52 protein-coding genes, 1 tRNA gene, 2 pseudogenes and 1 riboswitch (2 of these 56 cut by a window edge) are annotated in these 57,126 nt (G+C 69.7%); of the genes and pseudogenes, 29 read left to right on the top strand and 26 right to left on the bottom strand.

The window, feature by feature from the left end; genetic code table 11:
- The 3 genes in view from QNO12_RS12835 to QNO12_RS12825 are tightly spaced (at most 14 nt apart) and all read left to right on the top strand, a layout consistent with a single transcriptional unit that may run on beyond the window.
- Positions 1-388, top strand: partial view of an ABC transporter ATP-binding protein gene (locus QNO12_RS12835; RefSeq protein WP_257503086.1) — the 3' portion only. It extends 554 nt beyond the left edge of the window; only the last 388 of its 942 coding nucleotides appear in the window; its start codon lies off the left edge, out of view; its stop codon occupies positions 386-388.
- Complete coding sequence (locus QNO12_RS12830; RefSeq protein ID WP_374761038.1) at positions 385-1,293, top strand: ABC transporter permease; 909 nt, start codon at positions 385-387, stop codon at positions 1,291-1,293. Before QNO12_RS12835 ends, QNO12_RS12830 begins: the two co-directional genes overlap by 4 nt.
- Positions 1,294-1,307: 14 nt before the next feature.
- Positions 1,308-2,126, top strand: coding sequence for an ABC transporter permease (locus tag QNO12_RS12825; RefSeq protein ID WP_257503242.1), 819 nt, complete (start codon positions 1,308-1,310; stop codon positions 2,124-2,126).
- 23 nt (positions 2,127-2,149) lie between these two features.
- Here the strand turns inward: QNO12_RS12825 and QNO12_RS12820 are convergent, their stop codons facing one another.
- From QNO12_RS12820 to ribD, 5 genes are all read right to left on the bottom strand, one after another.
- A complete protein-coding gene (locus QNO12_RS12820) occupies positions 2,150-2,512 on the bottom strand; it encodes a Fe-S protein (protein WP_257503085.1) in 363 nt (120 codons plus the stop codon).
- A gap of 79 nt (positions 2,513-2,591) precedes the next feature.
- Positions 2,592-3,065, bottom strand: coding sequence for a 6,7-dimethyl-8-ribityllumazine synthase (ribH, locus tag QNO12_RS12815; RefSeq protein WP_257503084.1), 474 nt, complete (start codon positions 3,063-3,065; stop codon positions 2,592-2,594).
- Entirely contained in the window at positions 3,062-4,357 is a 1,296-nt protein-coding gene (ribA, locus tag QNO12_RS12810) for a GTP cyclohydrolase II (RefSeq protein WP_257503083.1), read from the bottom strand. The genes ribH and ribA overlap by 4 nt, the downstream gene beginning before the upstream one ends.
- Positions 4,354-5,031, bottom strand: a complete 678-nt coding sequence (locus tag QNO12_RS12805; RefSeq protein ID WP_257503082.1) for a riboflavin synthase — start codon at positions 5,029-5,031, stop codon at positions 4,354-4,356. Before QNO12_RS12805 ends, ribA begins: the two co-directional genes overlap by 4 nt.
- Positions 5,031-6,074, bottom strand: a complete 1,044-nt coding sequence (gene ribD / locus QNO12_RS12800) for a bifunctional diaminohydroxyphosphoribosylaminopyrimidine deaminase/5-amino-6-(5-phosphoribosylamino)uracil reductase RibD (protein WP_257503081.1) — start codon at positions 6,072-6,074, stop codon at positions 5,031-5,033. The genes QNO12_RS12805 and ribD overlap by 1 nt, the downstream gene beginning before the upstream one ends.
- 55 nt (positions 6,075-6,129) lie before the next feature.
- A riboswitch (FMN riboswitch) is annotated at positions 6,130-6,289 on the bottom strand.
- A 215-nt stretch (positions 6,290-6,504) separates the two neighbouring features.
- Here ribD and QNO12_RS12795 point away from each other — a divergent pair.
- Both QNO12_RS12795 and glpK read left to right on the top strand, forming a co-directional pair.
- A complete protein-coding gene (locus QNO12_RS12795) occupies positions 6,505-8,274 on the top strand; it encodes a glycerol-3-phosphate dehydrogenase/oxidase (protein WP_257503080.1) in 1,770 nt (589 codons plus the stop codon).
- Between the two features lie 68 nt (positions 8,275-8,342).
- A complete protein-coding gene (gene glpK, locus QNO12_RS12790; protein WP_257503079.1) occupies positions 8,343-9,866 on the top strand; it encodes a glycerol kinase GlpK in 1,524 nt (507 codons plus the stop codon).
- Positions 9,867-9,881: 15 nt separating this feature from the next.
- Here glpK and QNO12_RS12785 read toward each other — a convergent pair whose 3' ends face one another.
- From QNO12_RS12785 to sdhC, 11 genes and pseudogenes are all read right to left on the bottom strand, one after another.
- Positions 9,882-10,754 (bottom strand): Fpg/Nei family DNA glycosylase, encoded by an 873-nt coding sequence (locus tag QNO12_RS12785; RefSeq protein WP_257503078.1) that lies wholly within the window; start codon positions 10,752-10,754, stop codon positions 9,882-9,884.
- Positions 10,755-10,793: 39 nt separating this feature from the next.
- Positions 10,794-11,153: a GNAT family N-acetyltransferase gene (locus tag QNO12_RS17050; protein WP_308495362.1), complete on the bottom strand. Its 360-nt coding sequence runs from the start codon at positions 11,151-11,153 to the stop codon at positions 10,794-10,796.
- Between the two features lie 61 nt (positions 11,154-11,214).
- A pseudogene (locus tag QNO12_RS17045) lies at positions 11,215-11,418 on the bottom strand (GNAT family N-acetyltransferase); the annotation flags it as partial.
- 210 nt (positions 11,419-11,628) lie between these two features.
- The gene (gene trpS / locus QNO12_RS12775; protein ID WP_257503077.1) at positions 11,629-12,633 is read right to left on the bottom strand and encodes a tryptophan--tRNA ligase; all 1,005 of its coding nucleotides are present in this window, start codon (positions 12,631-12,633) and stop codon (positions 11,629-11,631) included.
- Positions 12,634-12,711: 78 nt separating this feature from the next.
- Positions 12,712-13,560 (bottom strand): exodeoxyribonuclease III, encoded by an 849-nt coding sequence (locus QNO12_RS12770; RefSeq protein WP_257503076.1) that lies wholly within the window; start codon positions 13,558-13,560, stop codon positions 12,712-12,714.
- A gap of 10 nt (positions 13,561-13,570) precedes the next feature.
- A complete protein-coding gene (locus tag QNO12_RS12765; protein WP_257503075.1) occupies positions 13,571-14,884 on the bottom strand; it encodes a YihY/virulence factor BrkB family protein in 1,314 nt (437 codons plus the stop codon).
- A gap of 9 nt (positions 14,885-14,893) precedes the next feature.
- Positions 14,894-16,129 (bottom strand): MFS transporter, encoded by a 1,236-nt coding sequence (locus tag QNO12_RS12760; protein ID WP_257503074.1) that lies wholly within the window; start codon positions 16,127-16,129, stop codon positions 14,894-14,896.
- Between the two features lie 19 nt (positions 16,130-16,148).
- Positions 16,149-16,961 (bottom strand): succinate dehydrogenase iron-sulfur subunit, encoded by an 813-nt coding sequence (locus tag QNO12_RS12755; RefSeq protein ID WP_257503073.1) that lies wholly within the window; start codon positions 16,959-16,961, stop codon positions 16,149-16,151.
- Between the two features lie 2 nt (positions 16,962-16,963).
- Positions 16,964-18,778 (bottom strand): succinate dehydrogenase flavoprotein subunit, encoded by a 1,815-nt coding sequence (gene sdhA / locus QNO12_RS12750; protein WP_257503072.1) that lies wholly within the window; start codon positions 18,776-18,778, stop codon positions 16,964-16,966.
- A 46-nt stretch (positions 18,779-18,824) separates the two neighbouring features.
- Complete coding sequence (locus tag QNO12_RS12745; protein WP_257503071.1) at positions 18,825-19,274, bottom strand: succinate dehydrogenase hydrophobic membrane anchor subunit; 450 nt, start codon at positions 19,272-19,274, stop codon at positions 18,825-18,827.
- Positions 19,274-19,708: a succinate dehydrogenase, cytochrome b556 subunit gene (gene sdhC, locus QNO12_RS12740; protein ID WP_257503070.1), complete on the bottom strand. Its 435-nt coding sequence runs from the start codon at positions 19,706-19,708 to the stop codon at positions 19,274-19,276. The genes QNO12_RS12745 and sdhC overlap by 1 nt, the downstream gene beginning before the upstream one ends.
- A gap of 198 nt (positions 19,709-19,906) precedes the next feature.
- Between sdhC and QNO12_RS12735 the strand changes: the two genes are divergently transcribed.
- From QNO12_RS12735 to QNO12_RS12695, 9 genes and pseudogenes are all read left to right on the top strand, one after another.
- Positions 19,907-21,022 carry a mannose-1-phosphate guanylyltransferase gene (locus QNO12_RS12735; RefSeq protein WP_257503069.1) on the top strand — a complete coding sequence of 372 codons (1,116 nt, stop codon included), beginning with the start codon at positions 19,907-19,909 and terminating at the stop codon, positions 21,020-21,022.
- Between the two features lie 185 nt (positions 21,023-21,207).
- On the top strand, positions 21,208-22,317 hold the full coding sequence (locus QNO12_RS12730; protein WP_257503068.1) for a BMP family lipoprotein: 1,110 nt from the start codon (positions 21,208-21,210) through the stop codon (positions 22,315-22,317).
- 94 nt (positions 22,318-22,411) lie between these two features.
- On the top strand, positions 22,412-23,932 hold the full coding sequence (locus QNO12_RS12725) for an ABC transporter ATP-binding protein (RefSeq protein WP_257503067.1): 1,521 nt from the start codon (positions 22,412-22,414) through the stop codon (positions 23,930-23,932).
- A 41-nt stretch (positions 23,933-23,973) separates the two neighbouring features.
- Entirely contained in the window at positions 23,974-25,233 is a 1,260-nt protein-coding gene (locus QNO12_RS12720) for an ABC transporter permease (protein WP_257503241.1), read from the top strand.
- On the top strand, positions 25,230-26,510 hold the full coding sequence (locus QNO12_RS12715) for an ABC transporter permease (protein WP_257503066.1): 1,281 nt from the start codon (positions 25,230-25,232) through the stop codon (positions 26,508-26,510). The genes QNO12_RS12720 and QNO12_RS12715 overlap by 4 nt, the downstream gene beginning before the upstream one ends.
- 70 nt (positions 26,511-26,580) lie before the next feature.
- Positions 26,581-26,982, top strand: a complete 402-nt coding sequence (locus QNO12_RS12710; RefSeq protein ID WP_257503065.1) for a cytidine deaminase — start codon at positions 26,581-26,583, stop codon at positions 26,980-26,982.
- Positions 26,979-28,289, top strand: a pseudogene (locus tag QNO12_RS12705) (thymidine phosphorylase). Before QNO12_RS12710 ends, QNO12_RS12705 begins: the two are co-directional and overlap by 4 nt.
- A gap of 97 nt (positions 28,290-28,386) precedes the next feature.
- Positions 28,387-29,502 carry an adenosine deaminase gene (locus tag QNO12_RS12700; protein ID WP_257503064.1) on the top strand — a complete coding sequence of 372 codons (1,116 nt, stop codon included), beginning with the start codon at positions 28,387-28,389 and terminating at the stop codon, positions 29,500-29,502.
- A gap of 235 nt (positions 29,503-29,737) precedes the next feature.
- A complete protein-coding gene (locus QNO12_RS12695) occupies positions 29,738-30,652 on the top strand; it encodes a putative endonuclease domain-containing protein (protein WP_257503063.1) in 915 nt (304 codons plus the stop codon).
- Positions 30,653-30,842: 190 nt separating this feature from the next.
- On the opposite strand, the gene QNO12_RS12690 is transcribed toward QNO12_RS12695, so the two are convergent.
- The 9 genes from QNO12_RS12690 to QNO12_RS12650 form a co-directional block, all read right to left on the bottom strand.
- On the bottom strand, positions 30,843-31,799 hold the full coding sequence (locus tag QNO12_RS12690; protein ID WP_257503062.1) for an SDR family oxidoreductase: 957 nt from the start codon (positions 31,797-31,799) through the stop codon (positions 30,843-30,845).
- The gene (locus tag QNO12_RS12685; protein WP_257503061.1) at positions 31,796-32,785 is read right to left on the bottom strand and encodes a bile acid:sodium symporter family protein; all 990 of its coding nucleotides are present in this window, start codon (positions 32,783-32,785) and stop codon (positions 31,796-31,798) included. The genes QNO12_RS12690 and QNO12_RS12685 overlap by 4 nt, the downstream gene beginning before the upstream one ends.
- Complete coding sequence (locus QNO12_RS12680) at positions 32,782-34,161, bottom strand: flavin-containing monooxygenase (RefSeq protein ID WP_257503060.1); 1,380 nt, start codon at positions 34,159-34,161, stop codon at positions 32,782-32,784. The genes QNO12_RS12685 and QNO12_RS12680 overlap by 4 nt, the downstream gene beginning before the upstream one ends.
- Positions 34,162-34,208: 47 nt before the next feature.
- Positions 34,209-35,360: a mannitol-1-phosphate 5-dehydrogenase gene (locus QNO12_RS12675; protein ID WP_257503059.1), complete on the bottom strand. Its 1,152-nt coding sequence runs from the start codon at positions 35,358-35,360 to the stop codon at positions 34,209-34,211.
- A complete protein-coding gene (locus QNO12_RS12670) occupies positions 35,360-35,797 on the bottom strand; it encodes a PTS mannitol transporter subunit IIA (RefSeq protein ID WP_257503058.1) in 438 nt (145 codons plus the stop codon). Before QNO12_RS12670 ends, QNO12_RS12675 begins: the two co-directional genes overlap by 1 nt.
- 88 nt (positions 35,798-35,885) lie before the next feature.
- A complete protein-coding gene (locus QNO12_RS12665; protein WP_257503057.1) occupies positions 35,886-37,559 on the bottom strand; it encodes a PTS mannitol transporter subunit IIBC in 1,674 nt (557 codons plus the stop codon).
- Positions 37,556-39,259, bottom strand: coding sequence for a phosphoenolpyruvate--protein phosphotransferase (gene ptsP, locus QNO12_RS12660; RefSeq protein WP_257503056.1), 1,704 nt, complete (start codon positions 39,257-39,259; stop codon positions 37,556-37,558). The genes QNO12_RS12665 and ptsP overlap by 4 nt, the downstream gene beginning before the upstream one ends.
- Positions 39,260-39,288: 29 nt before the next feature.
- A complete protein-coding gene (locus QNO12_RS12655) occupies positions 39,289-39,564 on the bottom strand; it encodes an HPr family phosphocarrier protein (protein WP_257503055.1) in 276 nt (91 codons plus the stop codon).
- A 1-nt stretch (position 39,565) separates the two neighbouring features.
- Positions 39,566-39,961, bottom strand: coding sequence for a PTS sugar transporter subunit IIB (locus tag QNO12_RS12650; protein WP_257503054.1), 396 nt, complete (start codon positions 39,959-39,961; stop codon positions 39,566-39,568).
- 163 nt (positions 39,962-40,124) lie between these two features.
- Between QNO12_RS12650 and QNO12_RS12645 the strand changes: the two genes are divergently transcribed.
- Positions 40,125-42,053: a BglG family transcription antiterminator gene (locus tag QNO12_RS12645; RefSeq protein ID WP_257503053.1), complete on the top strand. Its 1,929-nt coding sequence runs from the start codon at positions 40,125-40,127 to the stop codon at positions 42,051-42,053.
- A 397-nt stretch (positions 42,054-42,450) separates the two neighbouring features.
- Here QNO12_RS12645 and QNO12_RS12640 read toward each other — a convergent pair whose 3' ends face one another.
- Positions 42,451-43,980, bottom strand: coding sequence for a PucR family transcriptional regulator (locus tag QNO12_RS12640; RefSeq protein ID WP_257503052.1), 1,530 nt, complete (start codon positions 43,978-43,980; stop codon positions 42,451-42,453).
- A 97-nt stretch (positions 43,981-44,077) separates the two neighbouring features.
- Between QNO12_RS12640 and gabT the strand changes: the two genes are divergently transcribed.
- The 14 genes from gabT to QNO12_RS12570 form a co-directional block, all read left to right on the top strand.
- On the top strand, positions 44,078-45,445 hold the full coding sequence (gabT, locus tag QNO12_RS12635) for a 4-aminobutyrate--2-oxoglutarate transaminase (RefSeq protein ID WP_257503051.1): 1,368 nt from the start codon (positions 44,078-44,080) through the stop codon (positions 45,443-45,445).
- 79 nt (positions 45,446-45,524) lie between these two features.
- Positions 45,525-46,901, top strand: coding sequence for a flavin monoamine oxidase family protein (locus QNO12_RS12630; RefSeq protein WP_257503050.1), 1,377 nt, complete (start codon positions 45,525-45,527; stop codon positions 46,899-46,901).
- Positions 46,898-47,785, top strand: coding sequence for a universal stress protein (locus tag QNO12_RS12625; RefSeq protein WP_257503049.1), 888 nt, complete (start codon positions 46,898-46,900; stop codon positions 47,783-47,785). Before QNO12_RS12630 ends, QNO12_RS12625 begins: the two co-directional genes overlap by 4 nt.
- Positions 47,782-49,347, top strand: a complete 1,566-nt coding sequence (locus QNO12_RS12620) for an APC family permease (protein ID WP_257503048.1) — start codon at positions 47,782-47,784, stop codon at positions 49,345-49,347. Before QNO12_RS12625 ends, QNO12_RS12620 begins: the two co-directional genes overlap by 4 nt.
- A gap of 40 nt (positions 49,348-49,387) precedes the next feature.
- Positions 49,388-50,755 carry an NAD-dependent succinate-semialdehyde dehydrogenase gene (locus QNO12_RS12615; protein WP_257503047.1) on the top strand — a complete coding sequence of 456 codons (1,368 nt, stop codon included), beginning with the start codon at positions 49,388-49,390 and terminating at the stop codon, positions 50,753-50,755.
- A 176-nt stretch (positions 50,756-50,931) separates the two neighbouring features.
- A tRNA-Trp gene (locus QNO12_RS12610) sits at positions 50,932-51,004 on the top strand.
- A gap of 45 nt (positions 51,005-51,049) precedes the next feature.
- The gene (gene secE / locus QNO12_RS12605) at positions 51,050-51,313 is read left to right on the top strand and encodes a preprotein translocase subunit SecE (RefSeq protein ID WP_257503046.1); all 264 of its coding nucleotides are present in this window, start codon (positions 51,050-51,052) and stop codon (positions 51,311-51,313) included.
- Between the two features lie 65 nt (positions 51,314-51,378).
- Positions 51,379-52,587 carry a transcription termination/antitermination protein NusG gene (gene nusG, locus QNO12_RS12600; protein WP_257503045.1) on the top strand — a complete coding sequence of 403 codons (1,209 nt, stop codon included), beginning with the start codon at positions 51,379-51,381 and terminating at the stop codon, positions 52,585-52,587.
- A gap of 188 nt (positions 52,588-52,775) precedes the next feature.
- Entirely contained in the window at positions 52,776-53,207 is a 432-nt protein-coding gene (gene rplK / locus QNO12_RS12595; RefSeq protein ID WP_257503044.1) for a 50S ribosomal protein L11, read from the top strand.
- Between the two features lie 14 nt (positions 53,208-53,221).
- The gene (rplA, locus tag QNO12_RS12590) at positions 53,222-53,911 is read left to right on the top strand and encodes a 50S ribosomal protein L1 (protein ID WP_257503043.1); all 690 of its coding nucleotides are present in this window, start codon (positions 53,222-53,224) and stop codon (positions 53,909-53,911) included.
- A 189-nt stretch (positions 53,912-54,100) separates the two neighbouring features.
- The gene (locus QNO12_RS12585; RefSeq protein WP_257503042.1) at positions 54,101-55,147 is read left to right on the top strand and encodes an NAD(P)H-dependent flavin oxidoreductase; all 1,047 of its coding nucleotides are present in this window, start codon (positions 54,101-54,103) and stop codon (positions 55,145-55,147) included.
- Positions 55,148-55,255: 108 nt separating this feature from the next.
- Positions 55,256-56,059 carry an amino acid ABC transporter substrate-binding protein gene (locus QNO12_RS12580; protein ID WP_257503041.1) on the top strand — a complete coding sequence of 268 codons (804 nt, stop codon included), beginning with the start codon at positions 55,256-55,258 and terminating at the stop codon, positions 56,057-56,059.
- 53 nt (positions 56,060-56,112) lie between these two features.
- Positions 56,113-56,778, top strand: coding sequence for an amino acid ABC transporter permease (locus QNO12_RS12575; RefSeq protein WP_257503040.1), 666 nt, complete (start codon positions 56,113-56,115; stop codon positions 56,776-56,778).
- Positions 56,765-57,126, top strand: the 5' portion of a protein-coding gene (locus QNO12_RS12570; protein ID WP_285177992.1) for an amino acid ABC transporter ATP-binding protein. Its footprint extends 457 nt past the window's final position; only the first 362 of its 819 coding nucleotides appear in the window; it begins with the start codon at positions 56,765-56,767; the stop codon falls past the right edge of the window. Before QNO12_RS12575 ends, QNO12_RS12570 begins: the two co-directional genes overlap by 14 nt.

Below are 57,126 nucleotides of genomic sequence, written 5' to 3'. Positions count from 1 at the left end.
CCGGCTGAAGGAGCGCGGCACCACGCTCGTGCTGACCACGCACTACATGGACGAGGCGGAGCAGCTCTGCGACCGCCTGGTCGTGGTCGACAAGGGCAGGATCATGGCGGAGGGGACGCCATCCGCACTGATCCGCCGACACTCCAGCCGTGAGGTGCTGGAGGTGCGGTTCGGCTCGGAGCGCAACCAGCAGGTCGAGCCGCAGCTGCAGGGGATCGGCGAGCGGGTGGAGGTCCTGCCCGACCGCGTGCTGATCTACACCGACAACGGCGAGGCCGCCCTGGAGCGCGTCACCGAGCGCGGGCTGCAGCCGGTCACGTCGCTGGTGCGCAGGTCCAGCCTCGAGGACGTGTTCCTCCGGCTCACCGGAAGGTCGCTGATCGAATGACCCGGCCGTCCGACGAGCTGCCCGAGCCGGTCCGCTCGTCCCGAACCTCGGAGCCCGCGGTGCTGGCGCAGCCGTCGCTCGAGGAGCTGCGCGCGGAGGCCATGCAGTGGGGCCGCAAGCCGCGTGCCTTCGGCGCGTGGTACGTGACCGAGCACATGGTCCGGGCGATGCGCGCCTACGGCTGGACGATCATCGTGGGCGCGCTGGGGCAGCCGATCCTGTACCTGCTCGGACTGGCGGTGGGGCTGGCGGCGCTCATCCAGGCGAACATCCAGGACGGCGGCGTGGAGGTGTCCTACCTCGTCTTCGTCGCCCCGGCGCTGCTGATGACGGCGACCATCTCGGTGGCCACCGAGGAGTTCACCTATCCGGTGATGGCCGGGTTCAAGTGGCGTCGCTACTTCTTCGGGTTCAGCGCTTCGCCGCTGTCCTCCGCGCAGATCGCGACCGGCGTCGTGCTCGGTGCGACGGCGCGGATGGTCGTGGTCGCTGTCGCGTACACGGCTTTCCTGTATCTGTTCCAGGCGATTCCGGATGCCGCGACCGGGTGGCTGTCGGTGTTCGTGGCGATCCTGGCCGGGCTCGCCTTCGGGGTCCCGCTGATGGCCTACGCGGCATCCGTCCAGGAGGACAAGGGCCAGTTCGCGCTGGTCCAGCGGTTCCTCTTCATGCCGATGTTCCTGTTCTCGGGCACCTTCTTCCCGCTGGCCACCCTGCCGCTGTGGCTGCAGTGGATCGGCTGGATCTCCCCGCTCTGGCACGCGTCCGAACTGGGGCGCTGGCTCAGCTACGGTCGGCCCATCGCGCCGGCGATGCTGGCCGTGCACATCGGTTATCTGCTGGTGCTCACCATCGGCGGGTACCTGCTGGCCCGGCGCGTCTTCCAGCGGAGGCTGGCCGCATGAGCGCCGCGGGCACCATGACCGGCACCGGCGCACCGCAGCGGCGCGCCGGGGGAGTGCGCGCACTGTGGTCGGGCAACCCCGGCGCGGTGGTGCAGCGCGGCCTTCTGGCTGCGCGCTCCTCCAGCTGGGTCGTGGTCCTCTCCGGCTTCTTCGAGCCGGTGTTCTATCTCGCCTCGATGGGGATCGGGCTGGGCGCATTGGTCGGCACTGTCCAGACCTCCACCGGCCTGGAGGTCAGCTACGCGCAGTTCATCGCGCCCGCCCTGCTGGCGGTCTCGGCCATGAACGGCGCGATCTACGACTCCACCTGGAACGTCTTCTTCAAGCTCAACTACGGAAAGCTGTACGAGGGGATGCTGTCCACCTCGCTCGGTCCGCTGGATGTGGCGCTCGGCGAGATCCTCTACGCGCTGCTGCGCGGGCTGCTGTACGCCACCGGGTTCATGATCATCATGCAGCTGTTCTCGCTGAACCTCTCGTGGACGGCGATCCTGGCACTGCCCGCCGTCCTGCTGATCGCGTTCGGCTTCGCGAGTCTCGGCATGGCGATCACCAGCTATATGAAGGCGTTCCAGCACATGGAGTGGATCAATTTCGTGCTGCTGCCGATGTTCCTGTTCTCGGCGACGCTGTACCCGATCACTGTGTACCCGGAGTTCATCCAGGTGCTGGTGAAGATCTTCCCGCTCTGGCACGGGGTCGAGCTGGTCCGCGGGCTGACCACCGGTGCCCTGTCCTGGGGCATGCTGTGGCACGTGCTGTACTACGTCGTGATGATCGCGGTCGGCCTGGTGTTCACGACCAAGCGGCTGCGCGCACTGTTCCTGGACTGACGCGGCCGACCCGGACGGCGCGGTCAGCGCCAGAGCAGCGCGATGCCTGCGTTGAGCAGGGTCAGGATGCCGACCAGCCAGAACGCCGCCGGAGGGATGCTCCCGCCCTTGCGCTCCCGCGCGGATCCGATGCCCAGCAGTGCGCCGATGATGATCAGCACCACCAGCTTCACGCCGATCTTGACGTAATTCAGGTCGTAGGAGATCCCCCATGGCGCCGCCAGAATCAGCCCCGCGACGAATGAGATGGTCAGGCCGATGCTCATCAGCGAAGTGGTCTGCACGCGACGGTTGTAGACCTCCACCGCCCAGGCGCCGAACAGGACCGCGAAGCCGCTGAGGTGGATGAGTACGACGATCTGACGAAGCACTTCGAGAGCGTCCATGGTCGGCACGCTAGTCCCGGACGCGGCGGTCCACCAGCAGGGGGCGGCGCAGACGCCCGCGCCGCGTGCCCGCTCCGGGTCAGGCGCGCAGCTGTGCGAGCACCAGGGCGGTGCGGACGGCGGCATCCGCCGCTTCGGCGCCCTTGTCCTCGTGAGAGCCCGGCAGGCCAGCCCGGTCCAGTCCCTGCTGCTCGTCGTCGAGGGTGAGCAGGCCGAAGCCGACCGGCCTGCCGGCGTCCAGCGCCACCCGGGTCAAGCCGTCGGTCGCGGCCGCCGAGACGTAGTCGAAGTGCGGTGTTCCGCCCCGGATGATGACGCCGAGCGCGACGACCGCGTCGGCGCCGGCGGCGAACGCCGCCTGCGCCGCGAGCGCCAGCTCGAACGAGCCGGGGACGCGCACGAGCTGCCACGTCGCGCCCGCCGCCTCCAGGGTGCGCTCTGCGCCGGCGATCAGACCGTCGGTGATGACCTGGTGCCAGGTCCCGGCCACGACCACCACGTTCAGGGACGACGCGTCGCTGCCGCCGACGATCGGCGCACCCTTCCCGCTCATGCGCCGGCCCCCCGGGCGGGTGCGGTGACCTCGTGCATCTGTGCGAGGGCGTCGGTCAGGTCCTCCTCGGCGATCAGGTGGCCCATGCGGTCGCGCTTGGTGGACAGGTACTGGTGGTTGTTCGGCCCCACGCCGACCAGCAGTGGAACCTGCTCGACGATCTCGAGCCCGAGCTCGCGCAGCTGCGTCACCTTGTCGGTGTTGTTGGTCAGCAGGCGCACCTTCTCCACACCCAGGTCGGCCAGGATGCCGGCCGCCGCGGCATAGTCGCGCGCGTCGGCGGGCAGCCCGAGGGCCAGGTTCGCGTCGACGGTGTCCAGCCCGCGCTCCTGCAGGCTGTACGCGCGCAGCTTGTTGATCAGCCCGATGCCGCGCCCCTCGTGACCGCGCATGTAGATGACGATGCCGCCGTCCTGCTCGATCGCGTCCAGCGCCGCGTCCAGCTGCGGACCGCATTCGCACTTCAGCGAGCCGAACGCCTCCCCGGTCAGGCATTCCGAGTGCACCCGGACGAGGGGGGCATCCTCGGACAGGTCGCCCGAGACGACCGCGAGGTGGTCCGTGCCGGTGATGCGGTCCTTGTAGGCCAGGAACCGGAAGCCGCCGTGCGCGGTGGGCACATTGGCCTCGGCGCGCAGGCTCACCCGCCGGCGGTGCGGTGAGTGGGTGGTCGCCGCGATCGGCTGGTGCTCGTTCAGGTGGGCGATCAGCTGCTCGATCGTGATCACCGGCACGCCGTCGCGCTCGCCGAGCTCGAGCAGTCCCGGCAGTCGCATCATCGAGCCGTCCTCGGCCACGACCTCCGCGATCGCGCCGACCGGCTTCAGGCCGGCCAGGCGCATCAGCTCGACCGCGGCCTCGGTGTGCCCGCCGCGCTCGCGCACGCCGCCGTCGACCGCACGAAGCGGCAGCACATGGCCGGGTCGGATCACGCTGGTGGGCGTGGACTGCGGGTCGGCCAGGACGTTGAGGGTGTGGGCGCGGTCGGAGGCGGAGATGCCCGTCGAGACCCGGTCCGCGGCATCCACGCTGACCGTGTAGGCGGTGCCGCGCGCGTCCTCGTTCACCTCGACCATCGGGGGCAGGTCGAGGCGGTCGGCCCACTCGCCGGGCATCGGCGCGCAGATGAAGCCGCTGGACCAGCGGACGGTCCACGCGATCCATTCCGGGGTGGCCAGCTCGGCGGAGAGCACGACATCCCCTTCGTTCTCGCGGTTCTCGTCGTCCGCGACGATCACGGGGCGGCCCGCGCGGAGCGCGTCGAGGGCGGCGGAGATGGGGGAAAGGCTCATCGGGAGCCTCCTTCTGTCTGGGCGGCGGGGGCCGCGGGGGTATCGACCGTCGCGGTGGTGACCGCGGAAGGGGTGAACGCGAGCAGGCGCTGCACGTGACGCGCCAGGATGTCGGTCTCGAGGTTGACCAGGTCGCCGACCGCGCGGGAGCCGAGCGTCGTGGCCGCGAGCGTCTCGGGGATGAGCGAGACCTCGAACCAGGGGGCGTCGGAATCGGCGGGGCTGACCGCGCTGACCGTCAGTGAGACGCCGTCGACCGAGATGGAGCCCTTGTCGACCACCAGCGGAGCGAGCGCGGCGGGCAGGCCGACGCGCAGAACGCGCCACTGCGCTCCGGGGCGGACCTGCAGAAGCTCACCGGTGCCGTCGATGTGGCCCTGCACGATGTGCCCGCCGAGGCGCCCGTGTGCGGCGGTTGCCCGCTCCAGGTTGACCGGTCGACCGGCCGCGACCCCGGCCAGGGTGGACATGTCGAGGGTCTGCTTCATCACATCTGCCGTGAACCAGTCATCGCCGCGATCGACCACGGTGAGGCAGACGCCGCTGACCGAGATGGAGTCGCCGTGGGCGGCGTCCGATACCGCCTTGGGCGCATGCACTCGCAGCCGCACGCCGTCTCCGGACGGGTCGACGGCCGTGACGGCCCCGATCTCTTCGACGATTCCGGTGAACATCAGAGGTCTCCTTGCGTGGCGGGGTGTGCGGTCAGCAGCAGGTCCCGGCCGAGCATCTGCACGGATGACACGGCCAGGCGCCGCTGCTGAGAGATGGTGTCGACGCCGAGGCGGCCGAGCGCGGGGTGGTCGGTGCCGTCGGCGCCGTAACCGATCAGGGTCGGGGCGACGTAGGCGAGCACCTCGTCGACGAGGTGCTCGCGCAGGAATGCGCTGGCGATGGTCGGGCCGCCTTCGACGAACACCCGCTGGGCGCCCAGCGCGCGCAGTTCGGACAGGACCGCGGGCAGGTCGCTGCCCGAGCGGTGCAGCAGCTGCCGTGGGTGCCTGCGCAGGGCGGCATCCTCCGGCAGCCGGCGGTCGCCGAGCACGACCGGCACCGGCTGGCTGTCGTACAACGTCCCGTCCGGACGGCGGGCGGTCAGCGCCGGGTCGTCGGCCAGGACCGTGCCGATGCCCACCACGATCGCGTCGGCCTCCGCGCGGCGACGGTGCACGTCCGCCCGCGCGTCCGCTCCGGTGATCCACTGGCTGGTGCCGTCGGATGCTGCGGCGCGTCCGTCCAGGCTCTGCGCCCACTTGACGGTGACGTGCGGCCGGCCCAGCCGTTGCACGGTGAGCCAGGAGGCCAGCAGCTCGGTGCCTTCCTCCGCCATCACGCCGGATTCGACGGAGACCCCGGCCTCGCGCAGCCGTTGCGCACCACCGGTCGATTCGGGGTTCGGGTCGTCCACCGCGAAGATCACGCGGGACACGCCCGCCTCGATCAGCGCGACGGCGCAGGGACCGGTCCGGCCGGTGTGGTTGCACGGCTCGAGGGTGACCACCGCGGTGGTGCCGCGCGCGGCGCCGTCGGCCAGCTGGGACAGCGCGTCCACCTCGGCGTGCACGGTGCCGGCACCACGGTGCCACCCCTCGGCGAGCACGTCGCCGTCGGGGGAGAGGATGACCGCGCCGACCTGCGGGTTGACGCCGCGCGGGCCGTTGCGCGCCAGCTCCAGCGCACGGATCATCGCATCCCGCTCCGCACCGTTCACCGGCATCCGAATCCTTCTTCTTCAGGCTCCGGGATTGGCGATCGGCGGCGCGCAGGCACCGCCCGTGCTGCCTCCCATCCGGACTCGCAGCATTTCTGCTGCATCACCGTCGGTCCCGGATTTCCACCGGATCAGCCTCGGCGCACCCGAATCGGATGCTGTCACCTCGGCTCGCGGACTGTCACCGCCGGTTCGGATTCCCACCGACCCCGGAGCACGTATTGCACTTCAGTGTAGTCAACGCACCGAGGGGGAATTCATTCCGGCCGGCGTGGGCGTGCGGCGGGAACGGCGACTGAACGAACCCTGTGCGCGCTCGTGTGCGCGGCGCCCGAGCCCCTGCCGCCCCGTAGCCTGGAAGGGCCGAGCGACAGCGACGACGGGGTGCGCACCCCGGCGCTGCGCACCGAGGCGGGGCTGAGAGCACAGGGAGCGGATGACACACGCACAGACGGGCTTCGAAGCGCTCGCCGCGCGCCCGTACGCCGACGTGCTGGTGGTCGGGGGCGGCATCAACGGTCTGGCGACGTTCCGGGATCTGGCGATGCAGGGCGTGGATGTCGCGCTGGTGGAGCGCGCCGACTTCGTCAGCGGTGCTTCCGCGGGCTCCTCGCACATGATCCATGGCGGCATCCGATACCTCGAGAACGGGGAATTCCGGCTCGTGCACGAGGCGGTGACCGAACGCAACGGCCTGCTGAAGATCGCGCCGCACTACGTGCGGCCGCTGCAGACGACGATTCCCATCTTCTCCACCTTCTCCGGCGTGCTGACCGCCCCACTGCGCTTCCTGCGGCACGGGGGCGGCACGCACCGCGAACGCGGGGCCGCTCTGATCAAGATCGGCCTGGTCATCTACGACTCCTTCTCGCGCGGCGGCGGCCGGGTGCCTCGCCACGAGTTCCACGGACGGCGCAGGTCACTGCAACAGCTGCCGCACCTGAACGCGGGGGTCAAGTACACCGCGACGTACTGGGACGCGTCGCTGCACGATCCGGAGCGCTTGGCCATCGACGTGCTGCGCGACGGTCTCACGGCCGGGGGCAACTCGGCGCGTGCGGCCAACTACACCGCCGCTGTCGGGGTGGACGACGGCGGAATCGTCCTGCGCGACCAGGACAGCGGTGCGCAGGTGCGGTTCGTCGCATCCGTGATCGTCAACGCGTCCGGGCCGTGGACCGATGTCACCAACCTCGCACTCGGCGATCCGACGCAGTACATGGGCGGCACGAAGGGCTCGCACATCGTGCTGGACCACCCCGCGCTGCTGGCCGCCACGGGCGGGCGCGAGCTGTTCTTCGAGCACAGGGACGGCCGGATCGTGCTCATCTACCCGCTGAAGGGCCGCGTCCTGGTCGGCACCACCGACCTCGAGCACGACATGCGCGACCCGATCGTGTGCACCGAGGCGGAGGTCGACTACTTCCTCGATCTGGTCGGCTACGTCCTGCCCGACATCGCGGTGGATCGCAGCAGCATCGTGTACCGCTTCGCGGGCGTACGGCCGCTGCCCGGACACGGTGAGCTGGCGCCCGGCTTCGTCTCGCGGGACTACCGCATCGAGTCCGCGCCACTGGTCCGCTCGTCGGCCGGCCGGGAGGCCGGGGCTGAGCCGGGGGAGGATCAGGCCAGCGCCACGGTGCTCAGCCTGGTGGGCGGCAAGTGGACGACCTTCCGCGCGTCGGCGGAGAACCTCGCCGATCACGTCCTCGGGCTGCTCGCGCGTCCGCGGCGCAGCTCGACCAGGGGAGTGCCGATCGGCGGCGGCCGCGGCTACCCGACCACCGAGCGCGCGCGCCGACGGTGGATGGACGCGCACCGCGATGCGCTGCCCCTCGCCCGGGTCGCGACCCTGCTCGATCGCTACGGCACGACCGCCGCCGAGGTCATCGCGGCGATCACGGCGGACCCGGACGACCGGCCGCTGCGGACGCTGCCGGACTTCAGCACCGCGGAATTGCGCCACCTCGCCCGCGCGGAATGCGTCGTGCACCTCGATGACATCCTGCTGCGCCGCACCAGCCTGGCCTTCATCGGCGCCGTCACCGCGGAGTCGGCCGCCGAGGTCGCGGAGGCGATCGCACCGGTGCGGGGGTGGGACCTCGCGCAGCGACGCGCACAGACCACCCGGGCGTTGACGCAGGTGCACGCGGCGGATCCGACCTGGTCGGACGCGGCATCCGCAGGGTCCTCCGCATCGCGATAGCCTGACCGGAGCCGGCCGCGCGCGCCGGCGCGGCGACTCGAGCCGCGCAGGGACCCGAAGGAGAGCTCGTGTCGGATCATGTGCTGGCGCTGGACCAGGGGACCACCTCGACGCGCGCCATCGTGTTCGACGGCCACGGCGGAATCGTCGCCGTCGCTCAGCGCGAACACGAGCAGATCTTCCCCCGGGCGGGCTGGGTCGAACACGACCCGATCGAGATCTGGACGAACACGCAGTGGGTGATCGCCACGGTTCTGGACGATGCCGGCCTGGCGCCGCAGGATGTCGCGGGCCTGGGGATCACCAACCAGCGCGAGACCGCGATCGTCTGGGACCGCCGCACCGGCCGACCGGTGACGAACGCGATCGTCTGGCAGGACACCCGCACGCAGTCTCTCATCGATCGGCTCGCCGCGGACGGCGGCACCGACCGGTTCGCCGAGCGCACCGGCCTGCCGCTGGCGACGTACTTCTCGGCGTCGAAGATCGCATGGATCCTCGATTCCGTGCCCGGTGCGCGAGCCGATGCCGAGGCGGGGCATCTGCTGTTCGGCACACCCGACACGTGGGTGATCTGGAACCTGACCGGGGACACGCGCAGCGGGATCCACGTCACCGACGTCACCAATGCCAGCCGCACGCTGCTGATGGACCTGAGCACGCTGGACTGGTCGGACGACCTGCTCGCGGTGTTCGGCATCCCGCGTGCGATGCTGCCCGAGATCGTGCCCTCGTCGGGGGTGATCGGCGAGGTGCTCGAACCTGCCGCGGCACGGGGCATCCGGATCGCCGGGATCCTCGGCGACCAGCAGGCGGCCACCTTCGGCCAAGCGGCATTCGACCCGGGGCAGTCCAAGAACACGTACGGCACCGGCAACTTCCTGCTGGTCAACACCGGCACGGACATCGTCCGCTCCACGCACGGGCTGGTCACCACCGTGGCCTACCGCTGCGGAGACGAGCCGACCTCGTATGCGCTGGAGGGATCCATTGCCGTGACCGGATCCCTCGTGCAGTGGCTGCGGGACAACCTCGGCATCATCAGCTCGGCTCCCGAGGTGGCCCGGCTCGCCTCGACCGTGGACGACAGCGGCGGGGCGTACTTCGTACCGGCGTTCTCCGGCCTGTTCGCCCCCTACTGGCGCCCGGACGCGCGCGGCGCGCTGGTCGGGCTGACCCGGTACGTGAACAAGGCGCATATCGCCCGGGCCGCGATCGAGGCGGCCGCTTTTCAGTCGCGTGATGTCATCGACGCCATCGTGGCCGACACCGGCCGCGAGCTGACCGAGCTGCGCGTGGACGGCGGCGGGTCGCGGGATGACCTGATGATGCAGTTCCAGGCCGACATCCTCGGGATCCCCGTGGTGCGGCCGGCGATCATCGAGACGACGGCGCTCGGCGCCGCGTACGCGGCCGGGCTGGCCACCGGGGTGTGGTCGGGCCGCGACGCGCTGCGGGGCCAGTGGCGCGAGGGCAGGCGGTGGGAGCCGACGATGCCGGCGGAGGAGGCCGACCGGCGGATGCGGCTGTGGCGCAAGGCCGTGACGAAGTCGCTGGACTGGGTCGACGAGGACGTCACGGCGCTGTCCTGACGCCTCCGGCGAGGTCTACTTGAGCAGTCGCGAGAGCCGGCGATCGGCGAGGATCTTGCCGCCGGTCTGGCAGGTGGCGCAGTACTCCAGCGAGTTGTCGGCGAAGAAGACGCTGCGCACGACATCGCCGCACACCGGGCAGGTCTCGCCGCGGCGGCCGTGCACCTGCATACCGCGACGCTTGGCATCCTTCAGCTCGGCGGGCGGCTTGCCGGATGCCGTGGCGACCGCCTCGGCCAGTGTGCGGGTCATCGCGGCGTGCAGTCCGTCGATGTCCTCGTCGGTGAGGGTCGCTGCGAGGGCATACGGCGACATCCGGGCGTCGTGCAGGATCTCATCCGAATAGGCGTTGCCCACCCCGGCCAGGATCGACTGATCGCGCAGCACGCCCTTGATCTGCGTGCGCCGACCCTGCACCAGCCCGGCGAGCGTGTCGCGCGTGAAGGCCGGATCGAGCGGATCGGGTCCCAGCCGCGCGATTCCGGGCACGTCCTGCGGATCGGTGACCACGTACACGGCGAGGGATTTCTTGGTGCCCGCTTCGGTCAGATCGAATCCGGACCCGTCCGAGAACGCCACCCGCAGGGCGATGGGGGTCTTGCCCGGGCGGATGATGGTCGCAGGAAGCTCGTCGTACCACCTCAGCCACCCGGCCTTGGCGAGATGGAAGATCAGATGGGGTGCGGCATCCGTCGTGGTGGTGGCCAGGTCGATGAACTTGCCGTGCCGCGTTGCGCCGGTGATCTCGGCGCCGACCAGGGCGTCCACCGGAGGGTCGTAGGTCTTCAGCGCCGCGAACGCCGCGACGGTGACCCGCGTGATCGTCAGGCCCGTCGTGCGTCCACCCAGGAAGTCGACGAGCCCCTGGACTTCGGGCATCTCCGGCATGGTTCCATCCTTCCACGTGGTGGTCTGGGAGGGCCCGGCTCAGTCGGGGAGCACCGGCCAGGGCTGCGGCATCCGGTCGTCCTGCGGCAGCAGCCCGGCGATCCAGCCGTCGTCCCGCCCGAACGAGTTGGCCAGGGCGCCGCGCAGGAGCCCTTCGTACCGGAACCCGAGGGCGCGCGCGGACCGCGCGGAGGCGACGTTGCCCGCCACGGCGCGCCACTGGAGCCGCTGCAGTGCCGGACCGGCGCCGCTGAAGCCCCAATCGATCACGGCGCGGGCCGCCTCGGTGAGCACGGCGCGGCGACGGGCCGTCGGCGCCACCCAGTAGCCGATCTCTCCGGTGCCGCCCGCGCTGATGCCGTTGATGCTGATCATGCCGGCCAGCCGGGCCGTCCTCACGGATCGCCCACGTGGCCTCCGCGTCCTGGGCCCGGCGGGTGCGCGCGAAGGGGATGAAGCCGTTCGCGTGACGCCGTTCGTAGGGCGAGGGGAGCGTGGTGTACCGCTGGATGTCCGGGTCCTGGCACGCGGCGTAGATCGCGTCGACGTCCGCGTCCGTCGGCGCGGAGAGGGTCAGCCGTTCCGTGACCAGGGTGACAGGGTTCCACCCGGCCAGGTTAGCCGCCCGCGCGCACAGCCCCGCGAGAAGAACTCGCTCCCCCATTGCTCGCCTGTCACAACACGCCGCTGGGGCGCGCGGATCGTGACAGGGGAGCGGGGCTGTCGGTGCGTGGCGCGGCACAGGCGTCGGTCGGCCTCCGGCTCGCCTGTCACAACACGCCGGCGGGGCGCGCCGATCGTGACAGGCGAGCGGGGCAGCCGAGCGTGACAGGCGAGCGGGGCTGCCGAGCGCGATAGCAGAGCGGGGCGGGCCTCAGGCCCGGCGCAGCAGGCCGACCTTGTCGTAGACGTCGGCGACGGTGCGGTCGGCGACCTCGGAGGCGCGCCCGGCGTTGACGGCCAGCACGCGGTCCAGCTCGGCCTTGTCGTCCAGCAGCTCGAGGGCGCGGGCGCGGACCGGACCGAACTCGCCCACCACGACCTCGGCCAGCCCCTTCTTGAAGTCGCCGTATCCGCGACCGGCGTACTCGTCCTCGATCGCGGGGATCTGCCGCCCGGTCAGGGCCGCGTAGATGACGAGCAGGTTCGACACGCCGGGCTTGGCCTCGCGGTCGTACCGCACCGAACCCTCGCTGTCGGTGACCGCGCGCATGATCTTCTTGGCGCTCAGCGACGGGTCATCCAGCAGCCACAGGGTCCCGGCATCGGACTCCGCCGACTTGGACATCTTCGCGGTCGGGTTCTGCAGGTCGTAGATGCGCGCGGTGTCCTTCTGGATCACCGGCATCGGCACCCGAAATGTCTCGCCGTACCGGGAGTTGAACCGCTCCGCCAGATCGCGGGTCAGCTCGACGTGCTGCTTCTGATCGTCCCCGACCGGCACGATGTCGGTCTGATACAGCAGGATGTCCGCAGCCATCAGCACCGGATAGGTGAACAGGCCGACCGATGTCGCGTCGGTGCCGTAGCGCTGGGACTTGTCCTTGAACTGGGTCATCCGTCCGGCCTCGCCGAAGCCGGTGATGGTGGAGAGGATCCACGCGAGCTCGGGGTGCGCGGGGACGTGCGACTGCACGTAGAGGGTGGATTTGGACGGCTCGATGCCGGCCGCGATGTACTGCGCGGCGGTGCGACGCGTCTTCTCGCGCAGCTCGGCCGGATCGTTCGGCTGCGTCAGGGCGTGCAGGTCCACGACCGAGAAGAACGCGTCGTAAGCCTCCTGCAGGTCGCGCCACTGCAGCAGCGCTCCGATGTAGTTGCCGATCTGGAGCGAGTCGGCGGAGGGCTGCATGCCGGAGTACAAGCGAGGTTTCGTCACCTCCTGATTCTAGGGGCGACGGATGCCGCGACCTCCGGTGCAGGGGATTCCCGAGCATCGCAGGCGCACGCCCGCGCGTCAGCTGCCGAGCCGGTAGTCCGCGACCACGGGCGCGTGATCGCTCCAGCGGGTGTCCCAGGACGGGGCGCGAACGACGCGGTAATCGGTGACCCGCGCGGCCAGCTGCGGGGTGGCGAGGTGGTAATCGATGCGCCAGCCGGAGTCGTTGTCGAACGCCCGCCCCCGCATCGACCACCACGTGTACGGGCCGTCGATCTCGCCGGCGTGTGCGCGCCCGACATCCACCCAGCCCAGCCCCGTGCCGGTGGACCCGTCGACCCCCGTGACCTGTGCGCCGGCGGGGCCGAGGAAGCGGTCGAAGTAGGCGCGCTCGCGGGGCAGGAAGCCCGCCTTCTTGACGTTGCCCTTCCAGTTGCGGATGTCCAGTTCGCGGTGCCCGACGTTCAGATCGCCCATGACCAGGGACAGCGGGGATGCCGCGGCCAGGAGCGGCAGGCGAGCCTCCATCGCGTCCAGGAACGCCCACTTCGCATCCTGGCGGGGCGTATCGGCCTCGCCGGTGTGCACGTACGCGCTGACCACGGTGAGGCGTTCGCCGTCGATCTCGATGTCGGCCTCGAGCCATCTGCCCGCGCTGTCCAGGCCCTCCTGGCCGAGCACGGTGCGCACCTGCACCGGCACGATCCGACTTGCGATCGCGACGCCGGCGCGGCCCTTGGCGAGGGCCTCGTCGTTGACCAGCTCCCACCCCGGCAGCGCAAGCCTCAGCTCGTCGGCGCTGGCGCGGACCTCCTGCAGTGCCATGATGTCCACGTCCGCGGCATCCAGCCATTCGAGCATGCCCTTGCGGGTCGCCGCCCGGATCCCGTTGACATTGATCGAGGCGATGCGGACGCGATGTGGCACGCGTCTCAGCTTAATGACCACGCCGGACATGCGGCGTGTGCACCGGCGCGGCCGGATCGGGAGCGGGCGTCACGGCGGTGGCCTTGCGTGCCGCCGCGCGCGCCGCGTGCGCGGAGGCGGCCGGGCGCGGCGGGGGTGCGGACGCCTCCACCTCTCGCAGCTCGTCCTCGGCCTCCCGGACGGCGAAGTCGGCGCGCCACGCGCGATACCAGGGGGCGGTCGCGCGGGCTTCCCGCGCCGCGCGCAGGCGCACCTGCGCGGCCAGGAGGAGTGCGCGGTGCTCCGCAGCGATCTGCTCGGCCTCGCTCGGGGCGAAGATCGGGATGTGCTTGTCCTGGGACGCCACCGCGATCCAGGCGGCAGCCACCAGCATGATGATCCCGCTGATCTTGAACCACAGCAGCAGGCCGACGAAGATCGCGAACGTGGCCAGCAGCGGGTTGGACGGGGTGTAGCTGACCAGCACACCGGCGCTGAACTGGAGCACCGTCAGCGCCGCCCCGCCCAGCAGTGCGCCGGGCCAGATCATGCGCCACTGCAGCGACGTGTCGGTGAGGAATCGGAACAGGGCCGCGAGGGCGGCCGCGTTGATCGCGAACGACACGATCACCGACCCGATGCGAATGCTGACATCGACCATGCCCGGGCCCAGGTCGATCCCGAACAGCGAGAGCAGCCAGGACAGCGCCCACGAGCTGACCCAGGTCAGCGCCGCGCCGACGATCAGCGCTGCGCCGAAGATGAGAGCCGCGGCCAGGTCGCGCGCCTTCAGCAGCACGTAGCTGCGCCGGTCCGGGGGGATTCCGAACATGTCCCGCACGCCGCGCCGCGAATAGGTCACCCAGCCGATCGCGGTCCAGATCACGGCACCGAATGCGATCAGCCCGGTGATGCTCAGCGCCCCGGTCGCGTTTGAGGCGATCTCCTGAACCTCCGCTGTGGTGATGACTCCCTGCGGGCCGATCAGCCCGGGGATGTAGCTGTTGATCAGCGTGATCACCGCGTTGACGGCCTCGGTGTTGCCGCCGAGCCAGAGTCCGGTGACGGCGAAGGTGACGTAGATGGCGGCGAAGATCGCGAACAGCCCCTGGTAGCTGATGCCCGCCCCGAGCAGGAAGCCGTTGTTCTGGAGGAAGTGGCGCCACACGCGTACCGGGAACCACGCCAGCGTCCGCTGCGTGAGCCGGGTGGCGGCCTGGATGGGCTCGTCGATGCGCTCGCGGATGGAACCCTGCGTCCCCTCCCACCTCTGCCGGAGCGTCTGCTCCGTGCGGGCGGCCTCCGCTGCGGCGGTGCGCGCCTCGGATGCGCTCTTGTGGCTCACGGTGACAGGTTAGTCATCGACGGATGCCGCGGCTTCGCCGCCCGCGGAGACGGCGGTCAGCGGCGCTGAGGAGGTGAGGGCCACGGGTGCACGGAACCGCCGCGCGGTCAGCAGCACCGGCACCAGGAGGGCCGCCGGAAGCAGGAAGGCGACTCCCAGGCCGGGAGAGTCGGCGAGGAGGCCGAGCATGACCGCTCCCAGCACCGCGCCGACGTAGTTGAACAGGTTCACGCGGGCGATGATCTCGTCGCTGCGCGCCGGGGCCAGCGCACCGGCGGAGGTGAAGGTCAGCGGCACGAGCGCGCCTACGGCCACGCCGGCCAGAGCGAACCCCCCGATGGCGGCGACCGGGAACGGCAGGAGCGCGACCAGCCCGCATCCCAGGAGGGAGATGACCGCGGCGGCGAGGACGACCCGGGTGCGGCCGAACCGCCCGACGGCGGGATCGGTGAGCAGCCGCGTGACCAGGATCGCCGCCTGATAGGCGGCGTAGCCCAGCGGCGCCAGGGCGCCAGCGGTCAGCAGCTGATCCTGCAGGTACACGGTGCTCCAGGTGCTCACCGCCGAATCCACGGTGAACGCCGCGAGCAGCACGAAGCCGAAGAGCCAGATCCCGCGTCGGGGGAGCGGTGCCTTGCCGTGCCGGCCCACCGGCGCCGCAGCCCGCGCCGGGTCGAACGCGCCTGCACCGAGCAGCGCCACCGCGCTCGCCACGATCGCGGCGAGCGTGAGCGGCATGACCACGGCAAGCCCGACCGCCGTCGAGCCGGCCACGGCGAGGGCCCCGACGATGGCGGCGGCGGTGTAGGCGGCGAAGTATCCGCCCATGATGTCGCGTCCGTATCGCCGTTGCACGAGCACGCCCTGCATGGCGCCCGCGGCGTCCACGCCGCCCAGACCGATCCCGTAGATGCCGAACGCGGCCACGAACACCCAGAGCGCAAGCCCCGGCACCAGGGCAGTCAGCACGATCGCGACGAGGGCGAGGACCTCGAACGCCAGCGCAACGCTCAGAGCGACTCGGCTGCCCCGCCACTTGGCCAGCACATCCGCGATGATCGAGCCGACCGCCGCCGTCACGCATACCAGCAGGACGATCAGCGAGACCCCGACGTCGTCGATCCCCTGACGGTCCTTGAACACCGGCAGCGAGGTCACCACCACCGCGTAGCCGAACCCTTGCGCGGCGTACGCGGCGCTGACGGCAGCTCGCGAGCGTAAGGCGGAAACCGGAGGGGTGCTCACGCTCGGAGCATACCGGCGGTCAGCGTCCGCGGAGGATGGCCTGCTTCACTTCGGCGATCGCCTTGGTCACCTCGATGCCGCGGGGGCATGCCTCAGTGCAGTTGAAGGTGGTGCGGCAGCGCCACACGCCCTCCTTGTCGTTGAGGATGTCCAGGCGGACATCGCCCGCGTCGTCGCGCGAGTCGAAGATGAACCGGTGCGCGTTGACGATCGCAGCGGGACCGAAGTACTGTCCATCGGTCCAGAAGACGGGGCACGAGGAGGTGCATGCCGCGCAGAGAATGCACTTGGTGGTGTCGTCGAAGACCTCGCGGTCCACGATCGACTGGATGCGCTCCTTGCCCGGCTCGGGCGTGGAGTTTGCGATCAGGAACGGCTGCACGTCGCGGAACGACGCGAAGAACGGCTCCATGTCGACGATGAGGTCCTTCTCCAGCGGCAGGCCCTTGATCGCCTCGACGTAGATCGGCTGCGAGATGTCCAGATCCTTGATGAGGGTCTTGCAGGCGAGCCGGTTGCGGCCGTTGATGCGCATCGCGTCGGAGCCGCAGATGCCGTGGGCGCAGGAGCGCCGGAACGTCAGCGATCCGTCGACCTCCCACTTGATCTTGTGGAGGGCATCCAGGACGCGGTCGGTGGAATACAGCTCGACGTCGTAGTCCACCCAGCGCGGCTCCTCATCCACCTCGGGGTTGAAGCGCCGGATGATGAACGTGACCAGGAACGACTGGATGCCGGACTCGGCCGCGGGCGAACTGCCTGCCTGGCCGGTGGCGGAGTCCACGCCGAGCGCGGTCGAGGAATCAGCGGTCTCTACGAGCGTGGACGCCATCTCTAGTACTTCCTCTCCATCGGCTGGTAGCGCGTGATCACGACGGGCTTCCAGTCCAGGCGGATGTGGTCATCGGAATGCGAGGATCCGGCATCCCCGGACAGGTAGGCCATGGTGTGCTTCATGTAGGTCTCGTCGTCGCGCTTGGGGTAGTCGTCGCGCATGTGCCCGCCGCGGCTCTCCTTGCGGTTGCGGGCGGCGACCACCACGACCTCGGCGATGTCGAGCAGGAAGCCCAGCTCGACCGCTTCGAGCAGGTCGGTGTTGTACCGCTTGCCCTTGTCGTCGACGTGGATGTTCTTGAACCGGCCGCGCAGTTCCTCGATGACATCCAGCACGTAGGTCAGCGACTCGTCGGTCCGGAAGACCTGCGCGTTCTTGTCCATCTCTTCCTGGAGCTTCTTGCGCAGGACGGCGATGCGCTCGGTGCCGGTGCCGGCTCGCAGGCCCTCGATGAGGCCGCGCACCTCGGCGGCGGGATCCTCCGGGAGCGGCACGAACTCGGCCGTCTTGACGTACTCGACGGCGTTGCGGCCGGCGCGCTTGCCGAAGACGTTGATGTCCAGCAGCGAGTTGGTGCCCAGGCGGTTGGAGCCGTGCACCGAGACGCAGGCGCACTCACCGGCGGCGTACAAGCCGGGCACCACGTTGGTGTTGGTCGAGAGGACCTCGGCGTTGTTGTTGGTGGGGATGCCGCCCATCGCATAGTGCGCGGTGGGCATGACGGGCACAGGCTCGACCACCGGATCGACGCCGAGGTAGGTGCGGGCGAACTCGGTGATATCGGGCAGCTTGGTCTCGAGCACTTCGGCGCCGAGGTGTGTGCAGTCCAGCAGCACGTAGTCCTTGTGCGGACCGGCGCCGCGCCCCTCGGCGACCTCCTGCTGCATGCAGCGGCTCACGATGTCGCGGGGAGCGAGGTCCTTGATGGTGGGCGCGTAGCGCTCCATGAACCGCTCGCCGGATGCGTTGCGCAGGATCGCGCCCTCGCCTCGGGCGCCCTCGGTGAGCAGGATACCGAGACCGGCCAGGCCGGTCGGGTGGAACTGGAAGAACTCCATGTCCTCCAGCGGCAGGCCTTTGCGCCAGAGGATGCCGACGCCGTCGCCGGTGAGGGTGTGCGCGTTGGAGGTGGTCTTGTAGATCTTCCCGAAGCCACCCGTGGCGAAGATGACCGCCTTGGAGTGGAACACGTGCAGGTCGCCGGTCGCCAGCTCGTAAGCGACGACTCCGGCCACCTGCGTGGCCCCGTCGTCATCGATGACGGTGATCAGGTCGAGCACGTAGTACTCGTTGAAGAAGTTGATGCCCAGGCGGACGCAGTTCTGGAAGAGCGTCTGCAGGATCATGTGGCCGGTGCGGTCGGCGGCGTAGCATGCCCGGCGCACGGGCGTCTTGCCGTGATCGGCGGTGTGTCCGCCGAATCGGCGCTGGTCGATCTTGCCCTCGGGGGTGCGGTTGAACGGCAGCCCCATGTTCTCCAGATCGATGACGGCGTCGATCGCCTCCTTGGCGAGGATCTCGGCGGCATCCTGGTCGACGAGGTAGTCGCCGCCCTTGACCGTGTCGAACGTGTGCCACTCCCAGGAGTCCTCTTCGACGTTGGCGAGCGCCGCAGCCATGCCGCCCTGCGCCGCGCCGGTGTGCGAGCGCGTCGGGTACAGCTTCGAGATGACGGCGGTCCGTGCGCCCGGCCCGGCTTCGATCGCCGCGCGCATGCCGGCGCCGCCGGCTCCGACGATGACGATGTCGAACTGGTGGTAGTGGACGCCGTCTCGGACGATGCTGTCGGGACTCTGGGGGCTCTGGGTGCTCACGTGAAGGATGCCTCTATGTCTGTCTGGTGTGTCGTCGGGGCGTAGGTCAGGCCTGGCACATGTCCCACAGGGAACTGTCCGCGGTGACGCCCAGGCACGGGTCGAAGGTGAAGACGACCAGCGTGCCCAGAAGGATGAGGAATCCGGCGGCCAGCCAGATCGCCCACACCAGGACGCGGCGCACCTTGGGATGGGTGATGTAGTCGTTGGTGACAGTGCGCATGCCGTTGGCGCCGTGGATCAGCGCCAGCCACAGCATGAGGACGTCCCACCACTGCCAGAACGGGCTGGCGAACTTGCCGACGACGAACGCGAAGTCCAGACCGTGGATGCCCTCGCCGAGCATCAGGTTGACGAACAGATGGCCGAAGATGAGCACGACCAGCAGCACGCCCGAGACGCGCATGTAGATCCAGCCCCACTTCTCCAGGTTGGGTCCGGAGCGACGCGGTGCGGTGTGCGGAGTGCGCGGTGCGGCGATGGTGTCAGCAGTCATCAGTGGCCGCCTCCCATCGTGGCGAAGACGTTCATGAGATGACGGGGCGTGAATGCGAGCATCGTCACCAGCCACAGTCCGATGACTCCCCACCAGAGCTGACGCTGCAGACGGGCACCCTTCGCCCAGAAGTCCACCACGATGATGCGCAGACCGTTGTAGGCGTGGTACGCGATCGCGCCGACCAGCACGACCTCACCGAGGCCCATGATCGGGTTCTTGTACGTGCCGATGACGGCGTTGTACGCCTCGGGGGAGACGCGGATCAGCGCGGTGTCCAGGACGTGGACGAGGAGGAAGAAGAAGATCGCAACCCCCGTGATGCGGTGCAGTACCCAGGACCACATGCCCTCGCGCCCGCGGTACAGCGTTCCGCGCGGGACTTTCGAGGTGGTCTCGGATACCGACGGTGTCAAGCGTGTGCCTGCGGACACGGTCGTCCTCCCTGAAGGGTGCGGGATCGTTTCAGCCCGGTGCGGACCATGCGCCGGCTCTTCTCCATCCTAGGACCGCTCACGCAGGCGAGGCGACGGAGGCCGAGCCCCAGGTGTCTCGATGTCGAGACAAATCGCCGAACCCGGCCGGGACGGCACGGATCCGATGCCCTCAGGCGCCGCCACTACGCTGGCGGCATGCACCAGCCGATTCCCGACTTCTACGCCGTCATCCCCGCCGGGGGGATCGGGAGCAGGCTGTGGCCGCTCTCCCGCGCTGACGCGCCCAAGTTCCTGCACGACCTGACCGGCTCGGGCAACTCCCTGCTGCGCGACACCTGGGACCGACTGGAGCCGCTGTCGGGCCCGGACCGCATCGCGGTCGTCACCGGGCGCGCGCACCGCGCGGCGGTGGAGCGGGAGCTGCCGGCCATCCCCGACCGGAACGTCGTCCTCGAGTCGGAGCCCCGCGACTCGGCGGCCGCGATCGGTCTGGCCGCGGCGATCCTGTCGCGGCGGGAGCCCGACGTCATCATCGGCGCGTTCGCCGCCGATCACGTGATCCGCGGCACGCAGGTGTTCGAGTGGGCGGTGCAGCAGGCGGTGGCAGTCGCGCGCGAGGGCTACATCTGCACGATCGGCATCCAGCCCACGGAAGCGGCGGTCGGGTTCGGCTACATGCGCAAGGCAGGTGAACTGGTGGTGGCCGGCGCTCCCGAAGCGACGCTGGTCGAGAAGTTCGTGGAGAAGCCCGACCTGGAGACGGCCCGCGAGTATCTCGCCGACCGCTCCTACCTCTGGAACGCGGGCATGTTCATCTCGCGCGCCGACGTGCTGCTCGACGAGATCGCCGCGAACCAGCCGGAGCTGCACGCGGGTCTGATGGAGCTGGCCGCGGTGTGGGATGACCGCGATGCCCGCGGGCCGGTCGTGGACCGGGTGTGGCCGACGATCACCAAGATCGCGATCGACTACGCCGTCGCGGAGCCGGCGGCGGCCAAGGGACGGCTGGCCGTGATCCCCGGCCACTTCGACTGGGACGACGTGGGGGATTTCGCGAGCCTCGCGAAGCTCAACTCGCACGGCCGCGGCAACGATCTGGCCATCCTGGGCGAGAACGCCAGGATCCTCGCGGATGCCTCCAGCGGCATCGTGGTGACGCAGACGCAGCGGATCATCAGCGTCATCGGCGTGAAGGACATCGTGATCGTCGATACCGAGGATGCGCTGCTGGTGACCACCAGCGAGCACGCGCAGCGCGTCAAGGGCGTCGTGGATGCGCTGAAGCTCACCGGTCGGGGCGACGTCCTCTGAGCGGACCAGCGACCCTCGCCGACCGGGGCCGATCTCGCCCCCGGTGCCCGCACGTGTTCAGCACATTGCGTCTTTGTAACCATTCCGTCCCGGACGGCGTTCTGATAGGTGAGCGCGTCGTCACACTGGGTAACTTGGGCTGTCGCCCGCGAAGTCCGCGGGGGCACCTTTGATGGAGGCGTGAGTTGACAATCTCTACCACCAAGAAGTTCGTCGGGGTAGTTGCCGCCGCCGGACTGCTCGTTGCCCTTGCCGGTTGCGGATCGGCTCCCGAGCCGACCGCCAGCGAGGATGCAGCCGCAGGCGGGGCCGTGGACGGCTTCAAGCCCTGCATGGTCTCCGACGCGGGCGGATTCGACGACAAGTCCTTCAACCAGCTCGGATTCGAGGGCCTCGAGGCCGCGTCCGATGAGCTCGGCGTCGAGTTCGTCACCGTGCAGTCCGACTCCGAGTCCGACTACGCACCCAACCTCACCAGCCTGATCGACCAGAACTGCACGCTCATCGTCACGGTGGGCTTCGCCCTCGCGTCGGCAGCAGGCGAGGCCGCCGTCGCCAACCCCGACATCGACTTCGTCTCGATCGACGACGTCGTCGACAACGACTTCGACGGTGAGACGGATGCCGAGAACATCAAGCCGATCATCTTCGACACGTCGCAGGCCGCCTTCCTGGCCGGCTACGCGGCAGCGTCGATCTCCGAGGCCAAGAAGGTCGGCACCTTCGGCGGGATGAACTTCCCCACCGTTTCGATCTTCATGGACGGCTTCGCTCAGGGCGTCGAGTACTGGAACGCCGAGAAGGGCGACAGCGTCCAGGTGCTCGGCTGGGATCGCGCCGCACAGGACGGCGTGTTCACCGGTGGCTTCACCGCCAACCAGGACGCGATCAACGCGGCCCAGGGTCTGGTCGACCAGGGCGTGGACGTGCTCCTGCCCGTCGGTGGCCCGATCTACCAGAGCGCCGCATCGGTGATCCGCGACTCCGGCCGCGACATCGCCCTGATCGGCGTGGACGCGGACGTGTTCGAGACCGACCCGACGGTGGCCGATCTGCTGCTCACCTCGATCCGCAAGACGATCGACGTCGGTGTCAACGAGGCCGTCCTCGCCGCCGGTGCCGGTGAGTTCGACGCCGAGCCGTTCATCGGAACGCTCGAGAACGGGGGCGTCAGCCTGGCGCCCTTCCACGACTTCGAGTCGAAGGTCTCGCCGGACCTGCAGGCGGAGCTGGACGCCATCGCGGCCGGCATCATCGACGGTTCGATCCCCGTCGAGTCCTACCTCGCCGGCTGATCTGCCGCACCGGAACGGGGAGGCTGGGCAACCAGCCTCCCCGTTCCCGTTCCCCCCAATGCACCTGAAGGCGCCTCTTACTAGGATCTGGAGCATGAAGCTCGAACTCCGCGGGATCACCAAGCGGTTCGGCACCCTCGTCGCGAACGACCACATCGACCTCGTTGTGGAGCCCGGAGAGATCCACTGTCTCCTGGGCGAGAACGGCGCCGGCAAGTCGACCCTGATGAACGTCCTCTACGGGCTGTACCGGGCTGACGACGGCCTCATCCTGCTGGACGATGTCGTGCAGAACTTCCAGGGCCCCGGCGACGCGATGCGCGCCGGTATCGGCATGGTCCACCAGCACTTCATGCTCATCCCGGTCTTCACCGTCGCCGAGAACGTCATGCTCGGTCACGAGGCGACCAAGGCCGGCGGCATCCTGGACCTGTCCACCGCGCGCGAACGCGTCCGGGAGATCTCCGCACGGTTCGGGTTCGACGTCGATCCCGACGCGCTCGTGGAGGATCTGCCGGTCGGCGTGCAGCAGCGGGTGGAGATCATCAAGGCCCTCTCCCGGGACGCCCGGGTCCTCGTCTTCGACGAGCCGACCGCGGTCCTGACACCGCAGGAGACCGACGAGCTGATGGGCATCATGCGCCAGCTGAAGGAGTCCGGCACCTCGATCGTGTTCATCACCCACAAGCTGCGCGAGGTCCGTGAAGCCGCCGACCGGATCACCGTCATCCGCCTCGGCAAGGTCGTCGGCGAAGCGTCTCCGGGCGCGACGAACGCAGAGCTGGCCGAGCTCATGGTCGGTCGCTCCGTCGAGCTGACGGTGCGCAAGGACGTGCCCACGCTCGGCGAACGCTCGCTCATTGTGGATGGGCTGACCGTCATCGACGCCAAGGACCAGATCGTCGTCGACGATGTGAGCTTCGACGTCCGCGCCGGCGAGATCGTCGCGATCGCGGGCGTGCAGGGCAACGGGCAGACCGAGCTCACCGCGGCTCTGGTCGGCCTCGAGCACCGCGCCCGCGGATCCGTGACCCTCAACGGCGAGCAGTTGCTCGGCGCCAGCGTCCGGCGGATCCTGGACGAAGGCGTCGGCTTCGTTCCCGAGGACCGCCAGGAGCACGGTCTGGTGGCCGGCATGTCGATCGCCGAGAACCTCGTGCTCGATCGCACCACCGGGCCGCCGTTCGTCCGCGCAGGCAGCCTGCGCCTGGGCTACATCGCCGAGTTCGCCGCCGAGAAGTACCGGGAGTTCGACGTGCGCGCACCCGGCATCGAGGTTGCGGTCGGCACCCTCTCCGGTGGCAACCAGCAGAAGGTGGTGCTCGCCCGCGAGCTGAGCCGCGATCTCTCCCTCCTCGTCGCGGCCCAGCCCACGCGCGGCGTCGATGTGGGATCGATCGAATTCATCCACAAGCGCATCGTCGAAACCCGGGATGCCGGCATCCCCGTGGTGGTCGTCTCCACCGAGTTGGACGAGGTCACCGCGCTGGCGGATCGCATCATCGTGATGTATCGCGGCCGGATCATCGGCATCGTCCCGGGAGACACGCCGCGCGGTGTGCTGGGTCTGATGATGGCCGGCGAGGTCCCGACCGGCGAGGGAGTCGCCGCGTGAGCGAGGACCTGACGCACGGCGCCGTCATCGTCCCTCCGGGGATGCCGCCGCTGCAGCACACCACACCGCCCGAGGCGTCGAGGTGGCATACGACCTTCCTGCAGATCACCCAGGGGAACGCCCTGATCTCGGTGCTGGCCGTTCTGCTGGCACTCATCGTCGGCGGCATCATGATCGCCTTCACCGACGAGACCGTGCAGGAGGCGTCCGGCTACTTCTTCGCCCGTCCGCTGGATACGATCGCGGCGATCTGGCAAGCGGTCTCCGGGGCGTACATCGCCCTCTTCCAGGGCTCGATCTACAACTTCGGCGCACCCACGTTCGCCCGCGGCATCCGTCCTCTGACCGAGACGCTGACCTTCGCCACGCCCCTGATCGCGGCGGGTCTGGGCGTGGCGCTGGCCTTCCGCATCGGCATGTTCAACATCGGCGGACGCGGACAGATGCTGATGGCGTCGGCGGGCGCCGGCTGGGTCGCGTTCTCGCTCGACCTGCCCTGGGGCATCCACATGATCGTCGCGCTGATCGCCGGTCTGGCCGCCGGCGCGCTGTGGGCCGGGATCGCGGGAGCCCTCAAGGCGTGGACGGGTGCGCACGAGGTGATCGTCACGATCATGCTCAACTACGTGGCGTTCTACCTCATCTCGTGGATGCTGCGGACTCCGGGTCTGCTGCAGGCACCCGGCTCCAGCAACCCGAAGACCCCGCCGATGAAACCCACCGCGGTCTTCCCCGAGCTGTTCGGGCCGCAGTACAACTTGCACTTCGGGTTCATCCTGGTCATCCTCGCCACCGTCGTGGTGTGGTGGATCCTCAGCCGATCGAGCCTGGGCTTCAAGTTCCGTGCCGTCGGCGAGAACCCGCACGCCGCCCGGGTGGCCGGCATCAACGTCAAGAGCATGTACATCATCGGCATGCTCATCGCCGGCGCGCTGGTCGGATTGGCCGGCGTCAATCAGGTCCTCGGTACGATCACCACCGGATTCTCCGCCGACATCGACGCAGGCATCGGGTTCGACGCGATCACGGTGGCGCTGTTGGGTCGTTCCACCCCGTGGGGGACCTTCGCCGCCGGCATCCTGTTCGGTGCCTTCAAGGCAGGCGGCTTCGCGATGCAGGCCGCCGAGGGCGTCCCCATCGAGATCGTCACGGTCGTGCAGGCTCTCATCGTGCTGTTCATCGCCGCCCCGCCGCTGGTGCGCACGATCTTCTTCCTGCCCTCTCCGGAGCGCGACCAGCGCCGACGCGAGAAGGCGCGGGAGAAGCAGCTCAAGGCCGAGGCCGGGGCGGTGATGAAATGACCGTCGCCGTCGATGGTGCGCTGATCGCGTCGACTCCGCCGAAGGCGGAGGTGCGCAGCTGGAAGGCGCCGATCGCGCTGGCGATCTTCACGGTCCTGTACGCGCTGCTGATCCTCGCCGCGCCGCGGGAAGGCGAGACCACGTTCCGCATCTCCACGCAGGCCGATGCGCTGCAGCTGCCGGAGATCGTGCTGCCGGTGATCCTCACCACCTGGGTGGTGTTCGGACTCCTCGTTCTGCTGACGGCCGGCGCCGCCCTGCTGGTGCGCGGCTACCGGCGGGCACCGCTCTGGGTCATCGTTGCGTACATCATCGTCGCGATCGTCGGATTCCTGACGTGGGCGGCCGCCGGCGAAGCGATCCCGGTCGCCGGGCTCCTGGCCGGTGCGGTCGCGCTGGCGATCCCGCTCATCTACGGAGCGCTGGCGGGCGTCATCGGCGAGCGCGCCGGTGTGGTCAACATCGCGATCGAGGGCCAGCTGCTGGCCGGAGCGTTCAGCGCCGCCGTCATCTCGACCCTCACCGGCCAGCCGCTCCTCGGTCTGGTGGCCGCCATGTTCGCCGGCGCGCTGGTCGCCGCGGTGCTGGCCGCGTTCGCGATCACGTACCTCGTCGATCAGGTGATCGTCGGCGTGGTGCTCAACGTCCTGGTGGTCGGGCTGACCAGCTTCTTCTACTCGCAAGTGCTGCAGCCGAATGCCGCGCTGCTCAACTCGCCCCCGCGATTCCCGCGGATCCCGATACCGATCCTGAGCGAGATCCCGGTCCTCGGACCCGTGCTGTTCCGTCAGACGATCATCGTGTATCTGATGTACATCGCGGTCGCGGTGGTCTGGTTCGCGATGTTCCGCACCCGCTGGGGACTGCGGCTGCGGGCGGTCGGCGAGCACCCGCAGGCTGCGGACACCGTCGGCATCAAGGTCAACGCGACGCGGTTCTGGAACGTGTTGCTGGCCGGCGCGATCGCAGGCCTCGGCGGCACTGTGTTCACGATCGGCAACGGCATCGCCTTCAACAAGGAGATGACCGCCGGCGCCGGATTCATCGCCCTGGCCGCGGTGATCTTCGGGCAGTGGGATCCGTTCAAGGCGACGTTGGCCGCGCTGCTGTTCGGGTTCGCCTCCAGCCTGCAGAACACCCTCAGCGTGATCGGCTCGCCCGTGCCGAGCGAGTTCATGCTGATGCTGCCCTACCTGGTCACGATCTTCGTCGTCGCCGGAGTCGTCGGCCGATCACGGGCACCCGCAGCCGACGGCGTCCCCTACATCAAGGGATGAGCTCCGCTCTTCCGCCTCGCTGGATGAGGCATCCGTTCCCAACCTGCACCGACCTTCCGGAGGACGCGCTGTGACCGACATCGACTGGGACGAACTGCGTGCGGCGGCGACCGCCGCCAAAGAGCTCGCCTACGTGCCCTATTCGCGGTTCAAGGTCGGCGCGGCCGCCCTGGTCTCGGACGGCCGGATCGTCTCGGGGTGCAACATCGAGAACGCCTCGTATGGCGTGACGCTGTGCGCAGAGTGCTCGCTGGTCAGCGACCTGTTCATGTCCGGCGGCGGCAAACTCGTCGCCTTCGTCTGCGTCGACGGGCAGGGGCGCACTCTGATGCCGTGCGGGCGCTGCCGTCAGCTGCTGTACGAACACGCCATCCCGGGGATGCTGCTGGAGACGGTGTCCGGCATCCGCACGATCGACGAGGTCCTGCCCGACGCGTTCGGCCCGCGGGACCTCGAAGAGGCCTCACGATGAGCAGCACCTCGCCTGCAGGCGGGGTCGAGCCGTTCGACGCGGTCGACGTCATCCGGATCAAGCGCGACGGCGGGGATGTTCCCGACGACGCGCTGCGGTGGATGGTGGACGCCTACACGCGCGGCTACGTCGCGGACGCGCAGATGGCCGCCTTCGCGATGGCCGTGCTCCTGAACGGCATGAGCCGCGGCGAGATCAGCGTGCTCACGGACGCGATGATCGCCTCGGGGGAGCGGATGAGCTTCGCCGGCCTGGGCAAGCCGACCGTCGACAAGCACTCCACCGGCGGCGTGGGCGACAAGATCACCCTGCCCCTGGCGCCGCTGGTGGCCTCGTTCGGCGTCGCAGTGCCACAGCTGTCCGGCCGCGGGCTGGGGCACACCGGCGGCACGCTGGACAAGCTCGAGTCGATCTCGGGCTGGACCGCCGCGCTCACCAACGACGAGCTGTTCGACCAGCTGCGCGAGGTGGGCGCCGTCATCTGCGCGGCGGGGTCCGGACTGGCCCCGGCGGACAAGAAGCTCTAGGCGCTGCGCGATGTCACCGGGACGGTGGAGGCGATACCGCTGATCGCCTCCAGCATCATGTCCAAGAAGATCGCCGAGGGCACCGACGCGCTCGTCCTGGATGTGAAGTTCGGCTCCGGTGCGTTCATGCAGGACATCGAGAGGGCGCGCGAGCTGGCGCGCACGATGGTCGCGCTCGGGACCGACTCGGGAGTGTCGACCACCGCGCTGCTGACCGATATGAACACGCCGCTCGGCCTGGCCATCGGCAACGCGAACGAAGTGCGCGAGTCGGTCGAGGTGCTCGCCGGCGGCGGACCCGCCGATGTGGTCGAGCTCACCGTGGCACTCGCCCGTGAGATGCTCGCCCTCGCCGGGCAGCCGGACGCCGATGTCGAGGCGGCGCTGGCGGACGGGCGCGCGATGGACACGTGGCGTGCGATGATCCGCGCGCAGGACGGCGATCCGGATGCCGCGCTCCCGCGTCCGCGGGAGACCTCCACCGTCACCGCGACGCAGGCCGGATTCGTCACCCGCATGGATGCCCTGCCCTTCGGCATCGCCGCGTGGCGGCTCGGTGCCGGCCGTGCCCGGGCCGAAGACCCCGTGATGCACGCCGCGGGCATCGACCTGCACGTCAAACCCGGCGACCGGGTCGCCCCCGGCCAGCCGCTGTTCACGCTGCTGGGACACGACGCCGGGCGCTTCGAGCGTGCCCTGGCCGCCCTCGAAGGGTCGTGGGAGATCGGGGCCGACGCCCCGGACCCCCGCCCGCTCGTGCTCGAGAGGATCACCGCGTGAGGCGCGGCATCCACTCATGAGTCCGACCCAGACCACCCCCATCACCCGCCCGTCCACCACCGGAAGCGCGCCGGATCTCCGGCGCTAGGAGACTCACATGTCGATCGATCAGCACGGCGACACCAACCTGCAGGGCGCCTCGATCCGGCGCCTGCCCAAGATCTCGCTGCACGACCACCTGGACGGCGGCGTGCGCCCGCAGACCATCCTCGAGCTCGGCGACGCCATCGGCCTCGCGCTGCCCGAGACCGAGGGCGAAGCGCTCGCCGGCTGGTTCGCCGACAAGAGCGACTCTGGCTCCCTCGTGGAGTATCTGAAGACGTTCGATCTGACCACCGCGGTGATGCAGACCGCAGAGGGACTGACCCGGGTTGCGCGCGAGTTCGTCGAGGACCTCGCCGCGGACGGGGTGATCTACGGCGAGGTGCGGTGGGCTCCGGAGCAGCATCTGACCCGCGGGCTCTCGCTCGAAGAGGCCGTCGAGGCGGTGCAGACCGGCATCGAGGAGGGCGAGGAGGCCGCCGAGCGGGACGGCCACGACATCCGGGTCGGTCAGCTCATCACCGCGATGCGCCAGACCGATCGTTCGCTGGAGATCGCGGAGCTGGCCGTGTCCTGGCGCGGCCGGGGCGCCGTGGGGTTCGACATCGCCGGTCCCGAAGAGGGCTTCCTGCCCTTCCGGCACCGGGTCGCGTTCGACTACCTGGCGTCGCAGTTCTTTCCGACGACGGTGCATGCCGGCGAAGCCGCGGGGCTGGACTCGATCCGCTCCGCCATCATCGACGGCCGCGCGGTGCGCCTCGGGCACGGGGTGCGGATCGCCGAGGATCTCGATGTGGTCTCGCGCGAGGGCGACGAGGTGCTCGTGCACTTCGGCGACCTGGCGCGCTGGGTGCGGGACCGGGAGATCACGCTGGAGCTCTCGCCGACTTCGAACCTGCAGACCGGCGCGGTCGGGCAGTGGGGCGAAGAACTGGCTGACCACCCGTTCGACCTGCTGTACCAGCTCGGCTTCTCGGTGACCGTGAACGTCGACAACCGCACGATGAGCCGGACCTCGCTGACCCGCGAGCTGGCGCTGCTGGCCGAGACGTTCGATTACGACCTGGATGACCTCGAGACGTTCCAGCTGAACGCCGCGGCCGGCGCCTTCCTCCCGATCGAGGAGCGGGAGGAGCTCATCGAGCTGATCGCGGAGGGCTTCGAGCGGTAGGCCGCGCCCGGGTGCGTCCCTCTGTCCCGGCGACTCCTGTCCCCGGCATCTGTGTCTCGGCATCCCCGTCCAGGCATCCGTGTCCCACTTGTGCAGGGGATAGCCGGCGTGTCGCATGCCGAAGCGGGACATCGGTACCCGAGGGGTGTCCTCCCCAGCGCGGCGAGGTGCCGCCGGTGTCCACAGGATGCCGGCGCGCGCCCGGTCGGGCGGCATGATCGGCTGAGATCGGGGGATGCTGCGACCGAGCCCCCTCCCCGTCGAACTGTCCGGGCAGCCGTTCACGGTGGGTGTCGCGCGTGAGCTCGGCGTCGGCCGGGGGCGACTCGCCGGTTCCGATCTGGGCCGCCCTTTCCACGGCGTGCGCACCCCGGACGCGTTCTTCGCCGACAGCGACGATCCGCTTGTGCTGATGTGCCTCCAGTACGCGCCGAGGCTGGCGCCCTGGCAGTTCTTCTGGGGCGAGACCGCGCTCGCGCTCGTCGGACTGCCCACCCCGCGGTGGCCGCACCGAGTGGGGCTGCACGTCGCGGCGCACCGGCCGGCTCGCGAACCGCGCACGCAGGGGGTGATCGGTCACCGACTCCAGGTGCGCGAGCCGGCGATCGTGGTGCATGCCGGCATGCCGTTGGAGCATCCCGTCCGGGCGTGGCGGCAGGCCGGCAGCCTCTGGCGCCACGACGACCTGGTCGTCGCTGCGGACGCCATCGTCCATCAGGGCTGGGGCACCGTCGAGGAGCTCAGGGACGAGGTCCGCATGCTCCGCGGCCGGTCCGCGACGACGATGCGTTCAGCCCTGAACCACGTCCGAGCCGGTGTCGAGTCCCCGGAGGAGACCCGCCTGCGCTTGCTGATCGTACGCACCGGCCTGCCCGAGCCCGAGGTGAACTGGGTCCTCCGGGACGCGTACGGCCGGGCGATCGCGCGCCTGGACCTGGCCTACCGGCGCTGGCGCGTCGCGGTCGAGTACGACGGGCGCGTCCACGCGGAGGATGTCCGGCAGTTCGAGCGCGACGCCGATCGGTGGAGCGCCATCCGCCGTGCGGGGTGGCGGCACGTTCGCATCCTGCGGCATCACATGCGCGGCGATCGGCCGACCGCCGTCGCGCTCGTGCGGGAGGCGCTGCACGAGGCAGGCTGGCGCCCCTGACCCGGCATCCCTCGCCCCAGCCCCACGCCCTCGCCCCGGTGTCCCACTTGCGCATCCGACGCCCGGCGTGTCGCCTGCCGAAGTGGGACACGGGACACGGGACACGGGACACGGGACAGCGAGGACGCCGGGGCGGCGGACAGTCAGGCCACTCGGCGCGGGACCGGGGATGCCGCGACCGGGGCGGCGGTCAGGCGCGGGCGACGCCGGGATGAGTGGCGAGGTACTCCTCGAACGCCTCGCGGCTGGTCCGCGTGGGCGTGAAGCCGAAGTCGCGCTTGAGCGCATCGTTCGCGAGCACCGGGCGGTACCGGAGGAAGCCGACCTGCTCGGGTCCGTGGACCGTGAGATGCAGCATCCGGCCCACGCGCAGGGCGAAGCCGAGCACCCCGGCCGGGACGGTCAGCACCGGCTTGCCCAGTCGCGCGGCGATCTCGCGCACGGTGACCCTGCCGTCGCCGGCGACGTTGTAGATCCCCGGGGGCCCGTCGGTGGCCGCCCGCGCCATCGCCGCCGCGACATCGTCCACCCAGACGAACACGAACGGAGACTGCGATCCGCGGACGGCCAGCACGCGCGGTCCGTCCCAGAGCGCGGTGATCTGGTTGCGGACAGTGGGGCCGAGGATGGTCCCGATGCGGAAGACCACCTGCTCGAGGCCGGGGTGGGACACCCGCGCCTCGGCGAGCATCTCCTCCACCAGCCGCTTGTGCCGGGAGTAGGGGAACTCCTCGCTGCCGCGGACCGGGTCGGACTCCCGCAGCCACTCCGGGCTGTCCGCATGGTACCCGTAGGCCGCTCCGGACGATGAGACCACGATCCGCCGCACCCCGGTCGCGACGCACGCGTCCAGGACGTGACGCGAGCCGTCGACGTCGACGCGGTACTCCATCTCCACGTCCCGGCCGGGGCTGACGATCGCCGCCAGATGCACGACGACGTTGATGGCGTGCCGTTGCATCAGCAGAGCCAGTCCGGCCGATCGGGTCACGTCGCAGTCGTCGTACACCACGCCCTCCAGCGGATGCTCGGGGCGCCGGACGTCCCCGGCGACGACGAGCTCGACGTCGGGGTGAGTGACCAGAGCCGCGGCCACGTGCGAGCCGAGGAACCCCGCGCCGCCGGTGACCAGTGCGCGCACGCTCACGGTGTCGCCTCGGATGCCGGATCGGGCGCCCCGGCACCCGATCGTGCGCTGTGGCCGTGCCGGGTCGCATCGCCCTTCGTCGAGCCGGTGCGCCGCTTGGTGTGGATCGCCCACAGCGAGGCCACGAGCAGTCCGGCGATGATGTCCCAGATGCCCCACCAGCCGGCAACGATGGCCATGCCGCCGAGCCCGCCGAAGAACGTGAACACCAGTCCCAGCCCGAGTCCGGCGTTGCGAATGCCGACCTCGAAAGTCATCGCCTTGCGCTCGCGGGTTCCGAGGCCACCGACCACCGCCGTGCCGTACCCGATGGCGAGGGCGACAGCGTCGTGGACGGCGACGACTGCCAGGATCACGCCGAGGAACGCGATGAAGTACGCCCAGTTGCCGGCGAGAGCGGCCACGATGAAGCCGACCAGCGCCAGCAGCGAGAACCACTTGACGAACGGCTGCACCTTCGCGGCGAACACGGCGAAGCGGGCCCGGATCGCGAGGCCCAGCAGGAACGGCAGCCCGATGATCAAGAAGACATCCAGCAGCATCTGCCACGGGTTGAGCTCGACCGCCGTGAGCAGAGTCCGGGCGGTCGGATGCAGCGAACCCCAGAACGCGACGCTGAGCGGGAGCGCGACGATGTAGAGCAGGTTGCCGACCGCGGTCATCGACACCGACAGCGCGACGTTGCCGCCGGAGCGGTGCGTGAGCACCTGCGAGATGTTCCCGGGTGGGCAGCAGGCCACGAGGATCATCCCGAGCGCCATCGACGCGGTCACCGGGAGGATCAGGGTCAGCCCGAAGGTGACCGCCGGAAGCACCACCAACTGGGCGAGGATCGCGATGACGAAGGGCTTCGGCTTGCGGGCCACGACCCTGAAGTCCTCGACGGAGGTGTCCAGCGCGATCCCGAACATGATGAGCCCGAGCACGACGTTCAGGATGACCAGCGTGCCGGGGGTGAAGTTCAGGACGACATCGTCGATGTTCATGCGGAGGTCCTCTTCCTCGAGCGGCGCGGCGCGGGCGTCCGCCGGCTGACCGGACCGTCCCGCCGGGACGGCGTCGCAGCCGGGCCGCCCAGGAAGTCCCGGGCGGAGCGGACGGCGCGACGGTAGGCGTCCTTGTTGACGTAATAGGACATCCGCGCCAGGGCCAGGTAGTGGTAGCCCCCGCTCAGGTCCGGCCACGGCCGCTCGGCGACCCGTCGGCGGAATTCGGCAGCGCGATCGGGGCGCCGCGCGACCGCGGTCAGGTATTCCGCGATCAGCTCGGCCTGTTCGTAGCGGCCCTGCCAGCCGATCCCGGAAGCCTCGATCATCCCCATCACGTACAGCCCGTTGAAGGCGGGCGGGAAGACATGCAGGTACAGCTCGGGCGCGAAGCCGTGCCAGTTCAGGTGCGTGCGATCCACGAACGGGTAATCCAGCGTGTATCCGGTCGCCAGGAGGACCACGTCATAGTCCCCGCTGGACCCGTCCCGGAAGTGGACCGTGGATCCGTCGAATCGATCGATGTCCGCTCGCACGTCCAGATCGCCCTGTCCCAGGTGGTTGAGGATCAGCGTGTTGACGATCGGATGCGACTCGTACAGCCGGTAGTCCGGTCGCGGGAAGCCGAAGCGCACCGGATCGCCGGTGAACGCGCGCAGGACGCGGGTGTCCACGAACTGCTTGATCCGCGCCGGCAGCGGTCGGCCCTGATTGAGGGTGTCCGACGGGCGGCCGAACAGGTAGCGGGGCACGAAGTAGTAGCCGCGGCGAACGCTCATATCCACGGATGCCGCGTGGTGGACCGCGTCCACCGCGATGTCGCAGCCGGAATTGCCCGCGCCGATGATGAGCACCCGCTTGCCGGCGAGCTGCTTCGCATCCTTGTACGCGCTGGTATGCAGCAGCTCACCGGTGAACTCACCGCGGAAGGACGGGATGTTCGGCTCGGCGAGCGTGCCGTTGGCGAGGATCACGCCGTCGTAGTGCTGCTCGAGCTGACCCGAGGGGCCTTCGGCCCGAAGCATCCAGCGCCCGTGCTCGTCCCGGTCCAGCCCGACCACGCGCGTGTCGAAGCGGAAGTGCCCGGTCAGACCGAAGCGGTCCGCGAAGTCGCGGAAGTAGCGCAGCAGCGCGCGGTGGCCGGGGTAGTCGGCCGTGGAGTCCATCGGGAACTCGCTGAACTCGGTCGTGGTGCGCGAGGAGATCAGATGCGCAGACTCGTACATCGTCGACCGCGGGTTCTGGATATCCCACAGCCCCCCGACGCCCCGCCCGGCCTCGAAGCCGTCGAAGGCGATGCCCGCCTTGCTCAGTGCGCGCGCCGCTGCCAATCCGGACGGGCCGGCCCCGATGACGGCATACCGCAGGTCCTGCATCGCACCCCCAGTCGCGCGGGCTCCGATGCCCGCGCAGCCTCTCGATGCTAGACCAGCTCCGCCTGCCGCGCCGCCACGATCGCCTCCACCCGCGGGAACAGCGGGTGCTCCGGCTCCAGACCGGTCACCGAACCGGTGACGGATGCCGCATCCTGCTCCCGCAGCATCCGCTGCAGGTCGACGGATTGCGCATCCTCGGGGTCCTCGAACGACAGCGCGGCGGCCATCGCGTCGAGCAGGCCGTCCACCGGCAGACCGCGCTCGGCCGATTCGGCCGCCGGCCCTACGAAGCGTTCGTGACGCGACAGCTTGCGCAGCGGCTGCCGTCCGACGCGCCACACCGTGTCCGGAAGCGCCGGATTGCGGAAGCGGTGCAGGATCGTGGCCCGGTAGGTCGCGAGATCCTCGGGCTCGAACTCGTGCTTCGCCACCAGCAGCGCTGAAGTCTCCTCCAGCGCCGCGGACACCCGCGCGGCGATGCTCTCGTCGGACAGCGCCGCCGAGATGGTCTCCACCCCCGCGCGGGCGCCGAAGTACGCCGCCGCGGCGTGCCCGGTGTTCACCGTGAAGAGCTTGCGCTCGATGTACGGCGCCAGGTCATCGACGAAATGCGCACCGGGGATGGTGGGCGGATCGTCGCCGAACGGCGCCCGTTCGATGGCCCACTCGAAGAAGGGCTCCACCGTCACGTCCACGCCGGCCCCGGCGGGCTGGCCGGGCACGATCCGGTCCACGGCGGTGTTCGCGAAGACGGCCCGGCCGGCCAGCGCGTCCCACGCGTCCCCGGCCAAGTCGGCGATCTCGTCGCGGAGGAGATCCGTGGCGTTGATGGCGTTCTCGCACGCCATGATCTGCAGCGGGGGAGAGGACGGGTCGCGCAGGGCGAGGCCGGCCACGATATGCGGTGCGATGAACTTCAGGATGGTGGGCCCGACGGCCGTGGTGACCACGTTCGCGCCCGCGACCTCTTCGATCACCTCGTCAGGGTGGGTCGCGCTGTTGACGGCCCGGAAGCCGGTGACCACCGTGTCGCGCCCGCCCTCGCCGACCTCGTGGACGGTGTACTCCGAGACCGCGTTGATCGCCTGGACGAGCGGCGCGGCGACGTCCGAGAACACCACCTCGTAGCCGCCCTCGTGCAGCAGGAGCCCGACGAAGCCGCGTCCGATGTTGCCGGCCCCGAAGTGCACGGCCTTCATCACACGCCCGCCGCGGCGACGAGCGAGTACAGCTCCTCGGGGTCCTCCGCCCGTTTCAGCTTCTCCACCTCGTCCTCGTCGGAGAACAGGATCGCGATCTGGGAGAGGATCTCCAGATGCTCGTCGCCCTTGCCTGCGATGCCGACGACGAAGGTCACCGGTTCGCCACCCCAGTCCACACCCCCGTCGTAGCGCACCACCGAGAGCGCCGAGCCCAGGATGGTGTGCTTGGTCTCGTTGGTGCCGTGCGGGATCGCCAGTTCGTTGCCCATGTAGGTCGAGACCGTCTCCTCCCGCTGCTGCATCGCGTCGAAGTACGCGCTGGTGACCGCACCGGCCGCCTGGAGGATGTCCGCTGCCTCCTTCATCGCCTCTTCGCGGGTCGCGCTGCCGGAGTGGATCCGGACCTGGCCGAGGCTCAGGACATCACGTGCCATTGGTGTTCGCCTTTCGTCGGGGTGCTGGCGTACGAAGGCCGCGGAGCCGGGGGCGTCACGCCGCCCGACTCCGCAGCGGTCTCAGCGCCTACTGTCCATCCTTGTGCTGGTCCTGCACCAGGTCTACGACCTCCTCGTACTTCGGCGAGTTCATGAAGTTGTCGACGGAGATGTGGATCGCATCCGGCGTCTTCTGCCGTGCTCGGTCCGTGAGCTGGTTCTGCGTGATCACCAGATCGGCCGAGGAGTCCAGATTCGCGATCGCCTTGTTCACGACCGTGACCCCCTCGATGCCCGCCTTCTTGATCTTGTTGCGCAGCACGCTCGCCCCCATCGCCGACGAACCCATGCCGGCGTCGCAGGCGAACACGATGTTCTTGACCTGCTTGGTGGTCAGGATGCCGCCGCTGAGCGCACCGTCGGTCGAGCGGGCCGTCTCGGCCTCGTCGTAGGCGGCCTCGGCGTCGCGCTCGGCCCGGGCGTCCTTTCCGGCGCTGGCGCGGAGTCCGGCCAGTGCAGCCGACTCCTTGCCCTTGTTCGCCTCGGTCTGCGCGATGGCTGCGCTGAGGTCACCGTCCAAGCCGGCCTCCAGGTCGCGCTTGCGCGTGGAGCGGAGGATGACCGCGGTGATCAGGAAGGTCACCGCCGCGGCGAGCACCACCGAGAGGTAGACCACCAGCAGGTTGCCGATCCCGCCGGCGGCGGGTCCGGCTGCGGCGGCGGTCACGGCGATGATGCTGCCCGGGGCGGCCGGGAAGGCCAGCCCGCCGCCGAGCACCATGTTCGTGGCCACGCCGGTGGCGCCACCGGCGATCAAGGCCAGGATCGTCATCGGCTTGCTCAGGGCGTATGGGAAGTAGATCTCGTGGATGCCGCCGAAGAACTGGATGATGATCGCCCCGGGTGCCGAGGCCTTGGCCATTCCTACGCCGAAGAACGAGAAGGCCAGCAGCAGCCCCACACCGGGGCCGGGGTTGGCCTCGATCAGGAACAGGATCGACTTGCCGGTCTCGGCGGCCTGCTCGATGCCCAGCGGCGTGAAGACCCCGTGGTTGATGGCGTTGTTCAGGAACAGCACCTTGGCCGGCTCCACGATGATCGACAGCAGCGGCAGCAGGTTCAGTGACACCAGCCAGGCCACAGCCCCACCCAGGGCCGTGCTGATGCCGAGCACTGCGGGGCCGAAGACGAAGAAGCCGACGATCGCCAGCAGCATGCCCAGGATGCCGGCTGAGAAGTTGTTCACCAGCATCTCGAAGCCGGGCCGGATCTTCCCGTCCCACAGCCTGTCCATCTGCTTGGTGATCCAGGCCGCCAGCGGACCCATGATCATCGCACCGAGGAACATCGGGATGTTGGTGCCGACGATCACGCCCATCACGGCGATCGAGGCCACCACGCCGCCGCGCTCGCCGTAGACCATGCGGCCGGCGGTGTTCGCGATGAGGAGCGGGAGGAGGTAGGTGACCATCGGGCCGACCAAGCCGACGTACTGCGGGAACGTGGCGCCGTCGGCTTCGGCCAGTGCCGTCATGGCGCCTTCCCAGCCGATGTCCGCGGCGTTGCCGAAGCCGCCGAGCATGTTGGCGACCGGATACCACTGTCCCAGCCAGCCGACCGAGATGAAGAGCATGGTGACGAAGCCCCATGCGATGAATGCGGCGATGTTCGGCATGATCATGCCGGACAGGAAGGTGCCGAAGCGCTGGACTCCGATCCTCGCCCGGTTTCCGCCCGATACGGGCGTAGACGTCGTTGTCATAGCTGTGTCTCTTTCTCTTTCTCGGTGGGAGTGGCCGCGGCGTCTTGCGCTGCGGTTCGGGCGGTCGCCGCGTCGTCCGCGGCGAGGGCTGCCTCGGCGATGGCTCTGGCATGGTCGAGCGAGTGTTCCAGGAGCGCGGCGCGCACGTCGGCGATCGCGGTGGGGGCCATCGACAGGCTGGTCGCGCCGAGTCCGACCAGGACCACCGCAAGGAGCGGGTCGGCGGCGGCTTCGCCGCAGATGCCGACGGGCTTGCCGTGGATGCGGCCGGCATCGCCCACTTCACGGATCAGCCGCAGCACGGCGGGGTTCCACGGATCCTGAAATGCCGCCACCGAGCCGAGCAGCCGGTCTGCGGCGAGCGTGTACTGCGTCAGATCGTTCGTGCCGATCGAGGCGAAGTCAGCGTCCACGAGGATGCGGTCGGCCAGCAGCGCCGAGGAGGGCACCTCGACCATCACTCCGGCTGTGCGGATGCCGTAGTCGCGGGCGATCGCGGTGAAGTAGCGGGCCTCCTCGACGGTGGCGACCATCGGCGCCATCACCCAGAGATCGGCTCCCCCGCCCGGGGCAGCCCGGGTCGCGGCATCCGCTTCGGCGAGCGCAGTGAGCTGCTCGCGCAGGATGTCCTCGCTGGCGCGCAGTGCCCGCAGCCCGCGCAGACCCAGCGCCGGGTTCTCCTCGTGCGCATCGTTGAGGAAGGGCAGCGGCTTGTCGGCTCCGGCATCCAGTACCCGCACCACCACCTTCTTGCCCGGGAAAGCCGACAGCAGCGCCTCGTACGACACCCGCTGCTGCTCGATCGTGGGAGCGCTGTTGGAACTGAGGAAGAGGAACTCGGTGCGGAACAGGCCGACGCCCTCGGCGCCCAGCGCGACGGCCTCCGCCGCCCCGGCGGGATTGCCCAGGTTCGCCAGCAACGGGATGGGTGTGCCGTCGGCGAGGGCTCCGGGGGTGATCGGGGCGGATGCGGCGGAGGCGCGGGCGGCCGCGCGATTCTGCGCCCGCTCCAGCTCCTCCGCGCTGGGCTGCGTCGTGACGACGCCGGCCGCGGCATCCACGATCACCGTCTCCCCGTCGACCAGGCCGGTCGCCCCGACCGCGCCGACGACCGCGACGATGGATTTCTCCCTGGCCAGGATCGCGGTGTGCGAGGTGGGTCCACCCTCGGTGGTGATCAGGGCGAGCACCTTGTCCAGGTCCAGCAGCGCGGTATCGGCCGGCGCGAGGTCTTTCGCGACGAGCACGAACGCGTGCCCCGGGTCGGGCACGCCGGGAGCGGGAAGGCCGCGCAGCCGGGCGATGACGCGCTGTGCGACGTCGTCCAGGTCCGCGGCGCGCTCGCCGAGGTATCCGCCCATCGCCGTCAGCGTGTCCCGGAATGACGCGAATGCGTCGTGGACGGCGAACTCGGCGGTCATCCCGGCGGCGATTCGGGTGTCGATCTCCGCCTCGAGGCTGGGGTCCTCGGCCATCATGGCCTGCGCCTCCAGCACGTCCCGCGCGGCACCGCCGGCCTGCGCGCCGCGCTGCTCGAGCTCCCGTGCGACGCCGGTGACGGCATCCCGGACCCGCGTGGTCTCCTCATCCGGGCTCAGCGTGCTCGGGGTGTCGGCCGGTGCCGGCAGCGGCTCGGCCATCCGGGCGACGGGTCCTTGCGCCACGCCCAGCCCGATTCCCACGCCCCGCAACTCCGTCATGATCGTCCCTCTCTCGGCTCGCTCATCGGCTACTGGGCATCGTGATCGGTGGAGAGCAGATCGCTCAGCCGGTCCAGCGTGGACTCCGCGCCCTCGCCCTCGGCGGTCAGGGTCACGTAGTCGCCCTGTTCGATCCCGAGCGCGATCACACCGAGGATGCTCGCCGCGTTCACCGGGCTGCCGGCATCCTTCGAGATCGTGACCGGGATGCCGGAATCCTTGGCCGCCTGGGCGAACAGCTTCGCCGGCCGCGCGTGCAGGCCGTGCGCGGATCCGATTCGGACGGTCCGGGTCGTCGGGGGCATCTCAGTCCTCTTCCTGTCGAACGGCGGTGGTGGTGGCCGGCGCGGGTGCCGTGGCAGCGAGCGGCATCGTGCTCGCCGGAGCGGCGTCCTCGCCCAGTCCGATCGCCGCGTGCACGAGGGCGAGCGTGCGCGTGCCGTCCAGGTCAGTGAAGATGTCCGGCGGCAGCAGCACCACCGTGGTGCCGCGGCTGGCGGCGTCGCGCTCGATGCCGGCGATGGCGTGGCTCAGGTGCGGCCCGACCAGGACCACATCGGCCGCATCCAGGTCGATCGGCAGCGACTTCTCGGTTCCCGCGAAAGCCGCGTAGGGGAGGCCGCGGTCCTGCGCGGCGTGGCGAACGCGCTGAGCGACGAAGGTGCTGGACGCACCTGCACCGCAGACAACCAAGATCCGCATCGACCGGCCTCCTGCGTCCATTCTTGTGAAAACGCTGTGAGCCGACAACCACGCAACTTTCCGGAGGGGCGGAAAGGAGGGATCGGCATCCTCGCTGGGCCGAGGGCCGCCGCCGCGTGGTTGACTGGCCGCGAACCATCGCATCGATGCGCAAGGGGACGACGTGACCAGAGCGAGACAGGATCGTCTTCTGGGACTTCTCTCGCGGGACGGGGACTGGGTCACGGCCGCCGCGCTCGCGGACGCCCTCGGAGTCACACCCCGCAGCATCCGCTCCTACGTGACGGCCATCAATGCGCGTGTTCCTGATGGACTGGCCGTCGAATCGGGTCCGCAGGGATACCGGGCCGGACCGGAGGCCGCCGTCGCCCTGCGCGTGCCCGGCACCGCAGAGGGCGGAACGCCCCGCGACCGGCTGCACACCCTCGTTCGCGCGCTGCTCGACGCGGAGGACGGCGTGGACGTGTTCGAGACCGCAGCGGGACTCCACGTCAGCCCGGCGACGCTGGAGGCCGACCTCGCCCGCGTGCGCGGTCTGCTCGGAGGCACCGAGCTGACCCTGGAGCGGTCGGCGTCTCAGGCGCGGCTGCGCGGCACCGAGATGGCGCAGCGGCGCCTGCTCAGCAGGCTGGCGCACGACGAGATGGATGCCGGATCGTTCGACCTGGATGCCCTGCGGCGCACGCTGGGTGAGGGCTCCGTGGGCGCGCACGCCTTCGGTCCGTTCAAGACCGAGCTGGTCGCCGAACTGGGTGCCCTCGGATACTTCGTCAACGAGTTCGGCATCTCCGATGTCGTGATGCACATCGCGATCGCGGCGGACCGGGTGGGGCGGGACCGCGCGCTGGAAGGCACCGCGGGCGAGGTGCGTCCCGCGCAGCAGGAGGTCGCGGCGATCCTCGGGCGGCTCGTCGAGCAGCACCTGGGCGTCAGTCTCGGAGCCGGGGATCTGCAGCATCTGTCGACCCTCGTGCTGACCCGGGTGGTCGCGCCCGGCGCGTCCGTGCCGTCCGATCACGCGCGCTCGCGCCTGGATCCGGACGTGGAAGCGGCCGTGCGCGAGGTGGTCGAGACGGCCGCGGCCGAGTTCCTCGTCGACATAGCGCACGAGGACTTCATCCTGCGCCTCGCTCTGCACGTGCAGAATCTGCAGCATCGCGCCCGGGAGCAGGCGTGGTCGCGCAATCCGCTCACGAAGTCGCTGAAGTCGACGTACCCGATGATCTTCGAGGTGGCCGTCTTCATCGCGAGCGGCCTGCAGCAGCGGCTCGGCATCCCTCTCCTGGACGACGAGATCGCGTACATCGCCATGCACGTCGGCGGCCGGCTCGAGCGCAGCCGGCGCGCGGACCAGCTGCTGACCGCCACCATCGTGTGCCCGGGGTACTACGAACTGCACGAGCTCCTGCGCTCGAGCGTGGACCGTTCGCTCGGGCAGTCGATCGAGGTGGTCGGCGTGGAGACCCGCGTGGATCCGGACTGGGACACGATCGACACCGACCTGGTGCTGACGACCATCGAACCGGCCGTCGTCGGGGACCGGTTCGTCCGGATCCAGCCCTTCCTGACCGACGCCGACGTGGACCGGGTCCAGACCGCGGCGGCGCGGATCCGTCGGTCGCGGCGGCTGGCGCGGCTGCGCAAGGAGCTGGAGCGCTATTTCGTTCCGTCGGCGTTCGTGCACGGGCTGGATGCCGAGGCCGGCGAGGAGGGTGTGATCCGGCGGCTGGGCGCACCCCTCGTAGCCGAGGGCATCATCGATGAGGACTACATCGAACGGACGATCGAGCGCGAACGACTGTCCTCCACCGCCTTCACCGACGCCCTGGCCGTCCCGCATGCGCTGGGCATGACCGCGACCCGAACGGCCATCGCGGTGGGCATCGCCGACCCGTCGATCCCCTGGGGCGAGGGCCGCGTGCAGGTGGTCGCGGTCGTGGCGTTCTCGGAGACCGATCGCGAAGCGTTCCAGACGGTCTTCGAGCAGTTCGTGGAGGTGTTCTCCGAGCGGGACAGCGTCCACCGGATCGTGCGTCGCAGCACGACCTTCGCGGGCTTCCTGGACGAGCTCGTCGCCGTCATCGACGGGTGACGGCCCGCTCGCCTGTCGCGTTCTGCGGTGTGCTCGGCGTGTCGTGACGGGGGAGCGGAGGGGTCGCGGGTGGCGCCTGCTCGCCTGTCGCGTTCTGCGGGTGTGCTTGGCGTGTCGTGACGGGGGAGCGGAGGGGTCGCGGGTGGCGCCTGCTCGCCTGTCGCGTTCTGCGGGTGTGCTTGGCGTGTCGTGACGGGGGAGCGGAGGGGCCGGGGGTGACGCCTGCTCGCCTGTCGCATTCTGCGGGTGTGCGCGGCGTGTCGTGACAGGGGAGCGGAGGGGCCGGGGGTGACGCCTGCTCGCCTGTCGCGTTCTGCGAGTCTGCGCGGCGTGTCGTGACAGGGGGAGCGAAAGGGGGCGCGGGCGGAGGGGCGGGTCGGATGCCGCGCCCGCGGCCTCAGGAACTCAGCCGCAGCGCAGCCCACAGTTCGGCGCGAACGGGGAACGAGCCGAGGTCCAGACCCAGCACGCGCTCGGCCGCCGCGATCCGTGCGCGGACGGTGTGCCGGTGCACGCCGAGGGCGCGAGCGGAAGCCTCGTGCGAGCAGTCGTTCGCCAGCCACGCGCGCACGGTCTCGCGCAGGGCGGTGTTGTGCTCGAGGTCGTGCCGCACCAGCGGCGCGAGGGCCGCGTCGGCGACGGTGCGGGCCTCGGGCGAGGGCGGGACGGACAATACGCCGGTGCCGACGGCGTCGCGGAAGCGCGAAACGCGCCCGTCGCCGCGATCGCGGGCGAGACGGGCCTGATCCACACCGCCGGAGAACGCGTCGTACGCGGCCGGGTCCGAGACGCCGATGTGGACCTCGAATCGCTCCGCGAGCTCCTCCAGCAGGTCGGCGTCGGCGGCGTTGACCACCAGCACCAGGCCGTCCTCGCTGCGACCGAAGAACAGTCGCCCGCGCCGCTGATCCGCACGCAGCTCCAGCCACTCCCGCACGGCGTCCCGCCGGGCGGCCGCGGCGTCCGTCATCGCCACCAGCACCGGCGGTGCGGGCAGCCCGCCCCACAGATCGCGGGCAATGCGCCGGGCAAGGGTCGGATCGTCGCTGCGCAGCGCGTGCACGAGACCGGCGCGCAGGAGCGTGCGGGCGCGATCCATTCCCTGCTGCTGCTCGAGTGCGAGCCCCGCCATCGCCACGACGGCGGTGACCACACCGCGCCCCTCCTGATCCAGATCGGCTGCGGACATCGCGATCACTCCGCGCAGGTGCCCGCCGCGTCCGAGCGTCTGCAACGTGAAAGCGGTGCCGCGGATGCGCAGCGACGATCCGGCCCGCGCGCCGCGGCGCAGCACCGCACCGACCTCGGAGCGCAGCTCCTCCGCCACGGCGGGCTCCAGCGCGCCGGGGTGCTCGCGGGTCAGCGAGCCGGCGCCGTCGAACAGCCCGACCCACGCATCCAGCTGCCGCGCGAGCTCGGCCAGGGTCGCTCCCAGCCCGTCCGGCCGCAGCGCAGCGAGCGAGATCGCGCGCTGCGCAGCGAGTGCCCAGCTTCGTCGCGCGTAGGACTGCGCGGCGATCGCCTCCGCCCCGGCCCGGGCGACCGCGATGAACGGCGTGCGGTACGGCACCTCGAACAGCGGCATCCGCAGCGCGCGGCACGCCTCCACCAGCAGCGGCGGAATCCCGTCGCGCACCACTTCCGTGCCGAAGCCGAGACCGATCACTCCGCGCGCGGACAGCCGGCTCACGTACTCGCGGTACACGGCGGGGTCGTCCGCAGCATCCTGGAACTGCGTCCCGGTGGTCAGCAGCGCGAGCCCCTCGGACAGGAACGGCGTGGGATCGGCGAGGTCCGAGCTGTGCACCCAGCGCAGCGGCCGATCCAACGCGCCCTCGGCGAGCGCAGCGCCGTCCCCCTCCAGTCGGAGCCGCAGATCCCCGCGCGCCAGCAGCGCACCCAGCGTAGGAGTGTCGGTCGTCTGCACAGGGCTCCGATCGGTGTACGGGACGTACGGTGGTTACCTCCAGAATGTACAGCGCGGAGCATGCGTGCGCGGCATCCCACCGCATACGCTCGCGACCATGAGCGCGCCCGCCACCGATACCCTGACCGTCCCCACCCCCCTCGGTGGACCGAGCCTCCCGCAGGAGCGGCGGGTCGTGACCAGCATCCCCGGACCGCGCTCCCAGGAGCTGATCGCCCGCAAAGCCGCCGCGGTGGCAGCCGGGGTCGGGCACACGGTGCCGATCCAGGCCGTCGCGGCCGGCGGGGGAGTGATCGTGGACGCCGACGGCAACTCGCTGATCGACCTCGGCGCCGGCATCGCCGTGACCACGCTGGGCAACGCGCACCCTCGGGTGGTCGCGGCCGTTCAGGCCCAGGTCGCGCAGTTCACCCACACGTGCTTCATGGTCTCGCCTTACGAGTCCTACGTCGCGGTCGCCGAAGCGTTGAACCGTATCACGCCCGGCGACCACGAGAAGAAGAGCGCGCTGTTCAACTCCGGCGCCGAGGCCGTCGAGAACGCGGTCAAGATCGCCCGCAAATACACCAAGAAGCAGGCCGTCGTCGCGTTCGACCACGGTTACCACGGCCGCACCAACCTTACGATGGCGCTGACGGCCAAGAGCATGCCCTACAAGAGCGGGTTCGGCCCGTTCGCCGGCGAGGTCTACCGCGCTCCCATGTCCTACCCGTTCCGGGACGGGTTGAGCGGGCCGGATGCCGCTCGGCGGGCCATCTCGATCATCGAGAAGCAGGTCGGAGCCGACAACGTGGCGGCGATCGTGCTGGAGCCGATCCAGGGCGAGGGCGGCTTCATCGTCCCGGCGGAGGGCTTCCTGCCGGCGCTGGTGGACTGGTGCCGCGAGAATGACGTGGTGTTCATCGCCGACGAGGTGCAGACCGGATTCGCGCGCACCGGTGCGATGTTCGCGAGCGAGCACTTCGGCATCGTGCCCGACCTGATCACCACCGCGAAGGGGATCGCCGGCGGGCTTCCGCTGGCGGCGGTGACCGGCCGGGCCGAGATCATGGATGCCTCGCACGCCGGCGGTCTGGGGGGCACGTACGGCGGCAACCCGCTCGCCTGCGCCGCAGCCGTGGCCGCGATCGACGCGTACGAGAACGACGGGCTCATCGCCCGGGCGAACGAGCTGGGCGCCATCCTCATCGAGCGCCTCGCCGCGCTGCGCGCCTCGGACCCCCGACTGGGCGATGTGCGCGGACACGGAGCGATGATCGCCGCGGAGTTCGTCGACCCGGCCACGGGGGATCCGGATGCCGCTCTGACCGCGGCGATCGCGAAGCACTGCATCGCGAACGGGGTCATCGTGCTCACCTGCGGGACCTACGGGAACGTCATCCGCTTCCTTCCTCCGCTGTCCATCTCCGACGAGCTGCTCGGCGAAGGGATGGACGTGGTGGCATCCGCGCTGCGCGACCTGTGAAGCCTCCGCACCGGACCGGGCACGGCGCCGGGTCCGGCAGGGTCAGCACTCTCCCCATTCACCGAGCAAAGGAGCCGACATGGTCGAGCTGAACCGTGACGTCGTGATCGTCGGGGCGGGGGCCGCCGGGCTCACGGCCGCGAACCAGCTGAAGAAGGCCGGGCTGTCCGTGGCGGTGCTGGAAGCACGCGACCGGGTCGGCGGCCGGCTGTGGACCGACGTGATCGACGGGGCGATGCTCGAGATCGGCGGCCAGTGGGTCTCGCCTGACCAGGGTGCGCTGATCGAGACCCTCGCGGACCTGGGCCTGGAGACCTACGACCGGTATCGCGCGGGCGACTCGGTGTACGTCGATCAGCATGCACAGCTGACGCGGTTCACCGGCGAGATCTTCCCGGTCCCGCCCGCGACCGAGAAGGCCATGGTCGAGCTCATCGAGCTGCTCGATTCCCTCGCCGCCCAGATGGACCCGGACCGGCCGTGGGCGCACCCCGACGCCGAGGCCCTCGATCGCGTCTCGTTCGAGGCGTGGCTGGCGGAGCACACCGATGACGAGGAAGCGCGGGACAACATCGCGCTGTTCATCGCCGGCGCGATGCTGACCAAGCCCGCGCACACGTTCTCCACCCTGCAGGCGGTGCTGATGGCCGCCAGCGCGGGCAGCTTCTCGCACCTCGTGGATGCGGACTTCATTCTCGACAAGCGCGTGGTGGGCGGGCTGCAGCAGGTGCCGCTGCTGCTGGCGGAGCGTCTCGGTGACGATGTGTTCCTCGGCCAGGCGGTGCGCACCCTGGAATGGGGCACCTCGACCGGTGCGGGCAGTCCCAGGGTCACCGCGGTCGCGGACGGCATGACCGTGCGCGCCCGGTTCGCGATCCTCGCCCTCGCGCCCAACCTCTATCCGCGGATCTCGTTCGTGCCCGCTCTGCCGCGGCTGCAGCATCAGATGCACCAGCACCTCTCGATGGGCTTCGTGATCAAGGTGCATGCCGTCTACGACCGCCCGTTCTGGCGGGAGCAGGGCCTGTCCGGCACAGCCTTCAGCCCCTACCAGCTGGTCCACGAGGCGTACGACAACACCAACCACGACGACCCGCGCGGCACCCTGGTCGGATTCGTCTCGGACCAGCACGCCGATGACGTGTTCCGCCTCTCCGCGGAGGAGCGCAAAGAGCGCATCCTCGAGTCGCTCTCGCACTACTACGGCCCGGAGGCGAAGAACCCCGTCGTCTACTACGAAAGCGACTGGGGCTCGGAGGAATGGACCCGCGGCGCGTACGCGGCGAGCTTCGACCTCGGCGGGCTGCACCGCTACGGCGCCGACCTGAGAGCACCCGTCGGCCCCATCCGCTTCGCGTGCAGCGACCTCGCCGGCGCCGGCTATCAGCACGTGGACGGCGCGATCCGCATGGGTCGCCTCGCCGCGGCGCAGCTGATCCAGGAGGCTCGCGCATGAGCGGTCGCATCGTCGTCGGATACACCGCCACGGACGCCGGTGAGGATGCCGTCGCGCTCGGTGCGCGCCTGGCCGCGGCATCCGGATCCGGGCTGGATGTCGTCGTGGTGCTGCCCAGCGACGGTCGCAGCGTGATCACGCCTCCCGATGCGAGCTACGACCGCTACCTCAGGGACAAGGCCGCCGCCTGGCTGGATGCCGCGGCCTCCGGCGTCCCGGAAGGCACTGCGGTCACCACGAACGTCCGCTACGCCGACTCCTTCGCGGAGGGGCTGGAGGCGGCCGCGCAGGAGTTCGGTGCCACGCACATCGTCGTCGGCGCCGCCAACGGCGGCCGCCGCGGACGGCATCGCCTGGGGTCGGTGGCCACCGAACTGCTGCACTCCTCGAGCGTTCCGGTCGTCCTCGCACCGGAGGGGTCCCGCCGGGTCGATCCGGCCATCGGCGTCACCCGCGTCACCGCCGCGATCGGGACCCGCCCGGGCGCGGACGCGCTGCTGCATGAGGCGACCTCGCTCGCCGAGGCCACCGGAGCGGAGCTGCGGCTGCTCTCCCTGGTGACGGTCGACCTCCCGGCGAGTGTCGATACCGGTGTCATCCGCATCGCCGGTGCCGCGCACGCGGATGAGGTGCTCGCGCGGGCTCGGGCCGCGCTTGCCAACGGCGGCGCGGCCGAGGCGGTGGTGGCCCGCGGGGACAGCATCGAGGACGCCGTGCAGAACCTCAGCTGGGAGCCCGGCGAGCTGGCCATCGTCGCCTCGAGCCGCCTGGCGCAGCCGCGCCGGCTGTTCCTCGGCTCCACGGCCGCCAAGATGCTGCACGAACTGCCCGTCCCCATGATCGTGGTGCCGCGCACGCGGACCGCGGAAGGAGCGTCGCGATGACCGAAGACACGGATGCTGCGCCGCCGCTTGCCGCGCCGGCCGCCCAGAGCGATGGCGGGCTCTCCTCGAAAGGTCTGAGCGCCGGCACCGTCGGTCTGATCGGCGCCGTCGTCATCGGCATCTCGTGCATCGCGCCGGCGTACACGCTCACCGCGGCACTGGGCCCGACCGTGTCGGAGGTCGGGTTCCAGGTGCCGGCGATCATCCTGGTCGGTTTCATCCCGATGCTGCTGGTGGCGTTCGGCTATCGCGAGCTGAATCGACGGATGCCGGACGCCGGCACGTCCTTCACCTGGGCTGCCCGCGCCTTCGGCCCATGGGTGGGCTGGATGGCCGGATGGGGACTGATCGCCGCGACCATCCTGGTGCTGTCCAACCTCGCCGGCATCGCCGTCGAGTTCCTCTTCCTGCTCATCGACCAGATCGCCGGCAGTCCCGGCTCGATCGCCGAGCTGGCGTTCAACCCGTTCATCAACGTCGTGGTCTGCCTGCTGTTCATGCTCGGCGCCACGACGATCTCCTACCGCGACATGCAGACCACGCAGAAGCTGCAGTACGTGCTGGTCAGCTTCCAGGTGGTCGTGCTCGTGATCTTCTCGGTCGCGGCGTTCGTCCACGTCGCTCAGGGCAACGCGTTCGACGCGAGCCCCGTCGAGCTGTCCTGGTTCAACCCCTTCGCGGTCGGCTCGTTCACGGCAGTGGTGGCCGGTCTGTCGCTGTCGATCTTCATCTTCTGGGGCTGGGATGTGACCCTCACCATGAACGAGGAGACCAGGGACCCGGAGAAGACCCCGGGCCGCGCGGCGACGCTGACGGTCATCACCATCGTGGTGCTGTATCTGCTGATCTCGGTCTCGCTGCTCGCGTTCGCCGGGACCGGCGCGGAAGGACTGGGGCTGGGCAACGAGGACATCCAGGCGAACGTGTTCTTCTTCCTGTCCGGCCCGATTCTCGGCCCGCTCGCCTTCCTCGTCTCGCTGGCGGTGCTGACCAGCTCCGCGTCCTCGCTGCAGTCGACCTTCGTCTCACCCGCGCGCACGCTGCTGGCGATGGGCCACTACGGGGCGCTGCCGCGACGGTTCGCCGAAGTCAGCCCGCGCTTCTTCACCCCGGGGTTCGCGACGATCGTCTCTGCCATCGTGGCGTCGGTGTTCTACACGATCATGCGATTCGTCAACGAGAACGTCCTGTGGGACACGATCACGACCCTCGGCTTGATGATCTGCTTCTACTACGGCATCACCGCGTTCGCGTGCGTCTGGTATTTCCGCAAGCAGTGGTTCGACTCGGTCCGCAACGCGTTCTTCACCCTGCTGTTCCCGCTGGTGGGCGGAGTCATCCTGCTGATCCTGTTCGGGATCACGCTCGTCGAGAGCATGGACCCCGATTACGGCAGCGGGACGGAATGGTTCGGGCTGGGCAGCGTGTTCGTGCTCGGCGTGGCCATCATCGGTCTGGGGATCATCATCATGATCTGGCAGGCGATCAGGCGGCCGGCCTATTTCCGAGGCGAGACGCTCTCGATGGACGCCCCCGCGAGCCTGCGCCGCCGCCGCCGCTAGCCGGCCCCCGAAGACCCGACACATCAGCGAAGGAGAAACCATGAGCGACTACGCAGTCGTCAACCCGGCCACCGGCGAGACCCTGGCCACCTACCCCGTCGCGACGGACGCGGAACTCGAGCAGGCGCTGGCGGCCGCGGACGCGGCATCCCGAGGCTGGGCGCGCACCTCCACCGTCGCCGAACGCGCCGCGCTGCTGCGGCGGGTCGCCGAGCTTCACCGCGAGCGGCGCGACGACCTCGGCGCGATCATCGTGCGCGAGATGGGCAAGCCCCTCGCCGCGGCCGTCGCCGAGGTGGACTTCGCCGCCGACATCACCGAGTTCTACGCGGACAATGCCGAGCGGATCATGGCGGATCAGCCGATCGACATCCTCGGAGAGGGGACCGCGGTGATCCGCCGCTCGCCGCTGGGCGTGCTGCTGGGGATCATGCCGTGGAACTTCCCGTACTACCAGGTGGCCCGGTTCGCCGCACCCAACCTGCTGATCGGCAACCCGATCCTGCTCAAGCATGCCGGCCAGTGCCCGGAGTCCTCCGCCGCGATCGAGACGATGTACCACGATGCCGGCTTCCCCGAGGGCGCGTACACCAACCTGTACCTGACCAACGAGCAGGCCGCCGAGGTGATCGCCGACCCCCGCGTGCACGGCGTGTCGGTCACCGGGTCGGAGCGTGCCGGTGCGGCCGTCGCGGAGGTCGCCGGACGCAACCTCAAGAAGGTCGTCCTGGAACTCGGCGGATCGGACCCGTTCATCCTGCTCTCCACCGATGATCTGGATGCCGCCGTCCAGGCCGCCGCGGACGCGCGTCTGGACAACACCGGCCAGTCCTGCAACGCGGCCAAACGCTTCATCGTCGCCGACGAGCTGTACCAGCCGTTCCTGGAGAAGTTCACCGCCGTCATGACCGGGTCCAAGCTAGGCGATCCGTTCGCCGAGGACACCGTGCTGGGTCCGCTGTCGTCCCTGGCGGCCGCGGAGCGCCTCGAAGAGCAGGTCGAGAAGGCGGTCGCGCAGGGCGCGACGCTGGTGGCCGGAGGCTCGCGTGACGGCGCGTTCTATCCCGCGACGGTGCTCACCGATGTGACACCCGAGATGGACGCGTACCGCGAAGAGTTCTTCGGACCCGTGGGCATCGTGTACCGCGCGGCCGACGAGGAGGATGCCGTCCGGATCGCCAACGACACCCCGTTCGGGCTCGGCTCCTACGTGTTCACCACCGACCAGGATCAGGCGCAGCGGGTCGCGGACCGCATCGAGGCCGGCATGGTCTACGTGAACCTCGTGCTCGCGGACTCGCCGGAGCTGCCGTTCGGCGGTGTCAAGCGCAGCGGCACCGGCCGGGAGATGGGGCTGCTCGCGGCGGACGAGTTCGTGAACAAGAAGCTGGTCCGCGTCGGCGCGTGAGCGCCCGGCCGGGTCCGCGCGGACCCGGCCCGCGGTTCGCCCGCATCCAGCCCATGCCGTACACTGGAATGAGCAGTTGAAGTCTGCATTCTTTCGCCGTGCCCGCTGTCCGGGCCTGCTCCCTTTCATACAGGTCGCGGTGCGAGTGTGCAGGCATCCTGAGGCCGCAGGCCTCTAGGGCGGTAGCTCAATTGGCAGAGCAGCGGTCTCCAAAACCGCAGGTTGCAGGTTCGATTCCTGTCCGCCCTGCGCGTCAGCCGAAGCTGACACACGGAAGGTAATCAGGTGGGTTCGATGATCCAAGACGAGCCGAAGGGCGAGGTCGTCGCTTCGGGCGGCGCGCCCCGCACGAAGAAGCCGAACGTCTTCGCTCGCATCGCGCTGTTCGTCCGTCAGGTGTTCGCCGAACTCCGCAAGGTCGTCACGCCGACGCGCCAAGAGCTGATCAAGTACACGGGCGTCGTGCTCGGGTTCGTGGTCGTGATGATGGCGCTGGTCTACGGCCTGGACCTGCTGTTCGTCTGGGTGACGACCGTCGTCTTCGGCGTTCCCGCCTGACCACTTGAGTTGCACCGCGGGGCGGATCGCTGAATCCGACGCCCACGAAACGGAAGAGAACGCAATTGTCTGAAAGATATGTAGACGACGCCGACTGGGCGACCGCCGCTGAGCAGTCGTCCGAGGACGACGAAGCCCAGGAGGGCAGCATCCTCGCCCAGGAGGACCGTGCCAACACGCCGGCCGAACACCTGGCCGTGCACATCGTCGACGACGAGGAAGAAGACCTCTCGGATCTGGACGACATCGACATCGACGATCCGGAGGCGGACGCAATCGTGAACGACGCTCTGCACATCGACAAGGCCGACGAGGCCGAAGCGGCCGCTGAGGTGCTGACCGATTCGCTCGCCGACGAGGTCGCCGAGTACGCGGCCGACCACGCCGATGACGTGACCCCGTACGACGGTCCCGACATCAACGGCGACGAGGATGAGCCCGTGCTGGACGCGGAGTTCGTCGCCGAGGTGGATGCCGCAGCAGAGGTCGTCGACGAGGTCGAAGCATCCGTCAGCCCGGCCGATGCCGCCACCGTCGAGCCCGACCTCGACGCGGCAGACGCCGAAGACGCTGACGATGCGGACGCGGTGGACACCGCCGGCGCGGTCGCCGAGGACGGCGACACCGAGGACGGCGACACCGAGGACGGCGAGGAAGACCCGTACGAGGCGTTCCGCGCCGAGCTGCGCAGCCTCCCGGGCAAGTGGTACGTCATCCACTCGTACGCCGGATTCGAGCGCAAGGTGAAGGCGAACATCGAGCAGCGCAAGTCCACGCTCGAGGTCGAAGACGACATCTACCAGGTCGAGGTCCCGATGGAGGACGTCGTCGAGATCAAGAACGGACAGCGCAAGATGGTCACGCGCGTCCGGATCCCCGGCTATGTGCTCGTGCGCATGGAGCTGAACGAGGACACCTGGTCTGTCGTGCGGCACACGCCGGGCGTGACCGGCTTCGTCGGCAACGCGCACAACCCGACGCCGCTGCGGTTCGAAGAGTCCTTCAACATGCTCAAGAGCCTCGTCGAGATCAAGGAAGTCGCACCCGCCAAGGGCGCCGCTGCCAAGGGCGGCCACGCCGTCGCACGCAGCATCCCCGCCGAGGTCGACTTCGAGGTCGGCGAGACCATCACGATCAAGGAAGGCTCGTTCGCGGGTCTGCCCGGCACGATCAGCGAGATCAAGCCCGAGAGCGGAAAGCTCACGGTCCTGGTCTCCCTTTTCGAGCGCGAGACGCCGGTCGAGCTGTCGTTCGATCAGGTCACGAAGCTTTGACGCGGCGCGGATCAATTCTGCGAAGCAGGGTTGATGCGCGATCGGGTCAAGGTTGAGTAGCGCGCGAAGCGCGCGTATCGAAACCCAATAGAGACTTCCCCGGTTCACCGGGGAGAACCGCGGCTCGGAGACGCCGAGTGTGCGGGAGAACGGATGCCGCGGCATCCGCTCGATGAAAGGAAAAGGAAATGGCACCCAAGAAGAAGGTGACCGGCCTGATCAAACTCCAGATCAAAGCCGGCGCCGCCAACCCGGCGCCGCCGATCGGGCCCGCGCTCGGTCAGCACGGCGTCAACATCATGGAGTTCTGCAAGGCCTACAACGCCGCCACCGAGGCGCAGCGTGGCAACGTCATCCCCGTCGAGATCACCGTCTACGAGGACCGCAGCTTCACGTTCATCCTCAAGACGCCGCCGGCGGCCGAGCTGATCAAGAAGGCCGCAGGCGTGGCCAAGGGCTCGCCGACCCCGCACACGACCAAGGTGGCAAAGCTCACCAAGGCTCAGGTGCGCGAGATCGCCGAGGTCAAGCAGCCCGACCTGAACGCGAATGACCTCGAGGCCGCCTCGAAGATCATCGCCGGTACCGCCCGTTCCATGGGCATCACGGTTGAGGACTGAGGGAGATAACGACCATGGCTACCAAGTCCAAGGCCTACCAGGCCGCCGCCGCGAAGATCGCGGCTGACAAGTTCTACACGCCCACCGAGGCCGTCGCCCTGGCGAAGGAGACCGGTTCGGCGAAGTTCGACTCGACCGTCGAGGTCGCGCTGAAGCTCGCCGTCGACCCCCGCAAGGCGGACCAGATGGTGCGCGGCACCGTCATCCTGCCGCACGGAACCGGCAAGACCGCCCGAGTGATCGTCTTCGCGACCGGCCCGGCCGCTGAAGCCGCGATCGCCGCAGGTGCCGATGAGGTCGGCGGCGCCGAGCTCATCCAGCGCGTCGCCGACGGCTGGACCAACTTCGATGCCGCCGTGGCCACCCCTGAGCTCATGGGCCAGGTCGGTCGTCTCGGCAAGGTCCTGGGTCCCCGCGGCCTGATGCCGAACCCGAAGACCGGCACCGTGACCCCCAACCCGGCCAAGGCCGTCGAGGAGATCAAGGGCGGAAAGATCGAGTTCCGCGTCGACAAGCACGCCAACGTGCACTTCGTGGTGGGCAAGGCCTCGTTCTCGGCCGACCAGCTCGACGAGAACATCAAGGCTGCGCTCGAGGAGATCATCCGCCTCAAGCCGTCCAGCTCGAAGGGCCGCTACATCCAGAAGGGCGCCGTGTCGACCACGTTCGGCCCCGGCATCCCGCTGGATGTCAACTCGCTGTAGACACCCGCTCTCGCACGCGCAGCCCAGGCTCCGCGTGCGACTGCACGAAGGGGTCCCGCCGATTCGGCGGGACCCCTTCGTCGTCCGCCACGGGTGTGCCCCCGCCGGTGCGGCGGCCCGTCGCAACCGCGCGCGGCGCGCGGCTGCGGCGTACCGTCGGAGGATCCGCACCGCGAGAGGACGGCCGCCATGCCCGCCACACTGCAAGACCTGCTGGGGATCGACGAGCCGATCGTGCTCGGGCCCTTCGGCGGGGCGTCGTCGGTCGAGCTGACCGCGCTGGTGAGCGACAGCGGCGGTCTCGGCTCGTTCGGGCTGTACGGGTACCCACCCGAGCGCATCCACGCCGTCATCACCGGACTGCGCGCCGCCACCGACCGGCCGTTCGCCGTCAACTTGTGGGTGCCGACCGGCGACGAAGTGACACCGGCGGACCTGGACCTGCAGCGGTTCCTGGATGTCCTGGCGCCGCTGTACGCCGACGTGGGGATGCCCGCTCCGACACCGCCGGCGGCCTTCCTGCCTTCCTTCGATGACCAGTTCGACGCCGTGCTGGATGCCGCACCTGCCGTCGTCAGCTTCGTCTTCGGCGTGCCCGCTGCCGAGGTGATCGCCCGTGCGCATCGGCGCGGAATGGTCGTGCTGGCCACCGCGACCACCGTCGCCGAAGCCAGGGCACTGCACGAGGCGGGCGTGGACGCCATCGTCGCCAGCGGGATGGAGGCGGCCGGGCACCGGGTGTCGTTCCTGCGCCCCGCCGAGCAGTCGCTGGTCGGGCTGTTCTCACTCCTGCCTCAGGTCGCCGACGCCGTCGGCGTGCCGGTGATCGCGGCCGGCGGCATCGCCGACCGGCGCGGCGTCGCGGCGGCGTTCGCGCTCGGCGCCGTCGGCGTTCAGGTGGGCACGGCATTCCTGCGCACCCGCCAGTCGGCCGTTCCGGATGCACACCGCACCGCCATCGCCGCCGCGGACGACACCGCTACGGTGCTGACCCGGGCGATGAGCGGCCGCCTGGCCCGCGGCATCCCGAATCACGCGATGCGCGAGATCGAGACCGGCGGCCTGATCGCCCCGTTCCCGGCACAGAACTGGTTGACCGGAGCCTTCCGCGCCGAGGCGGCCGCGCAGGACCGCGGGGAGTTGCTGTCCTTGTGGGCGGGTCAGTCCGCCGCGCTGACCCGCCACGACGACGCCGCTGACGTGTTCGCCGAGCTGCGTGCCGGAGTGCCCGGCTGAGGCGGCGGCGAAACGCAGCGTAACGATAAGCGCTCGCCCGCCGGGTCGCGTGATGTACTGGTTCGTCCTGCCCCCAGCAGAGCCGATATCTCAGGAGCACCACAGCGCATGTCACGTCGTACCGTTTTCGCCGCCATCGTCCTCGCCGCTTCGGCCGCTCTCACCCTCTCCGCGTGCGGCGCCGGCTCAGATCCTGCCTCCTCCGCGCCGGCCGACGAGTTGGATCTGGTCCGGGCCGGAACCCTCACGGTGGCGACCGAGGGCACCTACCGACCCTTCAGCTTCCACGACGCATCCGGCGAGCTCGTCGGCTTCGACGTGGAGATCGCCGAGGCCGTCGCCGAGAAGCTCGGACTCGAGATCTCGTTCCAGGAGACGCAATGGGACGCGATCTTCGCCGGTCTGGAGGCGGGCCGTTTCGACGTCATCGGCAACCAGGTCTCGATCAACCCGGAGCGCGAGGAGAAGTACCTCTTCAGCGAGCCGTACTCCGTCTCGCCGGGCGTGATCGTCGTCCCCGAGGACGACGAGTCGATCTCGAGCTTCGCGGACCTCGCCGGAAAGACGACGGCGCAGTCGCTCACCAGCAACTGGTACGAACTCGCCCAGGAGAGCGGTGCCACCGTCGAAGCTGTCGAGGGCTGGGCTCAGGCCGTGGCCCTGCTCACGCAGGGACGGGTGGATGCGACCATCAACGACAAGCTCACCTTCCTGGACTACGAGACCACAGACGGCCCCACCGGCCTGAAGATCGCCGCCGAGACCGACGATCCGGCCAGCAGCGCGTTCACCTTCACGAAGGACAAGCAGGCGCTGGTCGACGCGATCGACCAGGCGCTGGGTGAACTGCGCGAGGAGGGCGTGCTCGCCGAGATCAGCGAGAAGTACTTCGGCGCCGACGTCACGTCGTAGTCGCGGTGACACGGCCCGCCTCCTCGCGCGGCCGTGATTGGTGAGGAGGGGTGATGAACGAGACGTGGACCCTGGTCGTCGACTCGTTCTGGCCCCTGCTGTGGGCGGGACTGCGGGGGACCATCCCGCTGGCGCTGGCCTCGTTCGCGATCGGATTGGTGCTCGCCCTCGGCGTCGCCCTCATGCGGATCTCGGGAAGTCGCGTGCTGTCGGCCGTCGCCCGTTTCTACATCTCCGTCATCCGGGGCACGCCGCTGCTGGTCCAGCTCTTCGTGATCTTCTACGGGCTGCCCTCGCTCGGCATCGTGGTCGACCCCTGGCCGGCGGCGATCCTCGCCTTCTCGCTGAACGTCGGCGGTTACGCCGCCGAGATCATCCGCGCCGCCATCCTGTCCGTCCCGAAGGGACAATGGGAGGCCGGTTACACCGTCGGACTCTCGCACGGCAAGCAGCTCACACGGATCATCCTCCCGCAGGCTGCGCGAGTGTCCGTGCCGCCGCTGTCCAACACGTTCATCTCGCTGGTGAAGGACACCTCGCTTGCGTCGCTGATCCTGGTCACCGAACTGTTCCGTCAGGCCCAGACCATCGCCGCCTTCACCTACGAGTTCATGATCATCTACCTCGAGGCGGCGCTGATCTACTGGCTGTTCTGTCTGGTGCTCTCGGCCGGACAGGGTGCCCTGGAGAAGAGGCTGGACCGCTATGTCGCCCACTGACGTCCCCGGCTCCGATCCGCTCGCTCCACCGGCGGCCGCCCTGGCCGGACCCCTGCTGCGCGTGCGCGGACTGCAGAAGAGCTTCGGCGCCAATCGGGTGCTGAAGGGTGTGGACTTCGAGGTGCAGCGCGGCGACGTGGTCTGCTTGATCGGTCCGAGCGGGTCGGGCAAGACGACCGTGCTGCGCACGTTGAACGGGCTGGAGACGCCCGACGGCGGTGTGATCGAATTCGCCGACGCCGAGGTGACGGACTTCTCGCGCCGTCCGTCCAAAGCACAGCGGATGGCGCTGCGCGATCGCTCCGCGATGGTTTTCCAGCACCACAACCTCTTCCCGCACCTGACGGT

This window comes from Microbacterium sp. zg-B185 (genome assembly GCF_030246885.1).
Classification (GTDB): Bacteria; Actinomycetota; Actinomycetes; order Actinomycetales; family Microbacteriaceae; genus Microbacterium.
This window is presented reverse-complemented; position numbering and strand designations above follow the sequence as displayed.

What these genes read in the sequence shown, in the direction of transcription:
- QNO12_RS12830 (WP_374761038.1), top strand. Translation starts at nt 385, where the DNA reads ATGACCCGGCCGTCCGACGAGCTGCCCGAGCCGGTCCGCTCGTCCCGA.
- QNO12_RS12825 (WP_257503242.1), top strand. Translation starts at nt 1,308, where the DNA reads ATGACCGGCACCGGCGCACCGCAGCGGCGCGCCGGGGGAGTGCGCGCA.
- QNO12_RS12820 (WP_257503085.1), bottom strand. Translation starts at nt 2,512, where the DNA reads ATGGACGCTCTCGAAGTGCTTCGTCAGATCGTCGTACTCATCCACCTC.
- ribH (WP_257503084.1), bottom strand. Translation starts at nt 3,065, where the DNA reads ATGAGCGGGAAGGGTGCGCCGATCGTCGGCGGCAGCGACGCGTCGTCC.
- ribA (WP_257503083.1), bottom strand. Translation starts at nt 4,357, where the DNA reads ATGAGCCTTTCCCCCATCTCCGCCGCCCTCGACGCGCTCCGCGCGGGC.
- QNO12_RS12805 (WP_257503082.1), bottom strand. Translation starts at nt 5,031, where the DNA reads ATGTTCACCGGAATCGTCGAAGAGATCGGGGCCGTCACGGCCGTCGAC.
- ribD (WP_257503081.1), bottom strand. Translation starts at nt 6,074, where the DNA reads ATGCCGGTGAACGGTGCGGAGCGGGATGCGATGATCCGTGCGCTGGAG.
- QNO12_RS12795 (WP_257503080.1), top strand. Translation starts at nt 6,505, where the DNA reads ATGACACACGCACAGACGGGCTTCGAAGCGCTCGCCGCGCGCCCGTAC.
- QNO12_RS12785 (WP_257503078.1), bottom strand. Translation starts at nt 10,754, where the DNA reads ATGCCGGAGATGCCCGAAGTCCAGGGGCTCGTCGACTTCCTGGGTGGA.
- QNO12_RS12755 (WP_257503073.1), bottom strand. Translation starts at nt 16,961, where the DNA reads ATGGCGTCCACGCTCGTAGAGACCGCTGATTCCTCGACCGCGCTCGGC.
- QNO12_RS12745 (WP_257503071.1), bottom strand. Translation starts at nt 19,274, where the DNA reads ATGACTGCTGACACCATCGCCGCACCGCGCACTCCGCACACCGCACCG.
- QNO12_RS12735 (WP_257503069.1), top strand. Translation starts at nt 19,907, where the DNA reads ATGCACCAGCCGATTCCCGACTTCTACGCCGTCATCCCCGCCGGGGGG.
- QNO12_RS12725 (WP_257503067.1), top strand. Translation starts at nt 22,412, where the DNA reads ATGAAGCTCGAACTCCGCGGGATCACCAAGCGGTTCGGCACCCTCGTC.
- QNO12_RS12720 (WP_257503241.1), top strand. Translation starts at nt 23,974, where the DNA reads ATGCCGCCGCTGCAGCACACCACACCGCCCGAGGCGTCGAGGTGGCAT.
- QNO12_RS12715 (WP_257503066.1), top strand. Translation starts at nt 25,230, where the DNA reads ATGACCGTCGCCGTCGATGGTGCGCTGATCGCGTCGACTCCGCCGAAG.
- QNO12_RS12700 (WP_257503064.1), top strand. Translation starts at nt 28,387, where the DNA reads ATGTCGATCGATCAGCACGGCGACACCAACCTGCAGGGCGCCTCGATC.
- QNO12_RS12695 (WP_257503063.1), top strand. Translation starts at nt 29,738, where the DNA reads ATGCTGCGACCGAGCCCCCTCCCCGTCGAACTGTCCGGGCAGCCGTTC.
- QNO12_RS12685 (WP_257503061.1), bottom strand. Translation starts at nt 32,785, where the DNA reads ATGAACATCGACGATGTCGTCCTGAACTTCACCCCCGGCACGCTGGTC.
- QNO12_RS12680 (WP_257503060.1), bottom strand. Translation starts at nt 34,161, where the DNA reads ATGCAGGACCTGCGGTATGCCGTCATCGGGGCCGGCCCGTCCGGATTG.
- QNO12_RS12675 (WP_257503059.1), bottom strand. Translation starts at nt 35,360, where the DNA reads ATGAAGGCCGTGCACTTCGGGGCCGGCAACATCGGACGCGGCTTCGTC.
- QNO12_RS12670 (WP_257503058.1), bottom strand. Translation starts at nt 35,797, where the DNA reads ATGGCACGTGATGTCCTGAGCCTCGGCCAGGTCCGGATCCACTCCGGC.
- QNO12_RS12665 (WP_257503057.1), bottom strand. Translation starts at nt 37,559, where the DNA reads ATGACAACGACGTCTACGCCCGTATCGGGCGGAAACCGGGCGAGGATC.
- ptsP (WP_257503056.1), bottom strand. Translation starts at nt 39,259, where the DNA reads ATGACGGAGTTGCGGGGCGTGGGAATCGGGCTGGGCGTGGCGCAAGGA.
- QNO12_RS12655 (WP_257503055.1), bottom strand. Translation starts at nt 39,564, where the DNA reads ATGCCCCCGACGACCCGGACCGTCCGAATCGGATCCGCGCACGGCCTG.
- QNO12_RS12650 (WP_257503054.1), bottom strand. Translation starts at nt 39,961, where the DNA reads ATGCGGATCTTGGTTGTCTGCGGTGCAGGTGCGTCCAGCACCTTCGTC.
- gabT (WP_257503051.1), top strand. Translation starts at nt 44,078, where the DNA reads ATGAGCGCGCCCGCCACCGATACCCTGACCGTCCCCACCCCCCTCGGT.
- QNO12_RS12630 (WP_257503050.1), top strand. Translation starts at nt 45,525, where the DNA reads ATGGTCGAGCTGAACCGTGACGTCGTGATCGTCGGGGCGGGGGCCGCC.
- QNO12_RS12625 (WP_257503049.1), top strand. Translation starts at nt 46,898, where the DNA reads ATGAGCGGTCGCATCGTCGTCGGATACACCGCCACGGACGCCGGTGAG.
- QNO12_RS12620 (WP_257503048.1), top strand. Translation starts at nt 47,782, where the DNA reads ATGACCGAAGACACGGATGCTGCGCCGCCGCTTGCCGCGCCGGCCGCC.
- QNO12_RS12615 (WP_257503047.1), top strand. Translation starts at nt 49,388, where the DNA reads ATGAGCGACTACGCAGTCGTCAACCCGGCCACCGGCGAGACCCTGGCC.
- secE (WP_257503046.1), top strand. Translation starts at nt 51,050, where the DNA reads ATGATCCAAGACGAGCCGAAGGGCGAGGTCGTCGCTTCGGGCGGCGCG.
- rplK (WP_257503044.1), top strand. Translation starts at nt 52,776, where the DNA reads ATGGCACCCAAGAAGAAGGTGACCGGCCTGATCAAACTCCAGATCAAA.
- rplA (WP_257503043.1), top strand. Translation starts at nt 53,222, where the DNA reads ATGGCTACCAAGTCCAAGGCCTACCAGGCCGCCGCCGCGAAGATCGCG.
- QNO12_RS12585 (WP_257503042.1), top strand. Translation starts at nt 54,101, where the DNA reads ATGCCCGCCACACTGCAAGACCTGCTGGGGATCGACGAGCCGATCGTG.
- QNO12_RS12580 (WP_257503041.1), top strand. Translation starts at nt 55,256, where the DNA reads ATGTCACGTCGTACCGTTTTCGCCGCCATCGTCCTCGCCGCTTCGGCC.
- QNO12_RS12575 (WP_257503040.1), top strand. Translation starts at nt 56,113, where the DNA reads ATGAACGAGACGTGGACCCTGGTCGTCGACTCGTTCTGGCCCCTGCTG.